General features: G+C 38.9%; 44 protein-coding genes and 3 pseudogenes (1 of these 47 running past the window's edge). 11 read left to right on the top strand and 36 right to left on the bottom strand.

What is annotated here, in order from left to right; genetic code table 11:
* The 14 genes and pseudogenes from AAV97_RS17090 to kdpA form a co-directional block, all read right to left on the bottom strand.
* A protein-coding gene (locus AAV97_RS17090; RefSeq protein WP_046761197.1) for a surface lipoprotein assembly modifier crosses the window boundary here: on the bottom strand, nt 1–1409 show its 5' portion. It extends 82 nt beyond the left edge of the window; only the first 1409 of its 1491 coding nucleotides appear in the window; its start codon is at nt 1407–1409; its stop codon lies beyond the left edge, outside the window.
* A gap of 64 nt (nt 1410–1473) precedes the next feature.
* Nucleotides 1474–2232, bottom strand: a complete 759-nt coding sequence (locus AAV97_RS17085) for a Slam-dependent surface lipoprotein (protein WP_046761196.1) — start codon at nt 2230–2232, stop codon at nt 1474–1476.
* A gap of 201 nt (nt 2233–2433) precedes the next feature.
* Nucleotides 2434–5565 (bottom strand): TonB-dependent receptor, encoded by a 3132-nt coding sequence (locus AAV97_RS17080; RefSeq protein ID WP_046761301.1) that lies wholly within the window; start codon nt 5563–5565, stop codon nt 2434–2436.
* A 424-nt stretch (nt 5566–5989) separates the two neighbouring features.
* The gene (locus tag AAV97_RS17075; RefSeq protein WP_046761195.1) at nt 5990–7003 is read right to left on the bottom strand and encodes a FecR family protein; all 1014 of its coding nucleotides are present in this window, start codon (nt 7001–7003) and stop codon (nt 5990–5992) included.
* Nucleotides 7004–7572: pseudogene (locus AAV97_RS17070) on the bottom strand (sigma-70 family RNA polymerase sigma factor). It lies immediately after the preceding gene.
* Nucleotides 7573–7807: 235 nt separating this feature from the next.
* Nucleotides 7808–8245: a Fur family transcriptional regulator gene (locus AAV97_RS17065; RefSeq protein WP_004828689.1), complete on the bottom strand. Its 438-nt coding sequence runs from the start codon at nt 8243–8245 to the stop codon at nt 7808–7810.
* 21 nt (nt 8246–8266) lie between these two features.
* Nucleotides 8267–8692 (bottom strand): YbaN family protein, encoded by a 426-nt coding sequence (locus AAV97_RS17060; protein WP_009586455.1) that lies wholly within the window; start codon nt 8690–8692, stop codon nt 8267–8269.
* 30 nt (nt 8693–8722) lie between these two features.
* On the bottom strand, nt 8723–9319 hold the full coding sequence (locus AAV97_RS17055; protein WP_009586442.1) for a biliverdin-producing heme oxygenase: 597 nt from the start codon (nt 9317–9319) through the stop codon (nt 8723–8725).
* 41 nt (nt 9320–9360) lie between these two features.
* On the bottom strand, nt 9361–10218 hold the full coding sequence (locus AAV97_RS17050; RefSeq protein WP_046761194.1) for a TonB family protein: 858 nt from the start codon (nt 10216–10218) through the stop codon (nt 9361–9363).
* A 366-nt stretch (nt 10219–10584) separates the two neighbouring features.
* Nucleotides 10585–11295 carry a response regulator gene (locus AAV97_RS17045; RefSeq protein ID WP_004828685.1) on the bottom strand — a complete coding sequence of 237 codons (711 nt, stop codon included), beginning with the start codon at nt 11293–11295 and terminating at the stop codon, nt 10585–10587.
* Between the two features lie 27 nt (nt 11296–11322).
* The gene (locus AAV97_RS17040) at nt 11323–13980 is read right to left on the bottom strand and encodes a sensor histidine kinase (RefSeq protein WP_046761193.1); all 2658 of its coding nucleotides are present in this window, start codon (nt 13978–13980) and stop codon (nt 11323–11325) included.
* Between the two features lie 562 nt (nt 13981–14542).
* Nucleotides 14543–15145, bottom strand: coding sequence for a potassium-transporting ATPase subunit KdpC (gene kdpC / locus AAV97_RS17035; RefSeq protein WP_004828681.1), 603 nt, complete (start codon nt 15143–15145; stop codon nt 14543–14545).
* A 20-nt stretch (nt 15146–15165) separates the two neighbouring features.
* On the bottom strand, nt 15166–17196 hold the full coding sequence (gene kdpB / locus AAV97_RS17030) for a potassium-transporting ATPase subunit KdpB (protein WP_046761192.1): 2031 nt from the start codon (nt 17194–17196) through the stop codon (nt 15166–15168).
* A gap of 10 nt (nt 17197–17206) precedes the next feature.
* Entirely contained in the window at nt 17207–18931 is a 1725-nt protein-coding gene (kdpA, locus tag AAV97_RS17025; protein WP_046761191.1) for a potassium-transporting ATPase subunit KdpA, read from the bottom strand.
* A gap of 315 nt (nt 18932–19246) precedes the next feature.
* Here kdpA and AAV97_RS17020 point away from each other — a divergent pair, with 315 nt between their 5' ends.
* The gene (locus AAV97_RS17020; RefSeq protein WP_046761190.1) at nt 19247–20047 is read left to right on the top strand and encodes an undecaprenyl-diphosphate phosphatase; all 801 of its coding nucleotides are present in this window, start codon (nt 19247–19249) and stop codon (nt 20045–20047) included.
* A gap of 269 nt (nt 20048–20316) precedes the next feature.
* Here the strand turns inward: AAV97_RS17020 and hfq are convergent.
* Nucleotides 20317–20580, bottom strand: a pseudogene (gene hfq / locus AAV97_RS17015) (RNA chaperone Hfq); the annotation flags it as partial.
* A 153-nt stretch (nt 20581–20733) separates the two neighbouring features.
* Nucleotides 20734–21000, bottom strand: coding sequence for a hypothetical protein (locus AAV97_RS17010; protein ID WP_010590876.1), 267 nt, complete (start codon nt 20998–21000; stop codon nt 20734–20736).
* 154 nt (nt 21001–21154) lie between these two features.
* Between AAV97_RS17010 and AAV97_RS17005 the strand changes: the two genes are divergently transcribed.
* Together AAV97_RS17005 and AAV97_RS17000 are read left to right on the top strand one after the other, a co-directional pair.
* Nucleotides 21155–21835 carry a heavy metal response regulator transcription factor gene (locus tag AAV97_RS17005; protein ID WP_004828666.1) on the top strand — a complete coding sequence of 227 codons (681 nt, stop codon included), beginning with the start codon at nt 21155–21157 and terminating at the stop codon, nt 21833–21835.
* Nucleotides 21828–23204 (top strand): heavy metal sensor histidine kinase, encoded by a 1377-nt coding sequence (locus tag AAV97_RS17000; RefSeq protein WP_046761189.1) that lies wholly within the window; start codon nt 21828–21830, stop codon nt 23202–23204. The genes AAV97_RS17005 and AAV97_RS17000 overlap by 8 nt, the downstream gene beginning before the upstream one ends.
* A 304-nt stretch (nt 23205–23508) precedes the next feature.
* On the opposite strand, the gene AAV97_RS16995 is transcribed toward AAV97_RS17000, so the two are convergent.
* Nucleotides 23509–25878: a heavy metal translocating P-type ATPase gene (locus AAV97_RS16995; protein WP_046761188.1), complete on the bottom strand. Its 2370-nt coding sequence runs from the start codon at nt 25876–25878 to the stop codon at nt 23509–23511.
* A gap of 268 nt (nt 25879–26146) precedes the next feature.
* Between AAV97_RS16995 and AAV97_RS16990 the strand changes: the two genes are divergently transcribed.
* The 5 genes and pseudogenes from AAV97_RS16990 to AAV97_RS16970 form a co-directional block, all read left to right on the top strand.
* Entirely contained in the window at nt 26147–26518 is a 372-nt protein-coding gene (locus AAV97_RS16990) for a copper resistance CopC family protein (RefSeq protein WP_046761187.1), read from the top strand.
* Nucleotides 26519–26580: 62 nt separating this feature from the next.
* The gene (locus AAV97_RS16985; protein ID WP_046761186.1) at nt 26581–27462 is read left to right on the top strand and encodes a copper resistance D family protein; all 882 of its coding nucleotides are present in this window, start codon (nt 26581–26583) and stop codon (nt 27460–27462) included.
* A gap of 648 nt (nt 27463–28110) precedes the next feature.
* Nucleotides 28111–30591, top strand: a complete 2481-nt coding sequence (locus tag AAV97_RS16980) for a heavy metal translocating P-type ATPase (protein WP_046761185.1) — start codon at nt 28111–28113, stop codon at nt 30589–30591.
* Between the two features lie 17 nt (nt 30592–30608).
* Nucleotides 30609–31070 carry a Cu(I)-responsive transcriptional regulator gene (gene cueR, locus AAV97_RS16975; protein ID WP_042085661.1) on the top strand — a complete coding sequence of 154 codons (462 nt, stop codon included), beginning with the start codon at nt 30609–30611 and terminating at the stop codon, nt 31068–31070.
* Between the two features lie 238 nt (nt 31071–31308).
* Nucleotides 31309–31811, top strand: a pseudogene (locus AAV97_RS16970) (IS982 family transposase); the annotation flags it as partial.
* A gap of 575 nt (nt 31812–32386) precedes the next feature.
* Here AAV97_RS16970 and AAV97_RS16965 read toward each other — a convergent pair.
* Nucleotides 32387–32575 carry a heavy-metal-associated domain-containing protein gene (locus tag AAV97_RS16965; RefSeq protein ID WP_004828649.1) on the bottom strand — a complete coding sequence of 63 codons (189 nt, stop codon included), beginning with the start codon at nt 32573–32575 and terminating at the stop codon, nt 32387–32389.
* Nucleotides 32576–33221: 646 nt separating this feature from the next.
* Between AAV97_RS16965 and AAV97_RS16960 the strand changes: the two genes are divergently transcribed.
* From AAV97_RS16960 to AAV97_RS16950, 3 genes are all read left to right on the top strand, one after another.
* Nucleotides 33222–34148 carry a LysR family transcriptional regulator gene (locus tag AAV97_RS16960; RefSeq protein ID WP_009586449.1) on the top strand — a complete coding sequence of 309 codons (927 nt, stop codon included), beginning with the start codon at nt 33222–33224 and terminating at the stop codon, nt 34146–34148.
* Between the two features lie 63 nt (nt 34149–34211).
* Nucleotides 34212–34535, top strand: coding sequence for a hypothetical protein (locus AAV97_RS16955; RefSeq protein WP_009586498.1), 324 nt, complete (start codon nt 34212–34214; stop codon nt 34533–34535).
* Nucleotides 34536–34687: 152 nt separating this feature from the next.
* On the top strand, nt 34688–35587 hold the full coding sequence (locus AAV97_RS16950; protein ID WP_009586481.1) for a LysR family transcriptional regulator: 900 nt from the start codon (nt 34688–34690) through the stop codon (nt 35585–35587).
* Nucleotides 35588–36173: 586 nt separating this feature from the next.
* Here the strand turns inward: AAV97_RS16950 and AAV97_RS21245 are convergent.
* From AAV97_RS21245 to AAV97_RS16860, 18 genes are all read right to left on the bottom strand, one after another.
* Complete coding sequence (locus AAV97_RS21245) at nt 36174–37346, bottom strand: fimbrial protein (protein ID WP_046761184.1); 1173 nt, start codon at nt 37344–37346, stop codon at nt 36174–36176.
* 81 nt (nt 37347–37427) lie between these two features.
* On the bottom strand, nt 37428–38552 hold the full coding sequence (locus AAV97_RS21470) for a fimbrial protein (RefSeq protein WP_227560884.1): 1125 nt from the start codon (nt 38550–38552) through the stop codon (nt 37428–37430).
* A 48-nt stretch (nt 38553–38600) separates the two neighbouring features.
* On the bottom strand, nt 38601–41156 hold the full coding sequence (locus AAV97_RS16935) for a fimbria/pilus outer membrane usher protein (protein WP_052945876.1): 2556 nt from the start codon (nt 41154–41156) through the stop codon (nt 38601–38603).
* A gap of 27 nt (nt 41157–41183) precedes the next feature.
* A complete protein-coding gene (locus tag AAV97_RS16930) occupies nt 41184–41894 on the bottom strand; it encodes a molecular chaperone (protein WP_009586491.1) in 711 nt (236 codons plus the stop codon).
* 33 nt (nt 41895–41927) lie between these two features.
* Nucleotides 41928–42533 (bottom strand): fimbrial protein, encoded by a 606-nt coding sequence (locus AAV97_RS16925; RefSeq protein ID WP_005030545.1) that lies wholly within the window; start codon nt 42531–42533, stop codon nt 41928–41930.
* An 846-nt stretch (nt 42534–43379) separates the two neighbouring features.
* A complete protein-coding gene (locus tag AAV97_RS16920) occupies nt 43380–45803 on the bottom strand; it encodes a glucose/quinate/shikimate family membrane-bound PQQ-dependent dehydrogenase (RefSeq protein WP_005030547.1) in 2424 nt (807 codons plus the stop codon).
* Nucleotides 45804–45819: 16 nt separating this feature from the next.
* Entirely contained in the window at nt 45820–47148 is a 1329-nt protein-coding gene (locus AAV97_RS16915; RefSeq protein ID WP_046761182.1) for a carbohydrate porin, read from the bottom strand.
* Nucleotides 47149–47164: 16 nt separating this feature from the next.
* Entirely contained in the window at nt 47165–48625 is a 1461-nt protein-coding gene (locus AAV97_RS16910) for a right-handed parallel beta-helix repeat-containing protein (protein WP_046761181.1), read from the bottom strand.
* 20 nt (nt 48626–48645) lie between these two features.
* The gene (gene aroD, locus AAV97_RS16905) at nt 48646–49425 is read right to left on the bottom strand and encodes a type I 3-dehydroquinate dehydratase (protein ID WP_392390150.1); all 780 of its coding nucleotides are present in this window, start codon (nt 49423–49425) and stop codon (nt 48646–48648) included.
* A 235-nt stretch (nt 49426–49660) separates the two neighbouring features.
* On the bottom strand, nt 49661–50290 hold the full coding sequence (pcaG, locus tag AAV97_RS16900) for a protocatechuate 3,4-dioxygenase subunit alpha (protein WP_004828630.1): 630 nt from the start codon (nt 50288–50290) through the stop codon (nt 49661–49663).
* Nucleotides 50291–50301: 11 nt separating this feature from the next.
* Nucleotides 50302–51027, bottom strand: a complete 726-nt coding sequence (pcaH, locus tag AAV97_RS16895; RefSeq protein ID WP_004828629.1) for a protocatechuate 3,4-dioxygenase subunit beta — start codon at nt 51025–51027, stop codon at nt 50302–50304.
* Nucleotides 51028–51037: 10 nt separating this feature from the next.
* Nucleotides 51038–51451, bottom strand: a complete 414-nt coding sequence (gene pcaC / locus AAV97_RS16890; protein WP_004828626.1) for a 4-carboxymuconolactone decarboxylase — start codon at nt 51449–51451, stop codon at nt 51038–51040.
* 31 nt (nt 51452–51482) lie between these two features.
* Nucleotides 51483–52835 (bottom strand): MFS transporter, encoded by a 1353-nt coding sequence (locus tag AAV97_RS16885; protein ID WP_009586504.1) that lies wholly within the window; start codon nt 52833–52835, stop codon nt 51483–51485.
* Between the two features lie 41 nt (nt 52836–52876).
* Nucleotides 52877–53656 (bottom strand): 3-oxoadipate enol-lactonase, encoded by a 780-nt coding sequence (gene pcaD / locus AAV97_RS16880; RefSeq protein ID WP_046761179.1) that lies wholly within the window; start codon nt 53654–53656, stop codon nt 52877–52879.
* Nucleotides 53653–55011, bottom strand: a complete 1359-nt coding sequence (locus AAV97_RS16875; protein WP_046761178.1) for a 3-carboxy-cis,cis-muconate cycloisomerase — start codon at nt 55009–55011, stop codon at nt 53653–53655. Before AAV97_RS16875 ends, pcaD begins: the two co-directional genes overlap by 4 nt.
* A gap of 8 nt (nt 55012–55019) precedes the next feature.
* Nucleotides 55020–56228 (bottom strand): 3-oxoadipyl-CoA thiolase, encoded by a 1209-nt coding sequence (gene pcaF, locus AAV97_RS16870; RefSeq protein ID WP_046761177.1) that lies wholly within the window; start codon nt 56226–56228, stop codon nt 55020–55022.
* A gap of 132 nt (nt 56229–56360) precedes the next feature.
* Entirely contained in the window at nt 56361–57017 is a 657-nt protein-coding gene (locus tag AAV97_RS16865) for a 3-oxoacid CoA-transferase subunit B (protein WP_046761176.1), read from the bottom strand.
* A partial coding sequence (locus AAV97_RS16860) for a 3-oxoacid CoA-transferase subunit A (RefSeq protein WP_155769261.1) occupies nt 57014–57671 on the bottom strand: 658 nt, incomplete at its 5' end. The genes AAV97_RS16865 and AAV97_RS16860, both read right to left, overlap by 4 nt.

Genomic DNA, 57671 nt, shown 5'->3' with positions numbered 1-57671 from the left:
TATTGATAAGTAAGATTCGGTGTTAAACCGTAAAAACCCCAACGCGGCGCACTTAAAATCAAGGTATAGTTTTGTTCAAAATCATGTCGCCTAGTCTCTAATACAGGCGTAAATTTATCAAATTGACGCCAACGAAAAGAACTAAATAAATTGGTGTTAAAGCCTGCGGTAAAATTTTTGGACAACCCTAAACGTATTCCTTGTTGTTGATATGCTGTGAAATATTGCTCTTGGGTATTATGGTCAACGAAATCGAGTCCACCAAATAAGGTCCAGTTTTTTGGTAAAATTTTCCAAAAAGTTGAATAGACAGAATATTCCGTGCCATCCTGCCCCTTATACTGAGAATAGTTCATATCTTTCATTTCAGCCTCTAACTTGACGGCTTTATCGTTGGAAATAAAGCGCATCCACTCGCCTCTTAACCCATAAGCACTGTAGAGTGGATCATGTGCATAGTATTTATGTTCAAATACAGGAGCAACCAAGACTTGATTACGTTCATTATAAAAACTATAACCCGCATTTAAATTAAAAGTTAATTCATTATAATCTGTCTGTTCTGGGTAAACTTGACCATAGAATAATCCACGTAAAGCAATACCATGCTGCCCAGAAAGTGACCAACGCTTGGTTAAAGTGGCTTCATAATCCAGACCTTGCGCACTGATCGCATCTGGTGTACCTCGCTTTAATTGTTCGACAGGCACGACTTCCTTGGTTTCTGGGTCAATACCGTAATAGGTCACGATGTCGTATTTATCCGAAGCGTTATTGATATTATTGGCATAACGTGAACCAAAAGCTAAAGAACCTTGCCATGCATCACGTTGTTTAAGTCCTTTAAGATACATCTCTACAGTTTGAAGAATACCTTGAGCAGCAGGATCGGTAGACATAGTTAATTGAGATTGAATCTGCTGAAATAACTGCAGTCCTTGCTGATTTTTCTGTTGTTCGGTGTAGACACGTGCCAGCTCAAGCTGTGTCATTAAATTATTGGATTGAATCTTTAGACTGTGTTGTAGTTTACTTTCAGCTAAGCTTAAATTTCCCTGTGTTCGTGCCATGACGCCTTCAGCGAATTCAGTCAAAGCCTGATCATAATTTGGAAATTTTTTATATTTTTCTAAATAACGTAAAGCGACTTGCCATTGTTTTTGCATCACCGCCAAATAAAGCGCATAAGCAACTTCTGCGGGTTCATCCTTCACCATATATTCCTGACCTTGTATGATCAGATTCGGTAATGCTTGGTCTTTTTTGGGATCATCTGATTTGAGTAGTTTCTTATCATTTTGATATTGCTGCTGACTAATTTCCTGATTTAGCCTGATACTGGTATCATCCGCTGCATAGACAGATTCTCCACACAGTACCGCAACGCCAAGCAATACTATTTTTTTCATTGATCACCCTATAAAATAAAAAAAAAGAAAGACTTACCGAAGCAAGCCTTTCTTATTCAAATCATTATTTCTTACCACCAAAAGCAACGTCAGATGCTCTATTACCAGCAAATGTTGCAATGCCTGCTAAGCTGGTTTGACTATTATAAAACTGACCTGAAACAGTACCGCCAGAAGGTCCACCTGTCCAAGATGCATTTGAACCACTAATCGTAGCGTCATTATTAATCGTTGCAGTACCTAAATTAAAGGTACGTGAACTGTCACTCAATGAACCCGTTAACTGTTTAGTTGCAAAGTTTGCAGTAAACGTACCTGACAACAAATTAGAGCCATTATAATTATTGACACCTTGAACGCTATAATTTGCAGTACCTGTAGACGGTACGCTGGTATCCGCATCTTTACCATTGTAATAAACAGTATGTGTTGCTGGATCAACTGTACCTAGACGGTTTCCACTGGCATCTTTGGCTTCGGCATTCCACTCACCAAACCAAACGTCTTGTGTAGGCACTTGTTTATAGTTGGCATAACCGATAGCAGCATGTGTTGGCGGAAGACCAGGTAAATACGGGTTTAAGCGCACCACACCATTGCCATCTGCATAGCCGTTAAAACCTGAGAATGCAACAACTGCACCGTTATAAAAGTCTTGGATTCCGAAACCTACACCCGAGTTTGGATGGTTTGGCCCCAGTGAACCTGTAGCTGCGACCTCGATTTTACTAACATCACTCGACTCACCGACTATAGCTGCCTGAGCAGTACCGACTAAACCAATAGATAGTAAAACAGCCAGTGAGATAGATTGAAGTTTCATTTTAAATTCCTCGTTATGAGTTTAAAGTTTTTCCATTAAGAATAAAAATAAAAAACTTAATGATTATCATTTAAAATAAAACATGTGCTGCACTGATTTTAATTTTTCAATTTAAGTGTAAAATCAAGGAGTACCTGTCTTATTTTCCACACATTTATTGCACACTACGTGCAATAAATTCAGTAATTATCCAAAGTTTCTTTAAAACTTATGGCTAACGCTTAACTTAAATGTTCGACCAGGTGCTGCAATTGCCGAACGGGTTAAAGGATCAATATAGAATTCGTCAGTAAGATTAGTTCCCACCAGTTCAAATAAAGTGTCCTGCTTCAGTCGATAATTGATATAAGCATCTAAAATGGTCATTGAGTTCCAAGCCAAAGGGGTATTGGCGTAATAACTCATCTCTATCCCGTTATAGTTTTTCGTTTCAGGATTTTCATATTTTTGGTAATAACTCGCTCGTGTACCCAATTCCAATTTCTGATCAAAGAAACGTCCTCCAAGCGTCAAATTTACTGAATATTTGGGAATTGCCATACTGACCAAATATCCCCCTACAAATCCATCATCGACACAGCGATTTACTGAGAACTGCTTATTTGCCCCCAAAATCATTGCTGAATTTTCATCACATACTTTATTCTTAAAACGGTAATTGGCACTCAAATCCGTAAAGAAACGTCCATTGTCAAAGCGACTTTGTAGTTCCAGTCCTTCTGTAGTGAGACTATCGACATTACTAAATGCCAAAGTTGGACTACGCTCAATCGCATTCTTGGTTTTGTTATAGTAATAAGCCAATTTAATATCGGCATAACTGCTGTTTTTGAAAAACTCAGATAGATTATGAACATAGGCGAGTTCATAGTTCGATGCATGTTCAGGTTCTAACTTATAACCACTTAAAGTTCCAGAAAAACCAAGCGTACTTTCAAACATACTTGGCATTCTATATGCTTCGCTATAGCGCAAATACATTCGACTATTCGAGTTAAAGTTAACCGTTGCTGAAGCCGTCGGTGTCCAACCACTATCTTTGCTTTTTTGCACACCTGTTTTGGTTAAGTCAATATCTTCATAAGCACTAGGAGTGCCGCTCGCATAATATCCATAATCCCGCCCCTCCACTAAAGTCCCATTTAAAAAGGGATTATTGGCAATGGTTAATTGTCCACGACTATCCTTTTGATAGTTAATCGTATTACGTTGAGTATATATATACCTTTTTAATTCTTTTTGCTTATATTCTTCCGTCCAGCCCTGAGCCAAAGCGGATGCATCTAATGTATTTCTTATTTGTTGTTCTCGTTCTGGGGTCATATTTGCTTTTTTGGTAAAATAAATCATGCTTAATGCAGTGGCTTTTTTAATCAGGTTAAACTGGGGATCACCTGCATTGACCCGTTCATTAAGAAAATCATCAAAGGCCCAATAGTTTTGATATCTTGCACCTGCATTTAGCGTCAGCCATGATACAGGCTGATAGTCAAAGTTAAAATTAAACTCTTTTTCTTCTCGACGCCCTGCTCTCGGTACCATTCGATAACCTGAATTTGTTCCGTTAATATTCGGGTCTTTATAAATATCATCTGAACTGAGCTTTTCTTTATGAAAACTTCCACCAACAGTCAAACCAAGACTAGACAGTAATTTAAACTTATTGCTCAAGGTTATTCCTTGGCGAGTATTGTCTGAGTTTGCGACGGCACTGTTCACAAAGATGCCCAAGTTCTCATTGGTATCATTGGGAAACCCACCAGAACTATAGGTATTGCTTTTGGTATCAGTTCGCCAAATATTGCTGTAAAAATCAACCAAATTATTGTTTTGAGGCTGATATTTGTATTCCATATTATAGGCTTTGGAGTCAATATGACTTAAAGGCCACTGTGGTACGCCTGTTTTGTTTTTTACCAATGCCTCCCAAGCAATTCTCGAGGGCAGTATTTCTCCGTTGGTGATTGAACTGTCCCGATAACCGAACTCTAAACGCTGTTCATCAGTCGGCTTCCATGTTGCTTTCAACAAATAAGATTCTGTTTCCAGAGATGTATTCGGAACTTCTGTACCTCCCGGATAAACTTTGGCAAGATAAGGAACATAGTTATAACGTTCCTGCGATGGTTTATTATAATATTCACTGCCATTTTTTCCGGCAAAATGATTGCCCTTATTCCGATAAGCATAAGCAGCCAATACTTCAAAGTTATCAGTACGCCCCGCCAAAGCGATACGAGTCGCAACATCATCACCTGAGTATATATTGTTCTCTTTATTCTGGCGTGCCATCTTAAATAAAGACGGATCATAATAAGGTTCGAATATTGGCTTACCTTGCCAGTTCGTTGCTACTGGCGGATAGTTGGGATTATCATAAATACTTTGACCTGTGAGTAATTGCGGTTCTCTAGGTTTCACTGCATTACTGCTGGTTTCTACTTTTATTTCTCCACCAAAATTTTTACCTTCTTTTAAAACATCATCTACAGCCAAAGTATGAATAACGACAGCACCGCCGACACCTGTGTTTACATTGCGGGTGATGGAAGGTCCTTTGATGACTTGTAGCCCACCGATTAAATTCGGATCGATATAACTACGGTTATTTGCACCGTTATAACCGCGCCATACTGTTAGTGCTTGCTCTGTCCCATCAATAAGCACTGGCACTCGTCCCGGTCCTTGAACGCCACGTATGCTTGGATCTAAAGCACCACTATTTCGAGCATCCCCACTGTATACTCCGACCATTCCCTTAAATAAGTCTGCTGGCTGAGCGCCTTTATATCGTTCTATTTGCTCTTTGCTGGCGTAGACGCTAGAAATATCTTGGTCATAAACATCATTCTGCCCTTTTGTATCTCGACTAACTGTGCCAAAAACAGTCATTGGGCTAAGTTGCACCGCATTTTCATATTCGGTGGCTGTTGATTGAGTGGTTGCTGCTGCGGTTTTGAGTTCAGCTTGAGTCACTTGCTTGAGCATATAGCCACTGCCCACTTTTGCTGCAACAAATTCAGTGGGTGCTAAAATACGCTGGAAACCACTTTCCACATCATATTGCCCAGTCAAACCAGAACTGGATTTTCCTTTTAATAAATTGGCATCTATGGCAATCGTGGTACCTGCTTGTTCAGCAAAAGTATTTAAAACACTGGCAAGTGAACCTGCTGGGATATGATAAGAACGTGATTCCAAAGTTTGCGCAGAGACGCTTTGCGCCAGCCCCATTGCACCAATCCCCACACAAGCAACATGAATAGCAAATGCCAATGATGAAACTCGAAAAGAAGATTTTGTTTGCTTTTTATCCCAAGCAGCTTTGCTCATTTTACGCCCCAGTAAATGTAAATAAGAATCATTCAACATACATAATTAAATGAATCCTAATCTTTGCTTCTACTTAATATGACGCACGAGAAATAAAAAAGTGGAACCTAGAATTAAAAATTTTTTTAAATGAAACTTGAACGGGTCTTAGACTTATGACGAAACGGAGCTTTGGGAAGCTTTCTAAATCTGATTGATCTTGATCAGGCAAGAAACTTTTGTCTTTAACCTGAGTTCGATAAAATTCTTGATAAAATATGAAACTTAAAAAAAGTCAGCCACAATTTCCTGAGACAGGACTTTATTGATAAAATGTAATCGTCTGTTCTCATTAATCAATGCGTTTCAGATCACTCATTGTTGAGTGGTGAGAGCAATGTGGTTAATTGAGATGTAAACCGACTCATAGATATAACTACTTATTTTATTGAGTCGTTACCACAGTCAGATACGGCGTGATTTGATAAATCTTGAGTTGTGGAAAAACACTATTCAACAACTTCAAAGCATTTTCAGTTTGATCTAAAGGCAACACTGCATTGACTTGGATTTTTTCCAGTTGATCCGTTTTAAATATAATTTTCGTTCGGCTATTTTGATCTAATTCCGTCAAAACTTTCGATAAAGGCATATTTTCAACAATCAACTGACCTTGCATCCATTTTTGTTGTTCGTTATGGATATTCAAATCATGAATGGGTTGTATAGCATATCCATTAAATGTGACTTCCTGCCCTGCGGATACAATCACGGAAGATGGCTTGGATGGTTCTTTAACGAAGTGAGAAGTTTGTACTTTCACTTTAGAATGCAACATCTTGAGTTCTGTAAGTTCTGGCTGATAACGAACACTAAATGCAGTGCCTAAAGCTTCGATTTGACCATGTTGTGTTTGAACAATAAATGGACGTGCTTGGTCTTTAGCGACATCTACAAATATTTCGCCTTGGACCAATTCAACGACACGTTGATTAGCAGAAAAATGTACATTGACTGCACTTTGACCACGAAATTTCAGCGTTGACCCATCGTTTAAGCTTTGAGTCTTCCATTCTCCTGCCGAAGACTTGAGGTCAGCCGTGAGGTAAGCGATTGGATGATAGGCAAGATAAGTGTAAATTCCGCCAAAACAACATAATGTAATGGCAAAGAGGCTACCATAACGTAAATTCTTTTGTTTGTTTGCACTTTGCAAACCTGCTTTCAGTACGGTTTGTGTCATTTGTTGCTGTTGCGGGGTCTGTACCAGTTTTTGAATGGAATACAGATAATGTTCAATATCTTGTGCAATTTTTTGTCGTTGTGGACTCATACTTTTCCAAGCATCAAAATCCATTTTTGCCGCTTTTTTTGTTGAATCATCATCAGCACTGAGCAATACAATCCACTCTGCGGCTTCTTCAATTAATTTTTGTTTGCTTTTCTGATCATCTATCATTTATACAAACAAATCCTTCTCTTGCTTTAACACATAACATTGCACCAAGCATGTTGCGAGATATTTTTGAATCATTTTCGTTGAAACACCAATCTGCTCGGCAATCTCTTTATGAGTCAAACCTTCAAAATAATGTAAAACAAACGCACGTTGGGCTTTTTCAGAAACAGATGCCAATGCCTGACAAATTTGATCAATCGCTTGAATAATCTGTAGTTGGTCTTCCGGTGAAGGAATCACATCTAAAAGATATTCCATTTGACCTAATTCATCCAAATACGCTTGCTCAATGCGTTTGCGGCGGACTTGATCAATCATTAAATTACGTGCGATCGTGACTAAATAAGCACGCGGCTCTTTTATCCCAAACAACTCATCACGCGTCTGTAAAATCTTGATAAAAGTATCTTGAACCAAATCAGCCGCATGTTCACTGCTACCCATCTTTTTTCTCAGCCATTGATGTAACCAAGACTGATGATCACGATACAATTGATCTACAAATGCAGGATTTTTGTTCACAATAGAATCAACTCGTTTAAGCTCACACAAATGATAATAATTATCATTTAAATGTCAAGCAGCTCTTCTCTAAAATCACTGAATTTTAAATTACATTTTTGTCGACCAATCGTATATTGTTGCGATATATGGATTAAAAATAACAATTATTTTTCTATAAAACCTTATTAAAAAAATCTATGACAGCGCATCATTTTTGTATCCAAATTTATATACCTGTCCTTATGAATATTTTCAAATAAATATAGATTTTATTGTCATCAATATAAGTGAGACATCATTTTAACCATCACAATAGAAACACTCCGACTTTTCCAAAGTGAGATGATAAGTGCTAGCACCATGTGCCAGCATCAACGCTTGAAGATGACCTTCCAAATCTTGATCATGAATCAACTGTAATTGACCACATTTTTTACAGCATATTCGGATATTGGTCTGGCAATTTTTAAATGAATAGAGTGCCTGTTCATTTCCAAGTTTAAATTTCACCAACACACCAGCTTCTTCCAACTGCCTCAAGGTCTGATATACGCCTGCAAAAGACAGCTTTTTAACCTGAGGTGATGGATTGTATAAAATTTCTGCGGCAGTGAGTTCACGCCGTGCATTTTTTAAAATATTCAGTACTGTTAATCTTGTTGTCGTCACTTTTAAATTTGCTTGTAGAAGTAAATGTTTTAATTCTTCAATATTTTTATAGGGGTTAAAGATTTCCATCCAAAGATAATCCTCATAAATTCATGCCTTAAGCCACATCCATAATTGTACGCAAATCATCATCATAATAATTGCACCGACTGCCCACGGATGAGGCACTGTCAAAATTAAAATTCCAGCTGCTACACTCATACTCAACAAAGAAAATAACTTCACTTTTGTAGGTAATGTGCGCTGGGTCTGCCACTGCTGTAAAATTGGTGCAATCAGTCGATTGTTTACAATCCAGTGATGCATTCGTTTTGAGCCTTTGGCTGCAAAAATTGCTGCAAGAAAATAAAAATCAAACGTAGGCAAACCTGGTACAACTAAACCAATGGTACCCAAAATCAAACATAAACCTGCGAGTGCAATACACACGCAACGTACCAACCATGACTTCGCCAGTTTCGGTTCTGGCAATGTCATACTGGTATTAATATCTGTTTCAGTTCCTGTTTGCTTCATGGTTTGATTCCCTTTTCAACGATTCATCATTTATTTCAGTGTTTTCAATTGTGCTAAAAGCTCACCAAAACGCTGAAAGCCTTGCATCGCTCCTTCAATAATTAGTTGTTGATCTTCTGAACTAAAATTTGCCTCATCCAGCGTTTGCTTGAAACGTTTCCATACTAAGCCTCGACCTTCTGGATATGCTGCCAAATTACGTGCACCAAACTCTGCATTAAAGCCAAATTTAGCTTGCGCTTCTTTGAGTAAAAATGCTGCACCTAATGTCGAACCTTCAGAGACATAAATCCAGCCTAATGATTGTGGAAAGCTCACGGTATGCGTCGCAATATCGCTTTGTTGTGGCTGCACACCTAAATCAGCCAAATCCTGCAATGCTGCATCAGAACGACCACGCACATCTAAATCAGGAATCAACTGTTGCACCTTTGAATCTTCATATAAATGCTCAACATCTTTCTGAAAGTAATACTGTGAAAGTGTGAATTGGGCATAATTTTCTTGGCTGGCAAAAGCACCCGATTGTTGCATCAAAACTTCCATGCGATCATGTTCTTCAGCAGTCGTTTGCTTTAAACGTTGCATTAAACTTTCTGTCATTGCTTTTTCTGTCGCTGCGTTCATAAAAATTCCTCAATAAACGTTGTATACACCTGTTAGTCCAATCAGCGGTTGCGACCAAGCTTAAGCTGAATGGGAAAATCCACCACGATAGCAACTGCTTCACCGTTTAAGATGTGTGGTTTAAATTTGGTTTTTTGTGCAGCCTGAACACCTCGTGCATCTAAACTGCTTAATCCTGTACTTTGTTTCACTTTGACATCAATCGCTTGTCCTTGAGGATTAATCTTGATAGTCAAAACCAGTAAACGCTGTTGATTCTGTAACTCACGGTCATCGTAATTCAGCTTGCCAAAGCTCAATACATCAACCTTACTGACCATAATCGGTTGTTGCGGTTTTGCTGCAGATTCAGCACTTTGCTCCTTTTTATTTTCTCGACCTTCTTCGCCACCAGATTTTTGAGTCTGCTCATTTGATTGCCCAGAAGATGACTGTTGTTTCGAAGTATTTAAATCAGTCTTGGTTTGCGTTTGCATGGATTGTTGTTGATTCGACGCTGTGCTGTTATTTGAAGATTGATCTGTTGTTTTTGTCAGTGTGGCTTTTTGAGTATTTTGTTTTGGTTGATCCATGATCGCTTTCTTGGATTCGCTACTCTGAATTACTTTGCTTTGTTTTTGCTTGGATATCGGTGTCTTAGCATTCTGTTGCTGTGTTACTGCTTGCATTTGTGATTGTGTCGAATCGGTTGCCGTATCTGTACGGCTCTCTTGAACCGTTTCTGTCTTATTCATACGGACAAAGCGAATTTTGATCGCATTTTCTGGTGAACGCGTTTCAACGAATTGATCAGTTTGTAAAAAAGTCATCGACCAAATCAATAAGACATGCCCCAGCATGACCCCACACAACGTCATATACGTTTGTCGATCATATCTACTGGTCAATACTACAGACATCAATTGAACTTAATGATGAAGTGATGAAATATTGGAAACAGCATCCTGAAATAAATTGCTCAGGATATCTTGGCTATTTGATCTGTAATGTTGAATTACCATACTCATTCCTCTTTAGCTAAATCAAAGCAGACCCATAAAAAATCTGCCTTATATCTATATAGACGAATGAGAATGGAAAAAAGCCTAATGAGAAATGTAATGAAATGTAAACTATTCTTATTTTAGTTCTGTTTTCTCTTAAATTTTATCCACCCTACTGAATCAACTTTCAATATCTATCAAGACCTTGCAAGTTTTATATAACCAAACAACCAACCGAACCAAGATATTGATTTTATTAAAATTATTTAAAAAGTATCGTGCTTATTGTCCTAAAAACCTCAGTCCTACACCTGGTTCGGTGACAATATATGTGGGTTGAACAGCGTTATCATTCAGTTTGCCTCGCAGTTTTGCCACTAAAATTCTTAAATAGTGTGTATCTTCTTGATGAGTAGGTCCCCACAAATCATTTAAAATTTGCGGTTGAGTAATCAATTGCCCTTTATGCTGGGCCAATAGGGTCAACAATTGATATTCCTTACGGGTCAATGAAATCAATTGTTGGTTTAAAAATACTTGTCGATGTGCAAAGTCAATTTTTAGCACCCCATCATCAAAACAAGCAGACTCCACAGCCACATTTTGATATTGGCGAAGCAGCACCCGTATTCGCGCCATCAGCTCCTGTACGCTAAAAGGTTTTGTCACATAATCATTGGCTCCAGCATCCAATAACTTCACTTTTTCTTCTTCACTTGAACGTACAGACAATACAATGACAGGCACATGTGACCAGACTCTTAACTCTGCCAATACTTCTGCACCGTCTAGGTCAGGTAAACCAAGATCAAGAATCACCAAATCTGCACCATGCAAAGCTAAAATTTCCAAGCCCTTTTGACCATTTTCAGCCAATAGTGTCTTATAACCTTGAGCACGAAGTGCAATATCTAAAAATTTACGAATCTGTGTTTCATCATCAATAATCAATACATTGGTCATCGAGCTTGTTGATACATTTTGCTCTGGCATGATATTTCCTTAAATCAAAAAGCAAGATTATCCAATTTGCTGGATTGGGAGTTGCATACGAATACATGTCCCTTGGTTATGTTTTGCAGAAGAAGCCATAATTTTACCCATATGTGCACCAATAATCGCTTTGACAATTGTTAATCCAAGCCCTGTACCATATTGTCCTCGATCACCACGCTCCATGGTGTAGAACATATCAAAAATTCGCTCACGCTCATCTTCAGGAATACCTTGTCCTTGGTCACTGATTGCAATTTCAATTTCATTTTCACTACATTGTACAACGTCGATACATACTGCTTTATGCTCTGGCGAAAACTTAGCAGCATTTTCAAGTACATTGAAAATAGCCTGTTCAATCAGTGCGGCATGAACATATAAACTTAAGCTCTGCTCAGGTAAATGTACTTCAACGATACTGTGTGGCATATAGCGTTTTAAACGACGCACTGCTGAACCAATTAACTCATCTACACCGATCCAATCCCGTTTAAGACTAAGCCCCTCATGTCCTAAACGCGTCATATCGAGTAAATTTTGGATATAACGGTCTAAACGTTCACCTTCTAAACGGATGGCTTCCAATAAACTGTCCTGATCTTGTTCATCCATAGAATGACGGTAATTGGTCAAAGTATCTGCTGCACCAATCATAGACGCTAATGGCGAGCGTAAATCATGTGACACCGATGAAAGCAAAGCTGAGCGCAGTTTTTCAGTTTCCGAATTAATATTGGCAATTTCCAATGCTTTGCTCAGTTGAGTTCGAGAAATTGCTTGAGCAATATATTCAATCATCGTTTCGGTTAATTGCTTTTGCTCAGTATTTAAAACGAATAAATGCTTGGGAAACTTGATTCCAACGACGCCTAAACATTGTTTAGATGCCAACAAGGGCAAAAACCACCAGTCATTTTCAGTGAGAGTTTGAGTAAATCGTCCTGAAGGTTGATGATTTTTAAAGGTCCAATCTGCTGAAATTTTCTCTTTATCACTGATGGTCAATAAAGGACTTACTTCAGCAGACAAACCTGGAAAATAAAACCAGATTTCAGCATTTAAATTTTTACTTAGGCTATTTTCTGCAATCTCTTGAACCTGCTTCAAATCTACGGCGACAGAAAGCTTTTGTCCCAAATCCTGCATAATACTGTTATAACTATTTGCCGCTTTTAACGCGACAACTTGTTCTTTTAAACGTGAAGCCAAACGGCTGGAAATTAAAGCAGCACCCAGAAAAGCGACCACAGTAATCACGCCTTGATGTGCTGAAATCTGAAAAGTAAACTTAGGTGTAATAAAGAAAAAATTATACGCCAAGAAAAATAGAATCGCTGAAAAAACCGCCGCCAACATGCGTGTTTTCGATGCAACAAAAACCACCGCGGTAATAAAAATCACTGACAGCTCTTCAATACCTAAATATTTTTCACCTAGACTCGCAATGAAAATACTCATCACCGTCGTCGATAAAACGTAAAATATTTCTCTTAGATTTAAAAACCGACTTTGTTCAAGAATCGTAGAATATGGTTTATTTTCTGCAACAATCGGCACCATACTGAGTTCAAAACTCGGTTGATATTTTAATAATTGATCTACAAAATTCTGCTTAAATTTTAAATGGAATTGAAAGCTCTTTGCCTTAGGTTGGGTGAGTACCAATGTCGAAATACCCCGATCAATCACATAATCAAACAGCGTTTTTGCATGTTGTTTACCATAGAGAATTTCTGTCATTCCGCCCAATTGACGGGTCAAATTTAAGGCGCTTTCGATCTCACGACGCTGAGAATTTTCAGATTTATGATGAATTTGAGAATCTTCTGAAAATGCCACCACAGTCCAATGTGCTTGACGATTTTCAGCTATACGACAACCTGCCCGAACTAAAGCCTCTGCATGTCCTCCACCATCTAACATAATCAGAATATGGTTTTTCAATGGAATGGGAACAAGTCCCTGTATCGAAAAATTTTCTCGAACATCGCTATCGACATGGCTGGCAACGGTTTGCATCGCCAATTCACGTAAAGCTGTCAGATTGGAATGATTGAAAAAGCGCTGTAATGCTTGTTGTGCTTGTTCAGGGACATAAACTTTACCTTGATTTAAACGCTCAAGTAACTCACTTACAGGTAAATCAATTAAACGAATATCTCGAATACGCTCAAATACACGATCTGGGACTGTTTCAGCCACCCGAATTCCTGTAATTTGAAATACCACATCATTTAAGCTTTCCAAATGCTGAATATTCATGGTGGTAAAAACATCAATGCCTGCATCCAACAATTCATTGATGTCTTGCCAACGCTTTTCATGGCGGCTATTTGGCATATTGCTATGGGCAAACTCATCCACTAAAGCAATACTGGGTTTGGTTGCAAGAACAGCATCCAAATCCATTTCTTCAAGCTGATGCCCTTGATATTCAATGACTTTGCGTGGAATAATTTTCAAGCCTGCAAGCAAGTTTTCTGTTTCGACTCGACCATGTGTTTCAACATAACCAATTACAATATTGTTGCCCTGTAAGGCTAATTCATGCGCACGCACCAACATGGCAAAGGTTTTGCCAACACCCGGAGCAGCCCCCAAAAAGATGGTGAGTCGTCCAGATTGATAGCGTTGGGTATGTTGTAACAAGACATCTGCTTTATTATTTCGATCATCTACCATAGCGCTAGTGTCTTCCAAAAATTGGCAGTGATGCCATCCTTTTTAAATGTGATTAAATCAGTTTGCTTTACTTATCATGCTATTGGTATCTATTTTATGCTGTCTTTTCAAGTTTAGAATACAAGAAAACATTGAAGCAGAATGCGATAAAAATCAAATGCTCAATTAAATTTTTATCACATCCTGTACAGCCTCTAAAAATAACCGATCCAATATGGTCTGTTGACATTTCATAAATGGTTTGCGTTGTAGGTTAAAATTGAGCAGGCATGAGGAGTATACTCCGCAAGGAAATAAAGAAAATAGCGAGACTATTTTCAACTTTCATAACATAGGCTGAGATAATTTTAGCCACAACCCTGAGCAAGAACAAAGCACTGCTTTGTTTGCAGCGCAAGGCGTAGTAGGGACTAGCGTGTTTTTTGTCGCTTCGTCGTTACGAACTACTCATTTAGAACGACTAAATTTCGTATTTCGCGCCTAGAATCGTCTAAAAAACACACTTAGTCGCAAACCTAGACGAATTGCCAACAGACCCTAATAAACTTGGCAATCTAGTGGATTATTTTCCAAGCTGATCCAGCGCTAAATTTAATTCTAGAACATTGACTCGTGGCTGCCCAAAAATTCCAAAAGTAGCTTGAGTGGTATATTCCTCAACAAATTGCACTACATTTTCTTCAGTTAAATGACGTGCTTTGGCAACTCGCTTAACCTGAATCATTGCAGACTGAACACTAATTTCAGGATCAATACCACTTCCCGAAGCAGTCACTAAATCCGCAGGAATTTTGGATTTTTCAACATGCTCTTGCTGAGCAATTTTATCCAAGCGTTCCGCAACAATATGATGTAATTCAGGATTGGTTCTTGCCATATTACTCCCTGCCATGTTCATGGGATCATAGTGTGCAGCCGATGGTCGAGCTTGGAAATATTGCGCTTGTTGAAAAGGCTGTGCGACTAGACGAGAGCCCAATACATGATTTTTTTCAATCAACAGACTTCCGTTGGCTTGTTCAGGGAAAATCAGTTGCCCAAGCCCAGTAGCCGCAGAACTATAGACAAAACCGCATAGCCCCAAAGCGACGAGTGTCAAACCAAATGAAGCACGAATTAAACTGGATAATGATAAGTCAACATTTTGATGCGTTTCAGTATTCATTTGCATATTCCTCTCTCAGTTTACAGTGCAAGCAATGGACTGATCATCAAATCAATCAATTTAATTGCAATAAAGGGCAGAAGCACACCACCCACACCATAAATCAGCATATTACGGCGTAACAATTGGGTAGAAGTTGCAGGTTTAAACTTTACCCCTCGTAGAGCAATTGGAATCAATAACGGTATAATGATGGCATTAAAAATGAGTGCTGAAAGTATGGCACTTTCAGAACTGCCCAAATGCATGACATTCAAACTATTCATTTGAGGAATGGCTGCCACAAATAATGCAGGTAAAATAGCAAAGTATTTGGACACATCATTCGCCAATGAAAATGTGGTCAAAGCACCTCGGGTAATCAGTTGCTGTTTACCGATCTCAACGACAGACAAAAGCTTGGTTGGGTCTGAATCCAAATCCACCATATTTCCGGCTTCTTTGGCAGCCTGTGTTCCCGAATTCATTGCCAGACCAATATCCGCTTGCGCCAATGCTGGCGCATCGTTGGTACCATCCCCGACCATAGCAACCAAATGCCCTTTATTTTGCTCAGCACGAATACAGCTTAACTTATCTTCAGGTTTGGCTTCTGCAATATAGTCATCTACCCCAGCTTCCGCTGCGATTGCAGCTGCAGTCAGTGGGTTATCTCCTGTGACCATCACAGTTTTGATTCCCATTTCACGCAAACGTGCAAACTTTTCCTTGATGCCTTGCTTAATCACATCAGAAAGTTCAATGACCCCAAGAATATTTTTGTCTTTTGCAACGACCAGCGGCGTTGCACCTTTGGATGCCACCTGCTCTACACGGGTTTTTAACTCACTATGATTTTCTAGACGCTGTGAGGCAAATTGAAGAATTGCATCCAATGCTCCCTTACGAATTTGATGTCCATCACTTAAATTTATGCCTGAGATGCGTGTTGATGCACTAAAGGCAATAAACGCAGCATGCTCAGGTTCGCTTACACGTTCCCCCAACTCTTTTGCCAAGGCAACCACTGACTTTCCTTCGGGCGTAGGATCTGCAAGCGATGTTAATATGGCAGCTTGACGAAGTTCTGATTCAGTTACACCGACTAAAGGATAAAAAGCTGTTGCTTGACGGTCGCCATAAGTAATCGTTCCTGTTTTATCCAACAGCAACACATCCACATCACCTGCAACTTCAACGGCTTTACCTGATTTCGCAATCACATTGGCTTTTAATGCTCGGTTCATCCCAGCAATCCCAATTGCTGGCAATAATCCGCCAATCGTGGTGGGAATTAAGCAAACCAGTAATGCTACTAATACAATCGGATTGATTTCGATTTTTAAGAAATGTCCAATAAACGGTAAGCTGAGCACCACCACGATAAAAGTTACAGTCATGACGGTCAGTAAAATACCCAATGCAATTTCATTCGGTGTTTTTTGTCGATTGGAACCTTCAACCAATGTAATCATACGATCAAGGAAACTATGCCCAGATTCGGCTGTAACTTGTACAATGATCTGATCAGTTAAAACTTTAGTTCCGCCGATCACGCCAGACTTGTCTGTTCCTGCTTCACGTAACACAGGTGCAGACTCCCCAGTTACCGCAGCTTCATTGATGGTGGCAAAGCCCTCAATAATTTCACCATCCGCTGGAATCAATTCACCTGCACGAACTTCAATCAAATCATTCATTTTTAATTGGGTTGCTGCAATCTGCTCACCCTCCGTATCTGTTTTAGATTTGAGTCGTCGTGCGGTCAAATTTTGGCGAGCTTGTCGTAACGAAGAGGCTTGACCTCTCCCCTTCGCTTCCGCAATCGCTTCGGCATAGTTGGCAAAAAGTACGGTGATAAATAAAATCAAGGTGACTGATAGACCAAATAATACATTTGCTTTGCCCATCACTGTACTGATCAAAGTAATGATCGTACCCAGCCATACGATTGCCATAACAGGATTTTTTATCGCATGTTGTGGGAGTAATTTAACCCATACATTCTTCCAAGCTTCAGCTTGAAAAAGCGTAGAAGATTTATTTGTATTCAATTGTTTTGAAGGATTCATTTGATTCACCCTAACCTTGTACCAATAACAGATGATCAGCAATCGGTCCTAAGACTAGGACTGGCATAAATTGTAATAAGGTCAACATCACCACAATGGCAATCAGCGTAAAAGCAAATGTTGGGGTCTCAACTTTTAAACTGCCTTTGCTTTCAGGCGCTTGACGTTTAGCAGCCAAACGTGCAGCAATAATGAGCGGTATGATTAAAGTCGGAAAGCGACCAAGTAATAAAGCAATAACACATGTGACATTCCACCACACCGTATTGTCTGCCAAGCCTTCAAAACCTGAACCATTATTGGCAAAAGCAGAAACATATTCGTACAGGACTTGGGAAACCGCGTGATATTGTGGATTACTGTTACCCGTCAATTCAGGGAAAAATAAAGCAATTGAAGTTAAAGTGAGAATCACAATGGGTTGAATCAAAATCACCACTGCCAATAATTTAATTTCGCCTGCTTCAATCTTACGTCCGAATAATTCAGGAGTACGTCCTGTCATTAAACCTGCGATAAAGACAGCCAAAAACAGATAAATAATGAATTGCTGTAAACCACAACCAATCCCACCCCAGATGGCATTTATCAGCATGTTGGCGAGCGCCACTAGACCTGTTAAAGGGGATGCCGAGTCATGCATCATATCCACTGATCCATTGTTGACTTGTGTGGTCACTGCTGCCCAAAGTGCGGAAGATGCTTCACCAAAACGTAGTTCCTTTCCTTCCATTGCATAGAGTTGTGATGCCGTAGAAGAAAGGCTTTCAGACCAAATCGCAATGGTCGCAGAAAGCACGGACATGAACAGCATTGAACCAAAGACAAAGCCTGCAAATTTTGCGCGTTTGGTGAAAAAACCCAACATGAAAATAACAGAGACTGGAATCAGTAAAATGGCAATCATTTCTAAAAAATTCGAAAGTGGTGTTGGATTCTCTAATGGCACACTACTGTTTGGTCCATACCATCCTCCCCCATTACTACCGAGTTGCTTAATGGCAACCATCGGTGCAACAGGACCTAAAGGAATTTTTTGTGTTTTTAATTCAGTGGATTGATCTACTACTTGAACGTCTGGACCACCTTGAAAAGTTGCTGGAACGCCTTGGCTATTCAATAACAATGACCACGCCATACACAACGGAATCAAAAAACGAAATGTAGGGCGAATCACATCTGCCCAATAGTTCCCGACATTTATTTTTTGAACTTTACTGTTAAATGGTATTGAATGATCTGCTGTGGAAAAATCATTTGTTGGTAAAGAGAATAAAGCACGGACTGTTGCAACAACCATCGCCAACCCCATCATTGGAGTGATGATTTGCAAACCAACGATCCCCACCATCTGAGACAAATATGACAATTGGCTTTGACCAGAGTAATGCTGTTGGTTGGTATTGGTTAGGAATGAAACCATCGTATGCAGTGCCAAATCCCATGACATATTAGGTGCATGATTTGGGTTTAGTGGCAGACTGGCTTGGAACATAAACAACAACCAAGTGATCAATCCAATCACCAAACAACTGATCACAAAACTCAGTGAATAGGTTTTAACATTCATCCCCTGTTTAGGGTCTGTCCCCAATAGCGCATAAATCGGCTTTTCAATCCAATTGAACAGTGGGTCAATTTTCATCTTGCGATTCTGCATAATCCATGCAAGATACTTTCCTAAGGGATAAGCCAGTGCAGTCACAATGACCAAGAGCAAAATAAACGCTAACATGACCTTGCTCCTTGGTTTGAAAGACTGAACTGAGACATGCCAATCTTATTAATTTGGGCATATTTTTTAAGTTTTTGTCGTAAGCATATTTTTGGATGCTGTACTTGTTGATGCGCTATATATTTAGCACTCATCTTTTCCATCCTAAACACTGGGATATTCCATTACCCAGTATCTGAAAATAGCCCGTAAACTCTCTATTCACGGTCAGATCAACCGCGTAAAAATTTCGTAAAATTTTGTCTTTTTTCATTTATAAGTAGCGTTAAATACATTAAAAAGGTTCAATTTTTTAAATTCTCGTTTATTTCATTTATGGAAAATTTTGAACTATTAAAAGCTTTATTTTTGGGGCTTATTGAGGGTCTGACCGAGTTTTTACCGATTTCCAGTACTGGTCACTTAATTCTATTTGGTCATTTGATCGACTTCCACTCAGATTCAGGTCGAGTATTTGAAGTGGTGATCCAACTCGGGGCAATCTTGGCTGTATGCTGGTTATATCGTCAAAAAATCATCGAATTAGTACGCGGCTTTTTCTCAGGTGATATACATGCCAGACGTTTTACAATCAATGTCTTGGTTGCCTTTATACCCGCTGTGGTGATTGGCGTACTTGCTGTTGACTTTATTAAACAGGTGCTGTTTAGCCCCCTAGTTGTTGCTTTTGCTTTAATTATTGGCGGTTTGATTATTTTTGCCGTTGAAGCCAGAAAGTTTGAGCCAAAAACCATAGAAGCCACCGACATCACCTTGAAACAAGCTATTTTGGTGGGTTTTGCACAATGCGTTGCCATGATCCCTGGAACTTCACGTTCTGGTGCAACGATTATTGGCGGAATGTTATCGGGCTTATCACGAAAAGCAGCCACTGAATTTTCATTTTTCTTGGCAATGCCAACCATGTTAGGTGCTGCAACCTATGATTTAATTCGTAATGCTGATGTTTTAACGTCTGATAATCTGATGAATATTTCAGTAGGCTTTGTTGCTGCATTTATTGCCGCTATTTTGGTGGTAAAAGCTTTGGTAAAATTTGTTGAAAAACATACATTAAGAGTCTTTGCATGGTATCGTGTTGTATTGGGTATTATTTTATTGATTGTATTTTTATAAAAAAGTTAAATCGTTTGAACTGGCTATGATCTGGTTGTTATGATTTTGCCCTACCTCTATCGACCCACATTCACTGTGGGTCTTTTTTTAAGTTTAAATTCCCTGAATAGTTTAGAAATATCTTGAACACTTTAAATCATTGAACATGGTCAACATGAAAATTCTATAAGGCATAAGACCATACGCGCTCATTATTCCTGACTATGAGCATTCATTTCATTTTGTGAAAACGCTTCATATTGAGTTTCATCCTCCAAATCATCTGGACGACCAAAACCATATCGAGCACCAAATTGAGACAAATAAACGCCAATATTAGGACGTGGATTACGTGTTGGAAATACAGTAGAAATCGAGTGTTTATATATAATCTGAATTTGCCCCATAGTATTTTTTAGCAAAACAACATAAGGATCAAAGGACTCAATATGCCCTTGTAGTTTAATTCCATTGACTAAGAAAATATAAACAGGGATATGCTCTTTTCGAAGTGCATTCAAAAAGGGATCTTGTAAACTTTGATTTTTTGACATTTTTTCAACTCCAAAATTAAAAATAGGGATCAGACTCGACTAAGTTGTTAAAACTATTCATCCATGAAGCCCACACATTATGTTGTTCAAAACTAGACCATAGCGTGTAAGCTCCTACTCATGTCTCAGTATTGCATCCCGATTTTCATTGGATTATTTAGAAGTTTTATTTGACATTTTTGAATGATCCATTTTCGACATATCAGTCGAGTTTCCATGCTGATGTTGTGAATGATCATTTTTTTGAGTTTTACTTTCCTTGGTTGGTTTACAAGGCTCTTTACACTTCTCTTGTTTTTTTACTGTAGTTTTACCGTCAGCTGTTTTATGTTCATCACCATGTGCCCAAGTTTGTGTAGTGCCGATTAATGCACCTATACACATGAATACCATTACACTTTTACTGAATATTTTTTGCATTTTGTCACCCAAGTTGGCTTTGATTCGCTCTACAATAAGACAGTGACTCAAACTTCAAGATGACATGAAAATGACATTTATGTCATTCATGGGCATATTTGCTTTTATAACGTTATGATGACACCGAATGAGATAGGCACTTGAGGAAATTACAATGAGAATTTTATTGGTCGAAGATGAACAAAAAACTGGTGATTATCTCAAACAAGGTTTATCTGAAGCTGGTTATATGACTGATTGGGTCACAGATGGACGCATGGGCAGACATCAAGCGCTTTACGAAGAATATGACCTTATTATCTTAGATGTCATGCTGCCAGAGCTAGATGGTTGGCATATCATTCATGATGTCCGTAAAAGCGGAAAAACCATGCCTATTTTGTTTTTAACCGCACGTGATCAAATTGAAGACCGAGTTAAAGGACTGGATCTAGGTGCAGATGATTATTTGGTTAAACCTTTTGCCTTTGCAGAATTATTAGCACGTATTAAAAGTCTGCTTCGTCGTGGACAACAAAGAGAAGACAGTAACTTAATTCGGATTGCAGATCTTGAGCTAGATTTAAGAAAACGTCGTGTTACCCGCGCAGGACAACGTATTGATCTCACTGCAAAAGAATTTGCACTGATGGAATTATTCATGCGCAGACGCGGAGAAATTCTTCCTCGAGCACTCATCGCATCGCAAGTTTGGGACATGAACTTTGACAGTGACACCAATGTGGTTGAAGTTGCAATTAAACGTTTGAGAAATAAAGTCGATCAAGATTTTATGCCGAAACTGATTCAAAATGTTCGCGGAATGGGCTATGTGCTTGAGGTAGAAGATGAGTAATCGGCTGTTTAACGCTTTAAGTTTTAGAATTGCCATTATTTTTTCTTTTTCTACCATTACTATTCTAATGACAATGGGATTAGTCATCCATAAAGGCGTCACACGGCACTTTGAGAAAGAAGACCAAAAGTTACTTGATGGAAAAATCCAACTCATTCATAGCCTATTAGCGCAAAACCCCACCGACTCGTTTGAGCTGTCCATCTCATTAAATGATGCACTCATTGGGCATGATAATCTGATTGTTCAAGTTGAACGACCAACAGGTAAGATTATTTTTAGTTCAACCAATGCCATTATTGCCACACAGAAAAACACCAAATCTCAGCACTATCCGTGGATTGAATGGAAAGTACAAGATAAAACCTATCGTGGATTTATTTATAAAAAAGATATTAAAAGCAATAACATTGTTCAATCTACCCAAATTCTAGTGGGTATCGACACCTCCGAGCATTTAATCTTTTTAAACGAGTTTAGACGCCAACTGTTTTATATCGGTTTAATTGGTACACTGTGTTTAATGTTTTTGGGCTGGTATGCCGCATGGCGAGGCTTACGTCCTGTGCAAAGAATGGCGAAAGTCGCAGAAAGTATTTCCGCGCAACATCTTTCTGTTCGTTTAGAACTTAAAAATACCCCTTTGGAATTAAAACCTTTGACCATTGCATTTAATGAAATGCTCGATCGTTTGGAATTTGCGCTGGAAAAGCTCTCAGACTTTTCATCAGATTTAGCCCATGAAATCCGCACTCCGATCAATAACTTAATGACACAAACACAAGTTTGTCTTTCTCGTAGCCGTGATATAGATGCCTATAAAGAAGTTTTATTTTCCAATTTAGAAGAGTTTGAACATCTGGCAAGAATCGTCTCGGATATGTTGTTTTTAGCAAAAGCAGAAAATGGTTTAACTTTAGCCAAAGTTGAACAGATTGATTTAGCTACAGAAATCGAAGCATTATTTGAGTTTTATGATGCGCTCGCTGCGGAAAAAAATATCCGTTTTGAACAATCAGGTTCAGGTAAAGTCAATGCTGATCCAACCATGTTACGCCGTGCTTTAAGCAATTTATTTTCCAATGCGATTAAATATGGAAAAGCAAATTCAGTCATTCGTGTTAAATTTCAACAACAAACAGAAAATACTTTATTTTCGATAGAAAATGAAGGTCCTGCCCTCTCTCCAGAACAATTATCACGTGTATTTGATCGCTTTTATCGGACTGATGCATCTCGTCAAAGAGTTGAAGATGGCACAGGGCTTGGCCTGGCAATCACCAAGTCAATATTGGATATGCACAACGCACTGATTTATGCAGAATCTAGAGATGGGCTGGTGATTTTTTCGATTATTTTTAAGAATTAATACTTTGACTAAGCATTTCAATCACAATTGCGAATCAATAGGCAAATATCCTCAATCCACCTGATTATTCATAATAAGTGATTCGATTTCAATTATTCATATTCAATAAACTTTATGCTTTTATAAAAATGATTAAACGCTTTTAGAGATTTATTTTTCAATCATAGATGGTCTTTCTAACCTAAGGCGACATGGATGTCGCCCTGTTGAGCAAGGGTATAAGTTCCCCTCGCTCAATAGGGTAAAAAACCAAGTACGGTTTTTTACAGCATACGTTTTAACAACCTCTCAGAATATGAACTTTTTATGCACTTAGCCGTAAACGTAATGCATTTGCGATCACGGAAGCAGAACTCAAACTCATTGCAAGCGCAGCGATCATTGGAGACAACAACCAACCTGTAAAGAAATAAAGCGCTCCTGCGGCAATAGGTATTCCCAAAGCATTATAAAGAAAAGCAAACATCAAATTTTGCTTCATATTTTGGACAGTTGCTTCAGAAAGTGCGCGCGCAGTCCCAATTCCTCTAAGATCACCCTTAATCAAAGTGACTTGAGCGCTATTCATTGCAACATCAGTACCTGTTCCCATCGCAATGCCAACATCAGCTTTTGCTAAGGCTGGTGCATCATTAATGCCATCTCCTGCCATTGCAACAATGCGCCCCTCACTTTGTAATTTACTGACCAAATCAAGTTTATCTGCGGGTTTAACTTCGCCATAAACTTGGTCTATTCCCAGTTTTACCCCCACTGCACGAGCAGTAGTCATACCATCGCCTGTTGCCATTACGATCGTCATACCATCTTTCTTTAAAATTTCGATCGCTTCTGGCGTGCTGCTTTTTATGGGATCAGAAACTGCCAGTAACCCCATTAGATACCCATCTGCTGCCAGGTACATGACACTGGCACCCTCAGATCTTAATTTCTCTGCTTGCGGTACTAAAGCATCCACAGAAACATCCAACTGTTGCATTAAAGCAGTATTACCAAGCGCTAAGCTCAAACCTTCTACTTTACCCATCACCCCGATACCAGAGTCAGAGTCAAAAGATTCAGGTGTCGTTAATTCAATATTTCGTTCACGAGCAGCGTGCACTATGGCTTCGGCTAAAGGATGTTCACTTCCTTGATCTAAACTTGCCGCCAAACGTAATACATCATCACTTGAAACACCTTCAGTGGCAATAACACGATCAAATCTCGGCTTCCCTTCAGTGAGCGTCCCTGTTTTATCAATAATTAAGGTATCGACTTTACGTAAATTTTCAATTGCAGCAGCATCGCGAAATAACACACCTTTTGTCGCCCCATTTCCAGTCGATACCATAATGGACATTGGCGTCGCCAAGCCCAGAGCACATGGACAAGCAATAATTAAAACAGCAACAGCATTGATTAAACCATATACCCAACTTGGATCAGGTCCGAAAATTCCCCATCCGATGAAAGTAGCAATCGATACGCCAATCACAACCATGACAAATTTTCCTGCAACTTGATCTGCCATACGTTGCATCGGTGCCTTTGATCGCTGAGCTTGCGAAACCAACTGCACAATTTGGGAAAGCATGGTCGCAGAACCCACTTTTTCTGAACGTATAATCAATGAGCCACTTGTATTTAAAGTCGCTCCAATCACTTGATCTCCAATTTTTTTATTGACAGGTAAAGGTTCACCAGTCAGCATAGATTCATCGATAGAACTTTGTCCCTCTACAATAACGCCATCAACGGGTACTTTTTCACCCGGTCTAATTCTTAATACATCTCCAACGTGTACAGAACTCAGTTCAACATCTTCTTCAGTTCCATCAGCATTGATTTTTCTTGCTGTTTTAGGGGCAAGACCAAGTAATGATTTAATCGCGGCTGAAGTTTGGGAACGGGCTTTTAATTCTAAAACCTGTCCTAATAAAGTCAGTGTAATGATTGCGGCAGTTGCCTCAAAATAGACCGATACACGCCCCATGGAAACGAAAGAGTCAGGAAAAACCTGAGGAGCTATTGTTGCAACTACACTATAGACAAATGCAGCACCTGTTCCTAAACCAATTAATGTCCACATATTTGGATTTCGGTTTACAACGGACTGCCAACAACGAATAAAAAATGGGCGACCTGCCCAAAACACGATAGGTAAGGTTAAAACCAACTCAATCCAACTTTGCGTCGACATCTTAAACCAGTTCACTTGATGACCAAACATAGCAAGAAAAACAACAATAATCGTGATTGGTAAGGTCCACCAAAAACGCTTTTGAAAATCCTCTAATTCAGAATGATCTTCATTTTCTAAAGTGGGCAATTCTGGTTCTAAGGTCATACCACATTTAGGACAATTTCCTGGATGATCTTGTCGAACCTCAGGATGCATCGGACATACATAAATTGTCGCGGAGTTTTGAAGAGATTGATCCTTCTCACTTGGCTGAGCAGAATGGTGTGAATGACTTGCCTTTTCATGTCCTACTGGATGTTGTATTTCCTTATTGCTGGAGATGTATAAATGTGGAGCTGCGCTAAATTTTGATTGGCATTTCTCACTGCAGAAATAATACGTTTTCCCTTCAAAATCATGCTGAAGCGCATTTTTTATATCTACATTCATATTACAAACAGGGTCTTTCATAGAGTTTTCTATAGTTTGCACTTTTTGTTCGTGTTCCATATTTCTCTCCGTGATTTTTTTCACATGCTCTTTAATTTAATACTTCGATTGTTGTGACAGATGTTCCTTTCTACACGCTGTTGGCTTCAATAGTGTTCAAGCCGACAATTTATCATCGCGCATTATTTAATTTTACTAAACAACAGAAATGTAATTTTAAAGTCATACTATTGTATGTTTGGATATTGAATAATTGAATAGTTAAGCAATCGTAGAGACTGAGGTGATACGGTTGCTTAACCATTATCTTATTAATAGGAAGTTTCATATGCGCTTTTTTCAAAAGAAAATCTCGACAGTATCCAGCATATTTCTTGGTATTACGCTGCTTTTCACAGCAACCAGCGCACTTGCTCATGTAAAATTACTCAGCGCAGTTCCAGCCATGAATGCAACTGTGACGGATCAACCTAAAAACCTCACTCTCAATTTTGGAGAAGAGGTCATGTTGATGAACATTAAGTTAATAGATGCTCAACAAAAAAATATTTCCCTGAACTATAAAGTGAATCATGACCTTAAAAAATCCTATAATGTTCCAGTTCCAAATCTTAAAAAAGGAAAATACACTGTGACATGGACAACCATGGGCAAAGATGGGCATAACATGAGTGGTGAGTATAGTTTCACGCTCCAATAAAATATTTGAATCGTCAATGAAACACCAGCAGATTTCTAGCACCGTATTGATTTGGGAAAATCATGATTTCTGAATATTGGATTGGATTAACTTGGCTGAGCAAAGTCACTTTGTATTTAAGCATGGCATTTATTACAGGTGGCGCATTTTGTTACTTGTTATTTAATCGTTTCATCTCACTGAAAAAAAGCATTCTTCAATATATGTGCTTTGGAGCAGGTTTAGGGCTGATCTCTAGCATTGCTGGTTTTTTCATTCTGGTCGGTAGTTTTGCAGATTCAGGGTTTGCTGGAATATTCAATACGACGTATATCCAGATCCTCTTGAATACAGTTACTGGTCAAATGTTGATTGGACGTATCCTTATTTTTCTCGTTCTTCTGCTTTTATTGTTCATCAAGTTCACTCAAAAAACCACACAGACGTCTATGTTTGAACGATTTTTATTTGGGCTATTCTTGCTACCGCTTGCCTATAGTTTTTCTCAAACTGGGCATGCAGCAAACTTACCTTTTTTTGCTCAAATTCTACTGACAGTTCATGTACTATTCATTTCCGTTTGGATGGGTGCTTTATATCCATTATTCAAAGCTACCCGTCAATTGGAAGGGCTTGCTTTGAAAGACCGTACACATTTATTTGGGCAGATTGCTGGATTTATTGTGGGCATCTTAATTGTTTGTGGTGCAAGTGTTGCGGTGCTTTTATTTAAAGATATTGATACCTCGACCAGCACCCCTTATGGCTATGGATTTATACTCAAAATCTTGTTTGTTGGTTGTATATTGCTTCTCGCTGCATTTAACAAATGGTTTTTTACCCCGCAACTGCACAAACCTCAATTTGGACGATATCTGGGTTATGCCATTTTGTTTGAAATGTCGATTGGGTTAATGATTCTGTTTACCACGGCCTATATTACAACAGTCGTCGGGATTGAATGAGTGACCTATACGGACTGACCCTGTCATACTTTTTGCTTAGCTTTTTTCAAAATGCAAGACTTACTGTTCTTAGACTGTATTGCCTCATCTTTAGTCTTGCTTCGTTCCAAAGCCCATCCAAATATTAAATAAAGTATCAGCTTGTTTGGCTTATATTTTTAAGGATACATCTTACACAATAGTCAAATCGTCTGATGATTCACATAAGTAATTTTATTTCGATCATGCATATTCAATAAACTTTCTGTTTTTATACAAGTTGTTAGATGCTTCAGTGATTCATTTATTTTTGCAAGCATGGATGGGCATTCTATCGTGATGCGAGATGGATATCGTCATGTTGAGTGGGAGTGTATGAGCAAAAACAAACTCTGATTTGTTTGCAGCATAAGAACGCGGTTAAACAAAAAAATGATTTAGGCAAAGTGAGACATCATCTATACAACGTTATTCAAACTTTAGATGTAAAGCATGGCAACGAAAGCTAAATATTTTTAAACAATAGATTCATGTCATTCATTTTATTGATCAAGAGAAATTCTATTTTACGATATGAGTTTTACTACAGATTGATTATATTTCGCTTGACCTTCCCATGATGGAAGAGTTTAGGATTAAATCATTCAAGAAAATAGTAAGGTATAAATGATGGCAAATTCTCCATATAGTACTGATTCTGATTTAAAAATGAACTTACAAATCGAGGGGATGACATGTGCCAGTTGTGTGGGTCGTGTAGAAACTGCGCTTAAAAAAGTGGATGGTGTAAAAGATGCTGTCGTAAACTTAGCAACAGAGCGCGCAGATATTTCACTCGATAAACCAATACAACGTCAACAGCTCATTCAAGCTGTTGAACAAGTTGGTTATGATGTTATCGATGAAAAAATTGAATTCTCCATCGATGGAATGACCTGCGCTTCCTGCGTAAGTCGTGTTGAAAAAGCATTAAAAGCAGTTGATGGCGTAAAAGAAGCGGTTGTGAATTTAGCGACTGAGCGCGCAACTGTCAGTGGTCATGCCAGCGTCGATGCACTCATTGCCGCCATAGATCGAGCCGGCTATGATGCCAAACAAATCCAAAATGCAGTTCCTAATCAAACACAGCATCTTGAGAAAAAAGACAAAGAACGAAGTGAATTAAAAAGAGATTTAACGTTAGCAACAGTTCTTGCTCTCCCAGTTTTTATACTAGAGATGGGTTCGCATATCTTCCCTAGTCTGCATCACTGGATTGCACAAACCATCGGTATACAAAATAGTTGGTACCTACAATTTATTCTGACCACGTTAGTACTGATTATCCCAGGTCGTAGATTTTATGCACATGGTTTTCCTGCTCTGTTTCGCTTTGCGCCAGACATGAATTCACTGGTGGCTGTAGGTACATTAGCGGCCTATCTTTTTTCTCTTGTTGCAACATTTGCACCGCAGATTTTACCCGCTGGCACCGTCAACGTTTATTATGAAGCGGCAGCTGTTATCGTTGCCTTGATTTTACTTGGTCGTTTTCTCGAAGCAAAAGCAAAAGGAAGAACTTCCGAAGCCATACAACGCTTAGTCAGTTTACAAGCAAAAATCGCACATGTATCGCGTAACAATCAAGTCGTCGATATTCCTATAGATGAAGTAGTTGTAGGTGACTTTATCATTGTGAAGCCAGGTGAACGAATTCCAGTCGATGGTAAGGTGGTGGATGGGCAAAGTTTCGTTGATGAATCCATGATTACTGGAGAACCTATTCCTGTTGAGAAAAAGATTGAAAGTGATGTTGTCGGGGGTACTATTAATCAAAATGGTACTTTGACCTTTACTGCTGTTGCTGTTGGCGGTGAAACCATGCTTGCTCAAATTATTCGCTTAGTTGAACAAGCACAAGGTTCTAAAATGCCGATTCAAGCTGTGGTTGATAAAGTCACATTATGGTTTGTTCCTGCCGTAATGTTGGCAGCGACACTCACTTTTTTAATCTGGCTTATTTTTGGTCCATCACCAGCCTTAACTTTTGCTTTGGTCAATGCTGTGGCTGTCTTGATTATCGCATGCCCTTGTGCCATGGGTTTAGCAACACCAACATCAATTATGGTGGGTACAGGACGCGGTGCTGAATTAGGCGTGTTGTTCCGCAAAGGTGAAGCATTACAACTGCTTAAAGACTCTAAAATTGTTGCTGTAGATAAAACTGGAACTTTAACAGAAGGTCGTCCCGTATTAACGGATTTTGAGGTCACTCAAAACTTCAAATATGAACATGTTTTAAGTTTGGTCGCAGCTGTAGAGTCGCGTTCCGAACATCCGATCGCGCAAGCAATCGTCGATGCAGCAAAACGGCAAAATCTTAAACTCTCTCGTGTGGATAGTTTTGACTCTGTCACTGGTATGGGCGTTTTAGCAACGATCGATGGGCATACGATTCATGTCGGTGCAGATCGTTACATGCTTCAGTTAAATGTGGATATTTCACCATTTGCAAATACCGCACAACGTTTAGGAGATGAGGGAAAATCTCCACTTTATGTTGCGATTGATCACGAGTTAGCCGGTATTATTGCCGTTGCTGATCCAATTAAATCCACCACACCAAGTGCAATTAAAGCCTTACACCAATTGGGTCTCGAAGTCGCGATGATCACAGGTGACAACGCGCGTACAGCGCAAGCCATCGCGAGAAAATTAGGTATTGATCAAGTGATCGCAGAAGTCCTACCCGAAGGAAAAGTAGACGCGATAAAACAGCTAAAAGCACAACATGGCAACATCGCTTTTGTTGGAGATGGTATCAATGATGCACCTGCTTTGGCGGAAGCAGATGTTGGTCTTGCAATTGGTACAGGAACAGATGTTGCGATCGAATCCGCAGATGTCGTATTGATGTCTGGAAACTTACAGGGTGTTGCCAATGCGATTGCATTGTCCAAAGCAACCATTGGTAATATTCATCAAAATCTATTCTGGGCATTTGCTTACAACGTTCTGTTAATCCCCGTTGCGGCAGGGCTGCTTTATCCTGTTTACGGTATTCTTTTATCACCCATATTTGCTGCTGGTGCAATGGCATTATCAAGTGTATTTGTTTTAGGAAATGCTTTACGTTTACGTCGGTTTAACCCGACGTTGACTGCACAATAACATCCAAGGAGACTCAGATGAACATTGGAAAACTGTCTAAAGCTGTCGGTATATCTGCCAAAATGATTCGCTACTATGAACAAATTGGTTTAATTCCCGCTGTCGGACGCAATAATTCAGGTTATCGCTCATACAGTGCCCAAGATGTAGAGCGCTTAAAATTTATTAGAAAATCAAGAACATTGGGTTTTTCAGTCAGTGAAATTACCGATCTTCTCGATTTATGGAATGATAAAAAAAGACAAAGTGCAGATGTGAAAAAATTAGCACAATCTCATATTGAAAAACTGGAATTGCGGATTTTTGAATTGCAGAAAATGACGGAGACTTTACAGAATTTAATCAATTGTTGTGCTGGCGACCATCGACCAGACTGCCCTATTCTTGATGGATTGCAGACAACAGATCTCGAAACAAGTGATGTACATCACCATAACGATACTTTATCCCTGTCACCACTTGGCACATCCAAAGCTTAAATCTTCCTCTCTTTTTAACGTGAATTCGAGATAAGAAAACTGTTAAAGAATAGGCATTTGAGTCACAATTCAATCACGACAAAAACTGAATATCCTCAAATGCCTATCGATATACAGCTTATATCACTTTTTTGCTTAATTGATGATTTTTGTTCAGATATTTCCGATGATATTAAGCAATATATTCACTCATGGCAAAACAAATTGAGCGTTCAAAAATATCATCCATTGGAATCGCTTCATTGACTCTACTAAACTTGCTGTATGCCATAACAAAAGAATAAATCAACATCGTGTATTAACTGATAGTGCCAGTCGAGGAAAAAGTTCAGTAGATTGGTTTATGGCTTTAAATTACATTTAATTTGTGACCATGTTGGATAATTCGTTTCTTATTGTATTACAACAGGTAACGTGGATGATCGTAAAGTTTTACCTGATTTAGTTCAGTCATCAAACCTAAAGGGGAAACTGTTTGGTGATCGTGGTTATATTGGCGAAAATTGGAAAGTTCGTCTTGCTGAGATGGGTGTTCAACTCATCACACGAATTAAAAGAAATATGAAGCCACAAGCTTTAGACCCACTTGATCGTGCGGTATTAAGAAAGCGAGTCATTATTGAATCACCATTTAATTTAATGAAAAGTCAATTTGATCTTGAACATACACGACATCGATCAAAAATAGAACTGCTAACCACGATATTTTCAGCTTTAACGTTAGACCTCTTGCGAAAGTAGGTTTTTGGGTCATTTAGCTATATGCAATACCTTATATAGTCAAACCGCCTGATTATTCATACAAGTGATTTGTATGATTCATTTATTTTGTACTTTTGAATCATAAACAGTCTTGCTATCACGAGGCGACATGGATGTCGCCATGTTGAGCGGGGGTATTAGGATGTACCCCTCGCTCAACGGAAGATTTTTGTTACTTTTCATCTCTGAAAAGTAAAGTATCGCCTACGCAAAACAATTTAAACTCTAGAGCTAAAGCGTGGCAGTGCAAGGCGTATATCATCAAACAATATATTGATCGCTTTAATTTTATTGATCAACAGAAATGATATTCTACTGTATGAATTTTTCAACAGATTAACTATATAACAAAGATCACAGCTGCTCAAATTTTGACTAACGCAAGAGCTCTGTTGTACGCTTTACTACTTGTAAAGGGCTATAACTCTGCGATTTAACAGATTTTAACTCCTATTGAATTAAAACCCTTTAAGCCGAATTCACGTTATTTTTAGTTTATGTGAATAAATATAAAAAAAGCTACTGACCAGAGTAGCTTTTTTATGCCTCAGATTTTATCGTGCCGGATAGCCAATTTCAACGAGCATCCCTCTTACATCTTCTTCAGTCACGATTGTACTGACTTTCAAATGACGGTTCGGTGTATCCGCGATAATTTCTGCGTCCTCGTCTAATGTTTGAATCGCTTTTGCTATACGGCGCACGCACGCACCACAGGTCATATTTTCAACATGGAATTCCATATTTGGCTCCTTGATTAATCGTAAACTCATGATAAGAGTTGCCATAATTGTAAGGTCAAGTGTTTGAAATCATTTCTTTAATGATCATTGTAATTTTTAAATAATCAGGATGAATGAATTTAATTAAATGCTAATATTTATCTTTATGGATTGTTCATATTTAAGCCACCTTTATCCTTTTAATGATGTATTGTATATAAATAAAAAATTACAAAAACTGTAAATAATTTTTTTAAATAAAATTCGGCTTTTAAATAAAAAAATCGCACAAAAATAAAACCAAACAACATTAGAAAATTATTTCAAAAATCACCAACAACACTCATAATTTACCCTATAGAATTTTCAAAACAATCAACACAAAACGGAAAACTAATTAATAAATCTAATGAAACAACTTAAGTAAAAAAACATCACATTACTTATATTCAATAAAAAACATGATTTTTTGTAATGAAAAATTAAGAGCAAAATAATAAAAATCAATTTTTATCGTTATAAAAAAATGTATTACATTTTCTCAACCATACACTTGATTAATCATCAAATTAATAAGATTGCTAAGAATAACTTCACTATATAAACTAATCCTGTTTATTCATATAAATATAACCTCAAAACCCACAAATATAGAGCAAGGTCTTAAATGGTTAAAAGGATTTCATTAAACTCATTTAAGTTTTTTTATTATGTAGCGATGTATGAAAGTGTGACAATTGCCTCAGAAAAGCTTTTTGTTACACAGGGTGCGGTTAGTCGACAAATAAAAAACTTAGAGGATGATCTAAATACGGTTCTTTTCATCAGAAAAGGTAAAACCTTAGAGTTAACCAATGAAGGTTTATTACTTCTGAATTGTTGTCAAGGCATTTTTCATGAAATTGATAAATGTCTTATTCGTCTTGACAATAAAAAGGAAAATATCAAAGAACTGGTAATTTCTTGTGAATCCACATTATGTATGAAATGGCTAATTCCCAGATTAAAAGATTTTAATGAATTAAACAGTGGTTTTGATTTAAAAATTACCACAAATGATAAAACTGTAAATTTTAGCAATGTTGATATCGCCATACGTAGGGATGATATTAATTGGAAAGAACATATTTACAGCATCAAACTCATGGATGAAACCATGTTCTTTGTTAAAAATTCAACCAAACATAATAATAACATTTTAATATCATCTTCGAGACAGAAGTTCTGGGGGACTTTATTAAAGATCAATCATATTAGAGATAAGATCACACAGCTGAATTATAAAGAGCTTGATCATTTTTATCTTTGTATCGAAGCATGCTTATCTGGTTTAGGCTCAACAATAGTATCTGGATACATGATCGAAAAAGACTTAAATAATGGCAACTTAGAGCCGATAACAGAGCCATTTCATGATGGCTCTTCCTACTATTTACTATCAGCATCTCCTTTAGAAGAGGACTATCGAAAAGTTGTTTTCAAAAACTGGTTAATTGAAGAGATAAATAAAACACAATTGAATTTAGAAAAATTTTCTTATCTTAAAAAAAAATTAGTTAAAGACCCTAATTATTCAATAAAATCATTAAAATAATAAAAATTTATTCAATTAAATAAAAATTTAAGATATGAGAAAATAATCAAAAGGAGAAAATTAATGCTTAAACCCAACATTTCATTCAAAACCAAAAAGTGGACCTGTAAACATTGTGGTCTACTCAAAGATATTTCAAAATGGCGAATTAAAATTGGTGACTCCGTTTTTTTTAATACGGGTCATCTTGATAAAAACTTTGAGTATATTAAAAGAACAACTCATGGCATTGTAATTGATCGGCAAAATAAATTTTTAACTGTATTAGACCAAAACAAGAATCAAACCTATTTTATTGATCAAAATGAGGTGCACTTAACGGATTCACCCGCACTTTTCTTATATCATATGTATGGAAAATGTGCCTGTAAACATGATAAAAATTAAATAAAATAGATGATTTTTACTAATCTTTACGACTAAATACATTGCGATACATTACAAAAAATTATAATATCCATTAAAATAAAGTACTAATACTTGATTACATCAATCAGTACATCAATTAATTCAATGTATGGATTACAAGAGCCTTTAACATGATAGAAAGATTATCGCTTAATTCATTAAAGTTTTTTTATTATGTGGCGATTGAGGGAAGTGTAACCATTGCGGCTGAACGCCTATATGTTACTCAAAGCGCAGTAAGTCGACAAATTAAAAATTTAGAGGATCTACTGAATGTTGCTTTATTTGAAAGAAAGAATAAATCTTTAATTTTGACTGCAGAAGGTAAAGTTCTTTTAGATTGTTGCCAACATGTGTTTAATCAACTTGATCATTGTGTCATTAGCATTAAACAGCAAAAATATAAAAGCAATAATTTAATTATTTCTTGTGAACCCACGATTTCGATGAAATGGCTTATTCCTCGTATGGTGAGCTTCAATGAGTTAAATCTTGGTTTTGGAATCACCCTTTTAACGGGTGGTGGACCTCTAGATTTTCAAAATCAAGATATCGATCTTGCCATTCGAAGAAATGATTTTGCTTGGGGTGATCATATTTTCAGTACCAAAATCATTGATGAATTTATGTTTATGGTGAATTCCAATCAACAAAATGCCTCAAATTTGTTACTCAGTTCATCACGTCCAAAGTTTAAAAATTACCTAGCGAAAGAATATCCTGAAATCTCAAAATTAAACACCATTGAGCTTGATCACTTTTATTTATGTATTGAGGCATGTTTATCTGGTTTAGGACAAACAATTGTTTCTGGCTTTATGATTGAACATGAACTTGATCACGATTTCTTTCAAGTTGAAAAGTATCTCCACTTTGATGATTCAGCCTATTATTTATTGGCTTCCTCTTCAATTGAAGAAGACAACAGAAAAGTGATCTTTAGAGATTGGTTGATCAAAGAAATGCAACAAACGCAACAAAACCTGCTGCATAAATTTGGCTTTGCCAATAGCGATCAAGAATTCGGTTGATCTCGCATAAATTTTTATAGCCGCTTTTATAGTTGTATTTCAACATCCCCTTTTCCAACTTTCTTCCCCGATGGAGAGGCAACTTAGAAAATCTACAGGATGTAGATACCATGAATTTAATCAAAGCCAAGAGATATTTTTCATAGTTTAAAAATAAGGATGTAGAATTTTCATATTTTTAAAGAGTGATAAAACATAGAGTCAAACCGTCTGATTATTTATACATGTGATTTACATCGATGGTCTTTCTATCGTGAGATGGCATGGATGCCGCCGTCGGTCAAGGGCGATATGAGCAAAAACAAAGCACTGCTTTGTTTGCAGCGCAAGATCCCTGTTAAAGAAAGATTTTTGCTCTCTTTTCATCTCTGAAAAGTAAGATATCGCCTACGCAAATCTATTTAAACTTTAGAACTAAAGCATGACAATATACGCTTTAAATCTTGCAACATTATTTTTATCGTATTGATTTAATTAATCAAAAGAAATAATATTTTATGCTATGCATTTTTTAACAAATCAAACATCGAAGTTAGTTTCTTATACCCAAAAAGCTAAAAATGAATATTTTTAGCTTTTGATTGATTTATTGATAGTCTATTGAAACAGTTGCCTGAGTCTGTACATAACCTGGAGTAGCTGTTGCTAAAGATCTATAATAACGTGCCTTTAATGTTTTCATAAATGTCGTTGCAGTTGAACCAACAGGAATCGAATAAAAAGGGCTTTGTGTCCCAATCGCCAATGGCACATCAGCATTGTCTCTTAACTGTACATCGACATTACTACGATTTGCTAAACTTGGTGAATTTTTTAATATGCCATTGGTATTTACATTACTTGGGGTATAGCTATCGGTAATTGTTGCCAATAAAACTTTATTGGGCATTGCTGCAGTACAATAAATATTGACATTAAAAGCTTGTTCATTGGCTGTTTGATTACTGTTCAACGTTGCTGTCGGTACGGGTGCTAAATTCACTATTTGGTTTGCCATGGTGCAAGTAGGAAGAGCAAAGTTCATTTGGATGTTCACATAAACTTCAGATGTTCCAACTTTAGGATTTCCACTTGGGGGTGGTGCATTTCCTAAAGCCCCTCCCCAATCATCATATTTATAGGCAAAAGTACCTAAATGAATACGAACTACTGAATTATTTAAAGCATCGATAACAGCGGCTGAAGGTTTAGTTGTAGAAAGTAAAGTCAGTTTAAATCTGCTATTTCTGATTGCGCTATTGGTTGTACCATTACCATTTAATCCCGCATAATAGCCTTCACCATTTATGATCTTAATCGGTCCTGCACTAGTGTCTGGTACTACACTATAATCCGTATCTAAAGCCAGGATATCGAATGATAAAGGATTAATATCATTATTCGATCTTAATCTATATTCAATCCGTAGATTATTCATCAACCAAATCTTTGCTGCTGCTAAGGTTGTTGGATTAGCGTTAGAACCTGAAATAGTAATACCATTACTAACTGAAAAAGGACTACTGCCAACTAAATCAGTATTACCAGAAGCCGCTTTAAAAACTGCCCTTACAGCAACAGTATACGGCGCTGGTGTACAATTATTTAGCAATAAGGTGTTATTTGTATCATTAAATGTTTGTGTATATGGAAAACTATTAATTGTGCCACTTGTGCGATTAAACTCAATCATTGGATAGGTTACACAAGTCGAATTTGCTGCAAATATCTGTGTTGACGTAAGGCATAATGGTGCAAATAACCAAAGTAACTTCTTCATGATTTATTTACACTCCACTACAATTATTTTAAACAAATATAGATTTATCAAATTGAATTCACTTTACTGATAATATTCTAATTATTGATAATCTAATGAAACAGTTGCCTGAGTTTGAACATAACCTGGTGTTGCTGTTGCTAAAGATCTGTAATATCGTGCTTTTAATGCTTTAATAAATGTCGTTGCAGTCGAACCAGCAGGAATTGGATAAAAAGGGTTTTGTGTCCCAATCGCCAATGGCACATCTGAACTATCTCTTAACTGTACATCGACATTACTTCGATTTGCTAAACTTGGTGAATTTTTTAAAATCCCATTGCTATTTATATTACTTGGGGTATAACTATCGGTAATTGTTGCCAATAAAACTTTATTGGGCAATGCTCCTGTACAATTAATATTGACATTAAAAGGTTGTTCATTTGCTGTTTGATTACTGTTCAATGTTGCCGTTGGTACGGGTGCCAGATTCACAATTTGGTTTGCCAGCGTACATGTAGGTAAAACAAAATTCATTTGGATATTTACATAGAGCTCAGTTGTACCCGTTTTTGGTACACCACTTGGAGCAGGATTTGTTCCACCATTTCCCCAATCATCATATTTATAAGATAAAGTCCCTAAATGAATTCGTACAGTCGAATTATTGAGTGCATCAATCACAGCGATGCTCGGCTTTGTGGTGGAAAGCAGGTTCAAGGTAAATCGATTATTTCTCATTGCTGAATCTGGTGTTCCATTATTACCAAGCCCTGTAAAATAGCTTTCACCATTAATAATCGCTGAAGATCCATTACTGGTTAAAGGCATAATATTATAATCAGTATTTAAGGTTAATATATCTTGCGATATAGGATTCACATTATTATTTGATCTTAAAGTAAATGCTATTCGCATATTATTAATTAACCAAATCTTAGCTGCTGCTAAAGTTGTCGGATTCGCAGTTGAACCCGTTATTGTAATATTATTATTTACGGCATAAGGACTTACACCGACTAAATCAGTATTGCCTGTCGTAGCTCTAAATGTCGCCAAGGCGGCAACATTTCCTCGCGGTTGACAATTATTAAACAACACCCCATTTGTTGTATCATTAAATGTTTGCGTATAAGGAAATATATTAATCGTACCGCTAGTGCGATTAAATTCTATTGTCGGGTAAGTCGTACATGTCGCTGTCGCTGCAAATATTGATTGCATTGATAAAAAGCATAGTGGCGTAAATATTAAAAGTAACTTCTTCATGATCTATTTACACTCCACATTGATAATATTGAAGTTTTCTGTATTTTTTTGTGTTAACAATGACTTAGATATCGGTCCAATCTTACACTGTTGATTGGCTTCAGCTCCCCAAACTACAGATGTATCATGCAATAATGCCTCTTGTTTATCTACGATCACTTGGCTAGATGCACCCACAATACCCAATACATTGCCCTGTTCATCCTTTAATTGACTGCCCATCGCAATTTGTGAATCTAAAGCGTAACGAATACGCAGTAAAATATTACTTGATTTATTGGCTTTAAATTCAGTAAGTTGTGAACTATATCTACGTGGAATCACTTCAGTTTGGTTAGATTCCAAAGTCACATTTGCAGGCAAATCAGCAGGGTCAAGCGTGATTAAATTTTTACTGTATGGTGTGTTGTATGGATAAATCGCATTTCCAAAGCGATCAACTTTTACCCCCCAAGCATTTGAAACAACAGCACCCATCCCTTCTTCCGCATGCACAATAGTGTAAGTGTCAGGCAACGTATTGACTGGGGTAATCCCAAAACGATGGGCAACAACAGCACCTTGTGCGGATAAAGAATACTGGGTGTTGTTTTGATTGGTTGAAAGGGTTGCGTCTAGATTCACGGCAGGCAATAAATAATTAATGTTGCCATTAAATAAGGTATCGTGCTGATTATTAATCACCCCTGCACCAAAGTTCAATTCATTATGCGCACCCAAAACGCCTGATAGACTGACATTTGAAGTGGTATTTGAATCTTGGTCATGCTGAACACTGGCATTGAGTGACATATTTTTCTTGCGCCAATCGAGTGGAACCGTCATGGAAAAATAAATAGCATCGCCTCGTTTACGCGCATGATCTGAATAATCGGTACGTGATAAGCCAAGGTTATAACTTATTCTGTTCCATGTATTGCCATAACTCAGGTTATATTGATAATAATCTTGGCTGTCCTCCCAATAGTTATTTTTACGAACTGCTAAATTAAAATTACCGAGACGTGTATTTGGGAATGACTTGGAAACACTGATGCCCATATTTTGTTTTAGATTATAATTATACAAAAAGTCATCATACTCACGATCAGTTAAATCAGCCAAATTACGCTGATACAAATGTGAGGAAATACTCATATATTCACGGTCATAAGCCGAATAATCTGCATAAAAATTTAGATTTTGAGCTAGCCAATCATAACGATAATTCAGACTGTATTTTTGCCCACGATAATCCTTACGATATAGTTCAGATTCAGTATGCTCTATAGAAGCAGTTACGCCACCAAGTAGTGTATTAGTAGATATTGCCAGCAAGCCACTGGCATAGTCATCACTAAAATTTGCACCTGCACCAATGGTCAAGGCATTATTGATACCGTAATTAAAACTGCCTTGAAACAATTTATCATGGGTTGTTTCATGACGCGTGCGATAACGACCACCCGCAACACTGTAGTTATAACGACCTTGACGCACTAAATCATAATTGCTTTGCATCGGAACATTAAAGCTTCTTCTTTCACCGCCTGTTTCAGTAATTTCAACGGTTAAATCTCCTGAAGTTGCCGTATTTAAATCAGTAATACGAAATGCACCAGCAGGTACGGTACGCTCATAGATTTTTTGACCACTTTGATAAATTCTGACCAATGCATTGGTATTGGCAAAATTTTCAATTACAGGAGCATACTGCCGAGCTGACCACGGTAACATTTCCTGATCAGACGCCAATTGTGCACCTACAATGGGTAAATTATCCAAACGATAAGTTGTGGTATTAAATTGACCTAAACTTAAACGTGATTTTAATCGGGTCATATCGCGATATAACACGTTTTGATCAGAATAATAGTGCCCCAAACCTGAGTTTTCAGACTCAAATGCACCTGCATGTCGGTAGTACCAACCCGCAATATTTAATCCCCCATTTAATCCCAAGTATTTACTTTCTCGATCTTCATCACGGTTATAGTTAAATGCATAACCAATAAAACTTGAATTTACCCCTTGATTAAATAATGCTGGATCAATATATCCTTCTGGACGTTCGACTCGTATTGCTTGAGGAATGGAAACATTCAGTTTTAATTGAGATAAATCAAAGTCATAATAGGCATCAGCATTGACTTGTTTAATGGTTCGACATGGCATTTCAGTTAAACTTTTACGAAACGCTGGTATTAAATCAAATTGATTTAATAAATTCGTATCTACACAAAGCACAGCCGAACGTTGCCCATCCAAATGATCAAAGCGGACTTCCTGATTACCGATCACTTGCTTATTGACCGACAACTCGACTAGATATTTACCAGGCGCAACGAAGTTTTTAACTTCAAAATTACTCAAGGAAACATTACGGTCATTACCAAATAACGACGCCGAATTGAAAGTCACTAAAGCATTATTTTGCGCAACCAATTGTGTATTGTCTTGAGCAATCAAATGTTGATTGTCTTGTGCGAGCAAATTTTGTTGATTTTCTTCAGCTGACACCTGCAAAGCAATCGCAGACAACAGCATTAAGCAGAGCTCGCTTTTTTTAAAATTTAGCATGCTAAACGATCCATTATTACTGTTTTATTACTGCATTACCGCTTCGAATGTTTGTACTGCGCCTAGATCATTGACAATTTCATAGGATATTTTTTTTGTTGTGAGATCGGGGATAAAATTTTTTAAACTACGGCTACTAAAAGGCTCTAACATGATGGCATCTTCGCCTGAGTTAAAAGCATGATTTTTTCCACTTTCCACTTGTAAGACCGTAATGTAATACGGTGTTGGATTACTGATGGTCAAACTATTTATAGAACGATCTAGTTTAAATTGAAGGCTTTTTTGTGCATGATCTGCTTTCATTGCCAACTGTGTTGGACGATAAAATAATTTAACGCGTGTCCGTACCGTAAAGGACAAATGATTTTTATCAGCTAAATTCGGGTCACTCGGTGGAATATCTAAAATATTAAACCAATAAATTGACTCTCGATCTTTTGCCAATTTTGATGTGTCTAAGGGGATAATTCGAATAATTTGCCCTTTATTTGGTTCAATGCGAACTAAAGGTGGATTAAGTACAAATGGGACTTCTTCTGCCTGAGGGGTTTTCTTTGGATCGCCATTATCAATCCAAGCTTGTACCAATGCAGGTGTGTCATATATGTTTCTGAGTTGGACATTTACACTTTTAGACTGAGCAGGGAAAATTATACGTGTACCATCTATAGACACCCCAGCATAAGCAAGTGGCATGGTTAAGAATACACATATAGCAGCTTGTAGATAACGCATAATATTCCCCTTCACAATTTAAGCAAACACAGATTAGTTATATTGCAATGTATAATTTACAGTTGCTGTCACATTCTGCGCATCTACAGAACCAGTTTTAGTGAAGTAGCGTGCTTTATAAGTCATGGTTGCAGTGCCAGTACCATCTGCTGCAAGCCCTGTGATCGCACTTTTTGCTTGTGTACCCCAAGCTTGTGAGTAATCTACAGGTGTATCTGCATCAGTTAAAATTTGAATAAATACTGGCTTAGCAGATGAAGCATCTGTTGACTTGTTTACTAAAGCTGTTTTTTCTGTTGCATCATAATCCGCAGCCGCCGCTGTTTCTAAAAACAAACCTTTAAGTGCTTTATTTGTTGCCGCATCACAGCCACCTGTACCTGCACCATTTTTAAGTTGTAGGTCAAAGCTTTTCGTTGCAGCAGATTGGTTTGCTGTTGTAAAAGTAGAAGTTGGAACTGTATCTAGAGTCACGATAATATTTTTAGAGCCAGCAGTGCCTGGACCTGACCCAGTTAATGTACATGTGCTATCCGTCACTACACCATTGACAGTGATTGTGCCGTCTACAGCAAAAGTATGTGTACATGCCAAACCTAAAACTAATGCACTTACTGTCGATAAAGATAAACTTTTCATGCAATAAACCTCATTGGATTTTAATAAAAAATAGTACTGAATTATTATTTTGTTCACCTATATTTATTAACAGTAAGGTTCACTTAATTAATAATTCCAAATTTGTGAATCTAGTTACTATTTATTTAAAACTACCTTGTTATAAAAAAAATAACAATAGTTCAAAAATAAATCAGGAACTTCACTCTGATTCAAATGATACATCTGTCACATTTTTTTTGATTGATTTATTGTCATACTAATACATTACTTTTTGTCATTTATATTTTTTATCAATGTAATACAATAAGATAAACACAAATCATTGTTGTTAAATTTATAAAAATATTATTTGCTCTTTATTTCTCCAATTAATAATTATTTTTATCATGAACAAATAATGAAGAAATTATAATATTTTAGTTAAACTAATTAATTTATTTTCAGTTTAACTTAAACTAAATTTTTAATAAAAATTAAAAAATACAATTATATTTTAAAAACAACTAAATATTATAATTTTATTAACATAACCATTATTTACTTTTACCTTAATTAATTACCAATTAAAAAAATAAATTATTGATCTATTTAATTTAATGACATTTCTGTAATCATTCAAATAGTAAGTTTAACTAAAATCTAAGGAAAAAATTAAAACCTAAATCACATTCTAGATTAAAATAGATCTAGCATCCTGATTCAAAAAATAATTATAAATTCATGATTTTATTAAATTTTTAAATATAATGAAAAAGATTAAAGTCTTATTCATTATTTGTTAATGATCCAAGCTATTTAGAAAAACTCATAAAAAAACTGCAATCACTTAGGATTGCAGTTTTTGCTAGTGTTTAAAATAAAGACTTATTTCAAACTATATGCAATCACATAGTCACCATGATCAGGTGATTGACGCGCTCCACCTGCTGTGATCATGACATATTGTTTGCCTGTTTTCGGAGATACATAGCTGATCGGTGTGCCTTGGCTACCCACAGGTAAGCGTGCTTTCCAAAGCTCTTTACCAGAAGATGAGTCCAAAGCGCGTAGGTAGTAATCTTGCGTTGCAGCAAAGAATACCAAACCACCTTGCGTTGCCATTGGACCACCAATGGTTGGCATTCCAATCGGTGCTTTCAGCCCCATCTTAATCCCCATCGGTCCAGTATCTTCTACTGTTCCCATTGGTACTTGCCATGCAATTTGACGAGTTTTCATATCAATCGCAGTCATGGTGCCATAAGGCGGTTTTTGGCATGGAATATTCAACTTCGACCAGAAACGATCTTTATTGACTTTATACGGCGTACCTTTCATCGGTACTGCACCCATCCCAGTATTGACCTTCTCACCACCATTTGCCTGTTTAGCCAAATCTTCAGGTGTTTGTTCAATCAACTGAATCCATAAACCTAAGCGCATGTCATTGACAAACATATATTGATGACTTGGATCGAAAGCAATACTGCCCCAGTTCATACCACCGAGAGAGCCTGGGAAACTTAACGATTTATCTTTACCCGGTGCAGTATATAAGCCTTCATAACGCATTGATTTAAAGTTGATACGACACATCAATTGATCAAATGGTGTAGCGCCCCACATATCCGATTCAGTAATGGTTTGATTACCAATCTGCGGCATTTCAACAGAGCGAGGTTGTGTCGGACTATATTGTTCACCTTGAATATCTGCTGGCTTGACAGCTTGCTCAATCACCTTGGTTAAAGGTTGCCCCGTCAAACGATCCAAGACAAAAAACTGACCGGATTTCGTTCCAATCACCACAGCAGGTTTATTCGAACCATCTTTCATTGGGAAATCGACCAAACTCGGTTGCATCGGTAAATCAAAATCCCATAAGTCATTATGAACAGTTTGATAAACCCACTTTTCCTTGCCCGTAGTCGCATCCAAAGCCAAGACAGATGAATTGTATTTATGGTCCAACGGTTGGCGATTGCCACCCCAAACATCCACAGAAGAACTGCCCATCGGCAAGAATACCGTATTCATTTGCGGGTCATAAGACATCGCAGCCCATGAGTTTGCTGAACTGCGTTTATACGTTTCACCTTCTTTTAACACATGGTTTGGATCTGGATTACGTGGATCAAAAGCCCAACGCAATTGCCCTGTAATCACATCATAAGCGCGGATCACACCACCGGGCATATCTGCTGCAAAGTTATCCGCAATTCGACTTCCCACAACAATCACTGTACCTGCGATGGTTGGTGCTGAGGTTACTTCAAATCGTGGTGCAGTGGTTCCCTCACCCAAACCTTTGAGTAAGTCTACAGTACCATCCACCCCGAAATCTTTACAGCGTTCACCTGTATCCGCATTGACTGCGATTAAGCGACCATCAGGCGTGTTGGTATAAACACGACGCAAACATGAGGTATTGTTTGCCACAGCTTGAACAGGCGTAGCACCTGCCAAAGTTGGCTGAACCAATGCTTGGGTTGAATCAAAATAAGCCACACCACGGCAACGTTCCCACGCATCAGACTTAGAATTCACTTCAGCTTTCCAAAGTTGTTTTCCTGAATCTGCTTCTAAGGCAAAAATGTTATTGTGCGGTGTACATAAGTAGATCTTATTGCCGACTTGCAATGGGGTCATTTGATCTTCAGCACCATTGCCTGTACCTGTAGTAAAATCACCTGTACGGAAACGCCATGCTTCTTTTAACTGATGTACATTATCTCGAGTGATTTGATCTAATGCAGCGAAACGGCTTCCCCCTGCATCCTGCCCATAATGTTGCCAGTTGGTTTGTTTCATGTCTGTTTTAACAGGAACCAATGGCAATGCCTGCCCCGTTGCAGCAACCGTTGGATGTGGTTGGAACATCTGATAAAGTCCAATCAGCATCCCAACAACAGTCACAACACCCAAGCCATAAGCAGGTAGACTCATGCTCGGTTGAGCTTGATAACGGCGAATGGCTGGTAAACTAAACATCAATGCTGCAAATAAGCCTGCTGGAAACATCAGTCTTGAGAATAAAGGCCAAAACTCCCAACCTGCGTCAATCAAAGCCCAAATCAATGTACCGATAAAAACCAGACTGAATAAGCCAACACCGATCACTTTTTTCTTAAAAATGAAAATCGCAGAAGCTAAGGTGAGTACGCCAGAGATCACGAAATACCATGATCCCCCCAAGGTCACCAGTTTTATCCCACCCACTGTAAAAAACAGTCCTGTGAGTAATAAAGCCAATGCTAAAATAAAACACCATATTTTCAGTATAGTATGTGAGTTCGAAGATTCAGACATACGTCATACTCCTAGATTAGAAATTTACACGCATGCTTAAACCTGCAACCCATGCATCATCCACTTCTTTAACACCTGCAGGTTGATGAATATATTGTAGATTTGGTCTGAGCATGACCGCTGGTGACCATTGGTAGGTATAGTTCAGTTCAATATTTAACTCATCACGTTGAACAGGAACATAGTCTGCTGCAAATGCATCGTATTCGTCATAACCACGACCATTATTCAGCGCAATTTGACGGTCTTTATAACGATCATTCACCACATAATTGGCAATACCAAAACCAATAGAATCATTTGGACGACCATCAAATGGTCCTTTGTACCAAAGCGCCAATTGTTGTGTGCTTTGGACTGCTGTGGTGGCTTTATCATTCACCACGACATTCACACTGGCATATAGACCACGTTTAGGATCATTGCCTTTTTGGCTCAATTGTTGTTGTGCATTCAACCAAAAACTGTGTTTACCGTCATGTACTTTACCCGTGGTTGCAATATCATTGGCTTCAGCTGTCGAATACAATGCACCGACTTTATATTCACCTGGCAAACCATCGAATGTCGCGAGTTTCGGTCGCCAAGCCAGTTCAACAGGAATTGTTGCACCTTTGACATTATTCATATCCAAATTAAAACCATCGCTATTTTTGGCGGTTTTAATATTGTCTGGATTGACTTCATAGACACCCACACCCAGTGTCCAATCTGGCGCAAATTGATATTTAACATTGGTTCCCCATAGCCCCACAGGTAAGTTGTACCAAATGGAGCCAATAGATTTTCCAAGCTGTCCGCCACATAGTAATAAATTCTGGAATTCACACTGTGAACCATTGAAGTCGTCAGACATGCCCATACGCCCAATCTTGAATTGAACTGTATTGTCAGCAAATCCTTTTTTGACCCATGCTTGAGTCAGACGCCAAATTTTACCTCGACCATAAATTTCTTGTGAATTTCCCAATGCACTCGAACGAGGATCTTTAATACGATCCAAAGTCAAAGCATTGCCATCACGCTTGGTGATTAAAATATTGGCGGTGGTATTGTCCCAACCTGCTATTTTCTCTAGATCAAAATTTGCACCTAACGCCAGTTGCGCTGCATTTTTAAAAGTATTGCTATCGTTATAACCGCCATCTAAATTGGTGGCTGCTTGACTCATAATAGAAGCAGTAAATTTATAACCTTGTTTTTCCAGTTGTTGACGCTCACCATTCCAATCACCCAATAACCACTGACGATCCTGTGACCACGGTTGATTCGCAAAGCTGTGTTGAACAGTACAAAGCGCAACAGTCAAGCAACTCAGTTTGATCAAAAATCTTTTTGAATTCATCTCAAGCTCCTGATTGTTATTTTAATTTCACAGCTGAACTGAGTTCAGAAGTTGCACCCAAACGATCTGTAATATTTGCGGTAACAGATGCGACTTTATTGGTCGGTTTCCATAAAAGCTTGGCTAGACCTTGTCCATTGGTCGCAGCAACAGCTGAACCTAAATAAAATTCTGCTTCATTTGAGCTCGCTGAAGTGTTTCCAAAGAACTCAATCTGATAACGTTGATTTGGTTGCCCCTTGACTTCAACCGTAACTTGACCTTTGGCATAGCTTAATTTAGGTGCTTGAATGCCTTGATTTGGTTGAGCATTACAACCTTGCTCATTCGGCTGTTGACAAGTTTTCTGTAAATTTGCAGGATCAATCTTGACACCATGACCACGTGAACCCACAAAGTGCGCATGTTCCAATCCCGGAATATCAAAGATAATCGCACCTACACGTTGATTAGGTACACAACTCCCCCCCGCTTCACAGCGCTTAATGTCTTGACCGTTATTCCAAATTTGGTTCTTGGTAAGCGTGATGTGTGCATTGGCATCTTTTTCAGAACGAATCGCAATACCAACACGGTTTCCATGGACTTTATTGCTGTCAAAAATATTGCCATCACCTGTTAAGTTAAAACCATTCGAGTTATTGGTCAGTTCATTGTAGGCAATATAATTTCGCTTGCCCCAGTTGATCTGCAAGCCATCTGAATAGTTTTCAAACTTATTGCCCACCACGGCATTGTCATTGCCCCATAAAATCTCAATACCTTGCGATGGTTCTGGATTTGCAGATGTTGAAATAAAGTGATTATTTGCAACCAAGTTAAATGCTGCACCACGGGTTAATTCAAGCCCATCACCATTGTCTTGGAAATAATTATTCAGCACTTTATTGTTATTGGTGGTGGTTGCGGTTGGATTGCCCTTGCCATCATCCCCTGTCAACATCACGCCTGCACCACCATAGTTATGCATAATACGGTTATTTTGAATCAGGTTATTACTGGCACGATTCATTAAAATACCAATACAGAAACGGCGAATTTCTACACCTTGAATGGTGACCCCGTTGATATCACGCAAAACCAAGCCTGGTAAAGTTGTGGTACGCACATTGGTACCAAACTGCCCTTCAACCGCTCCCGGACAAGCTTCAACGCCTGTCCCTTTAATATAATTTGAACCATCAATGGCGATAAATTCACCTGTTTTCGCCCATTGGGTTCCCGTAATTTTTACGGGTGCTTTGATCTCAGGTAAAGGACTATTCACCTTGATGGTATAAGGTGCTGTCCCAACCGCTTGAATCAAAATCTCACTGGCCTCAGTCGGTTTGGCATTTGCCTGTTCAATTGCCCAGCGCAATGAACCTTTTTCACTGTCATCCTGATAACGGTCTACCACATAGCTTTCCGCCATCGTTAAACCAGAAACTGCAAGCCCTATCGCCAATGCGCTTAAACGTAAAGAAATCAATTGCATGTCTTAAAAGTCCTTTTAAATTATGGTGTAGGTTGAACAGTTTTCAATAACTGCTTCAATTGGGTTACATCAATTTGACCAGGTGCAGAAGCTTCACCGATCATGCCGAAGCTAAAGCTGCCGCCCATATTTGCCGTAGCAATTCGAGAAATAGTGCCCAACTTGCCCATCGACATGGTCAATAATGGCTTTTTGGATTGTTGACTCACTTTTAAAGTGGCATTCATTAAGGTGAATACATCTTGTTTGCTTTGTGGCATCACTGCGATTTTTAAAATATCTGCACCAAGCTCATCCTGTTTAAGTAAACGTTGAATGATCTCATCTTCATTGGGTGTCTTTTTAAAATCGTGATTCGACATCACAATCAATACTTTTTTAGCATGTGCCAGTTTTATGATATTGTTTACAGCTTGTGGATCTCGGAACATCTCCACATCTAACATATCCATAAATGGCTGCTTTAAATAAGCTTGATAAGTTTTTGCATAATCCGCATCAGTGATGGTCAACTGCCCACCTTCATTGTGTGTGCGAATGGTAGCAATCATCGGCTTGCTGCCTAAAATCTGTTTAAGTTGATGCCCCAAAGCAATCACTTGTTGTGTGTTACTGGCAAAGTCGAGCAAGTCGATACGGAATTCCGCTAAATCTGCATCGGGATTACTTGCAATCACTTTGGCTTGCGCCAAGGCTTGTTCTTGAGTTTTGGCAGTAATCGGTACAATCGTTTTCACTGGAAGTTTTGCCAGTTCAGATAATTCAACACGCTGTACTGGAAGTGTTTGTGCTTGTGTCATTTGCAATGTAAAAATTGGGCTCAATGCCAGCATCACTGCTGCAATTTTTTTTAATTTCATTTTCCATCTTCCTTAATAGATGATCTGTAATAAATAATTCGAATATAGATACTGTTTTAATGTCCTATGCTTTAAACCAATGTACTTAAATCGCATTCATCCTCCCTTTTTACGGGGAGGAAAATCATAAATTGATCAAACTCCATGATGATCAAAGTAAGATTTGACAAAATACTTAGATATCAAAAAATACTGTTTCGTCTTCGCCTTGAATACGAATATCAAAGCGATAGACGATTTCGCCATCAACTTCCGTACGTTTGGCAATAAGAGTCTGACGACGAGTCGCCCATTCAATACTGTTTAAAACTGGATCATTGGCATTGGCATCTACTTCATCCTCAAAATAAATACGGGTATGTAGTCCAATGTTGATGCCACGTGCAAACAGCACCACGGCAATATGAGGTGCTTGAATCGAACCTTTACGTCCAGCTACAGCACCGGGTTTTACAGTTTCAAAATGCCAAAAACCTGTTTCAAAATTCGCCCCTGTACGCCCCCAGCCTTGAAAATGTGGATCTACAGTTTTGCCTTGGGTATCTGCCTGACTTGGATAAACACCATTGCTATCTGCTTGCCAGATTTCCAGTAACACATCTCTTAATGGCAAACCCAGTCCGTCAAAAACTTGACCTTCCAGGCGAATACGTTGCCCTTGAGTTTTGTCATTGGTCAATTGGTGATTAAAGTTGTGTTCAAACACTTCAATATTGGCTTGTTGAGGCAATAAGCCAATGTGAACATAAGGACCACCTGTTTGAGATGGGGTCTCTTTCAGTTCTTGAAAATTCCATGCGTTCATCGTATTCACCCTTAAGTCAAATCATTTTCAAAATAAGTCGCACGACGACCACGAAGATGAATATCAAAGCGGTAACAACGGCTATCCGCTTCAATAAAGTTGTTTTTATCTTCGAGTGCGATCAGGGCACGACGCTGATCTTCAGAAGGAATCGTTTTTAAAATTGGGCAGCTATCAATCAGCGTATCGCCTTCAAAATAGAACTGCGAAATTAAGCGCTGTGCCCAACCATCTGCAATCAATGAAAAATGGATGTGCGCTGGACGCCATTCATTGATACGGTTACGCCACGGATAAGGACCCGGTTTAATGGTACGAAAAATGAAGAATCCATTTTCATCAGTTAAAGTACGACCACAGCCACCAAAGTTTGGATCCATCGCGCCGATAAACTTATCATTTGGATGACGATAACGCCCTGAAGCATTGGCTTGCCAAACTTCTAACAAGGCATTTTTGACTGGACGACCAAACTGATCACGAACATAGCCATGGACAATAATACGTTCACCGACTGGTAAACCGTCTTTGGCATAGTTCAAAATCAAATCATTATCTTTCGCACCAAAAAGATTGGGGGAAAAATGCGGTGAGGTCACTTCTGTCAAGGTTTCATTAATCGAAATCAATGCATTTTTTGGCGAGCGTAATACACTGGTTTTATAGCCCGGTGTATATGCTGGCGGATGATCATCGGTGTTACGTTGTGGATATGCACCCAATGTATGACTTAACATGCTGGTCTCCTTAATCTTGTAGTGGTGTCGCAATAGGCTGCACTTCGATACCCAGCTCTTTAAAAACGTCTTCAGCCATATGCATTGCTGCATTTGCTGCTGGCAAACCTGCATATAATGAACTATGTAAAATCAATTCTTTAAGTTCATCCTTGGTCACACCATTGTTGAAACAAGCACGTAAATGCATTCTGAGTTCATCCTCTCGTCCCAATGCCAATAAAATGGCAATGGTCACTAAACTACGTGTATGACGAGGTAGACCTTCACGAGACCATACTTCACCCCATGCAAATCGACTGATAAAATTCTGGAAGTCTTGATTAAAATCATTTAGGTTCGCTAAAGAGCGGCCGACATGTTGTTCACCAAGTACTTCGGTACGGACTTTAAGCCCTTGTTGATAGCGTTGATCATCATTCATTGACGTTATTCCTCATCTAGAAAAATGAGCATTAGGTTGCATCGGTATGAGCAACCAAAGATTTAACAAAAATAGCGATGGCTGCTGCGGTTGCTGGAATCATGAGCAAACTGAGAATGGCAGTAAAAGACCAATCATTGCCCAATAAAACAGCCCCGATCCATGCACCAAACACAGCACCAAATCGTCCAATACCCGTCATCCAAGCAACTCCTGTTGCACGGCATTGCGTTGGGTAAAAACGAGCACTTAAAGCAGGCATAGAAGATTGCGCACCATTGATGGCTATCCCGGCACATAACACCAATAGTGCCAGTAAAGTTGGATTGCTTAGGCTTTGCCCCACAGCGACTGCAAACAAACCTGCGATAAAATAGAAAGCAGAAATAATGCGATTTGGATTAAAGCGATCCATCGCCCAACCAATAAATAAGGCACTCATCACACCACCGAATTGGAATAAACCACCGATAAATGCAGCTCGTTCCATGGTCGCGCCCGTTTCACGCATCAAGGTCGGTAACCAGCTGGTCAGCAAATAAATCACCACCAAGCCCATAAAATAGGTCGACCAAAGTAAGAGCGTGCCTTTGGCATATTGTTTTGAAAACAACATACCGAATACATTTTTCTTTTCTGCAACAGCAGACTGCTCTTCTGGAATATGAAATGTTTGCGCAGTTTTTACCTGCTCTGGTGCAATGTGGTTTAAAATTTTGCGAACCTTCTCTGTTGATCGTCCTTTGACAATCAAGAAGCGATAAGATTCTGGCAACACGAAAATGACCAATACCATGAGTATCAGTGGTGCGATTCCACCCAGTAAAAATAGACTGTGCCAACCAAAGGTCGGGATTAACCAACTACTGATAAATCCACCAATCGCCATCCCCAAGTTATAACCACAGAACATGCAGGTCACGAGCAATGAGCGAATGCGCTGTGGACAATATTCTGAGAACAAGGTGGTGGCATTTGGCATCGCCGCACCTAAACCAATACCTGTTAAAAAGCGTAATATCACAAGGCTGTTTAAGTCTTGTGCATAAGCAGATGCCAGTGTAAAACCACCAAAAATCAGCATTGAAATAGTCAAAACAATCTTGCGACCAAAGCGATCTGCTGTAGGACCTGAAACCAATGCACCGATGATCATTCCACCCAGTGCTGCACTCATGACAGGTCCAAGTTGGGAACGATCAATGCCCCAATCTTGCGCCAAAGCAGGTGCAATAAAGCCCATTGCAGCAGTATCAATGCCATCGACAAATACGATGAGAAAACAAATAATTGCAATCATCCACTGATATTTACTGACAGGTGCATCATTGATCAACGCCTGCGCATCCATACTCTTGTTTGGGGCAGCAAATTCCTGTGCCATAGTTGCCTCCTTGTAGGCGAATTCCTTTCTAACCCTTGCGGTTATATGCTTTGAATAAACTTAGACAGCGCCTGATTGAACACTTGAGGCTGTTCAATATTGGATAAATGGGAAGCTGCCAAGATTTCAAGCTGACTGTTTTGAACAAGTTGATGCATAAATTCTGCATCTTGAACTGTGGTGACAGGGTCATACTGCCCCGCAATAATCAATGTGGGTATTTGGATTTGATTTAGCTGATCGCGAACATCTGCATCTGCCAAAGCTCTACATGCATTCGCATAGCCTTGTGATGGTGTCATTGCTAAACTTTGAATGGTTTTTTGTGCCAATACATCATGAGCATAATCAAAATGCTCACTAAACCAACGGGTATGTGTCGTTTTTACGATTTCAGCTAAACCATGTTGCTCCACACTCTCCGCTCGACTGTTCCACGCTTCGGCAGTGCCAATTTTTGCGGCTGAATTTGCTACGGTAATACTATGAAAACGTTCAGCATGGTTGATCGCCAAAGCAAGCGCAGTAATTCCACCCATCGAAATACCACAGAAATGTGCTTTTCTTATGTTTAAAGCATCTAGGATATCGACTGCATCTTCGGCTAGATTTTGCAAGGTCGTGTGGGCAACCACCTCACTCTCACCATGACCACGTGTGTCATAAGTAATAATTTGATAATGCTCTGCGAATACAGCAACCTGTGCTTGCCACATCCCATGATCAGTTCCCAAAGAGTTGGAAAACATAATCACTGGAGCATCTTTCAAACCCTGTACTTGCACAGCAAGTTGGTGTCCTTGACGGTTATTGATCATCATGATCTTTGATCCTCTTGTGCGGCTTGCAGTACTGCATCAATTTGAGCCTGAATATTGCCCAAGTAAGATGTCGGGTTAAACAATGCTTGCAACGCCTGCTCATTGAAGTAGGTATTGACTTGATCCATCTCGGCTAATACCGTTTTTAAATGTTTCTGTTCAGCTACTGCTTGTTGACATGCTTGTTCAACCAAATGATGCGCATTTAAACGCCCAATTTTTACTGCAAGTGCCATCATGACTGCTTCTGCCATGATTAAACCTTGAGTACACTCAAGATTACGCTGCATGGCGACTGCATTTACTTGCATATGTGCCAATACATCATGTGTCCGTTCTAAAGCACCTGCACATAACTGAAAAATTTCAGGAATTGCCAACCATTCAGCATGCCAAGCCCCTAAAGCACGTTCATGCTCTTGCACCATACTTTGGTAAACGCTTGCCATCAAAGCAGGAACACGATTGGCTGCTGCAAGGATTGAAGCTGCTGCAACAGGATTACGTTTATGAGGCATCGTGGATGAACCACCGCGACCTTTTGCAGTGGGTTCAAAGACTTCGGCGATTTCAGTCTGCATCAGCAATGACCAATCTTTTGCCATTTTGCCGACATTGCCGACAATCAAAGCTAAAGCGCTGGCGATCTCAACCATGCGATCTCGCTCACCATGCCATGTACATGTCGGTGCAGTTAAATTGAGTAAGTATGCATAAGCTGCAACCACAGCTGAACCTTGATCTTGCAAAGAAGCCAACGAACCTACAGCACCTCCCAGTTGGGCGGTTAAAACTCGTTGTTGCATACGATTAAGACGTTCAAGATCACGTTGCAAAGCAGCCGCCCAACGTGCAAACTTATGTCCAAGTGTGATCGGTAAAGCCTGTTGTAACCATGTACGCCCAATCATGACTTGATCACGATATTGTTGTGCTTGCTTTAAGCAGACCTGATACGTCTGTTGCAATTGTTGCTCAATCAAGATCAATGCATCTCGACACTGCAAAATGGTTGCTGTATCAATAATATCTTGACTGGTTGCCCCCCAATGTACATAACGGGCGGCATCTTCATCTTGCTGTTTAACTAAGGCTGTAAATTGCTTCACAAAAGGAATCGCAACATTTCCAGCCAAACCAGCTGCAACAGCCAATGCATCGATATCTATGTGCATTAAAGCTTCTTGCCCAACGCTTTCAATGACGGTTGCTGCAGATTTTGGAATCACATTGACCTGTGCCTGCGCTTTTGCCAAAGCGACTTCGGCTTGAATCATATAACCCAATAAAGCTTGATCACTAAAGATCGCAGTGACATCAGGTTGATAAAATAAGCTGGCGTATAACTGGCTCATCACAGACCTCACTCGACACGTTGAATAATCATGGCGATGCCTTGACCCACACCGATGCACATTGAACACAAAGCATATTGCCCTTGAATCTGTTCAAGTTGGTTGAGGGCGGTTGTCACCAAGCGCGCACCTGATGCACCCAATGGATGCCCCAAAGCAATCGCACCACCATTCGGATTGACCCGTGCATCATCATCTGCCAAGCCTAAATCACGAGTCACCGCTAAAGCTTGGGCGGCAAAGGCTTCATTCAGCTCAATCACATCCATCTGCGCCAAACTCAGATGTGCCTGTTGAAGTAATTTCTTGATCGCTGGTGCAGGTGCAAATCCCATGATTCGAGGTTCTATACCGACAGTTGTTGCTGCAATGATTTTGGCACGTGGTTTTAATTGATACTGTGTAACGGCTTGATCTGATGCGATCAGTAAAGCGGCTGCACCATCGTTAATTCCTGAAGCATTGCCCGCAGTTACCGTACCTTCTGCTTTCACCACACCTTTTAATTTTTGTAAGGCTTGCAATGTGGTTGAAGCCCGTGGATGCTCATCTTGATCCACCAACAAAGCATCACCTTTACGCTGAGGAATGGTCACAGCAACAATTTCTTGTTTAAAAAAGCCCTGTGCCTGTGCTGCTGCTGTACGTTGCTGGCTGTTCAATGCAAACTGATCTTGATCAGCACGGTTGATGTTGAATTGCTCAGCCACATTTTCAGCGGTTTGTGGCATGGTTTCTACACCATACATGTCTTTTAGCTTGGGATTGATAAAGCGCCAACCCATGGTGGTGTCTTCAATCTTTTGGCTACGCCCAAAAGCACTCTCGGATTTACCCATCACATAGGGTGCTCGACTCATGCTTTCCACACCACCAGCAATGATCAGATCGGCTTCATTGGCTTTAATCGCCCGTGCTGCCATCGCAATCGCATCCAGTGACGAACCACATAAACGATTGACGGTGGTTGCAGGCACTTCGACAGGTAGCCCTGCCAATAATGCAGACATACGACCCACATTTCGGTTGTCTTCACCTGCCTGATTGGCACAGCCATAAATCACATCGTCGACTTTTTGCCAATCCACGCTAGGGTTGCGTTGCATCAAGGCTTGAATTGGCACTGCACCTAAATCATCCGCTCTTACAGTTGCAAGTCCACCCGCATAACGACCAAATGGAGTTCGAATGGCATCAATGATATAAGCATTTTTCATGTGTTTTTCCTTAAATAATCTCTCTTAAGAAGCAGTGCTTCTCATCCTTTAAAAAGGAGAGAGACTTCAGCCCATTATTTATTTGGGTGAAGTCCCCCTTTAACAAAGGGGGATTTAGGGGGATTTCATCCATTAATTCTGCTGTGTTGCATCAAGCAATTCAGCACCCGTCATCGACTGCAATTCTTCAAAGCTGAGACCCGCTACTTTTTCAATCACTTTTAAACCGTCTGGAGTAACATCAATCACACATAGATCGGTATAGATACGGTCGACACATTTTTTGCCAGTCACAGGATAGGTCAGCTCAGCCACGATTTTGGGTTCGCCTTGTTTGGTGACATGGTCAGTGGTGATAAAGACTTTCTTGGCACCGACTGCCAAATCCATCGCACCACCCACCGCAGGAATCGCATCAGGTGCGCCTGTATGCCAGTTGGCAAGATCACCATTTTCAGCAATTTGGAAGGCACCCAATACTGCAATATCCAAGTGCCCACCACGCATCATGGCAAAAGAATCGCCGTGATGGAAAAAGCTTCCGCCTGTGAGCATGGTGACAAATTCTTTGCCTGCATTAATCAGTTCAGGATCTTCTTCGCCTTTGGCAGGGGGTGGACCAAAAGCCAGTAAACCATTTTCAGAATGTAGGAATACATCTTTGTCTGAAGGTAAGTATTTCGAGATTTTGGTCGGTAAACCAATACCTAAATTCACATAAGCGCCATCGGGAATGTCTTGCGCAACACGTTCTGCAATTTGGTCACGGCTTAGTTTTTGGTAACTCATGCTGCTTCTCCCTGTGTCGCATTGACAGCAACCACATGCTGTATAAAAATCCCGGGTGTAATGATATGTTCAGGATCAAGTTGACCGAGTTCTGCGATTTCAGAAACCTGTGCAATGGTGATATCCGCCGCCATCGCCATAATCGGTCCAAAGTTTCGTGCAGATTTACGATAGACCAGATTACCCCAACGATCGCCTTGATGGGCTTTGATCAAGGCAAAATCAGCTTTGATTGGATACTCAAGCACATAGTCTTTTCCGTCGATATGACGGGTTTCTTTTCCTTCGGCAAGCAATGTACCAAAACCTGTTGGTGTGAATACTGCCCCTAAACCCATTCCCGCTGCTTGAATGCGGCATGCCAAGTTTCCTTGAGGAACAAGTTCTAATTCAATCTTGCCTGCATGATAGAGTTCATCAAATACCCATGAATCAGACTGGCGTTGGAATGAACAGATGATCTTACGTACAGCCCCTGATTTGAGGAGTTTTGCCAAACCATAATCGCCATTGCCTGCATTGTTGTTGACAATGACCAAGTCTTTGACGCCAAGCTCAATCAATCCATCAATTAGCTCTGCGGGTTGTCCTGCGGTTCCAAAGCCGCCAATCATAATGGTTGAACCATCCTTGATTTGTGACAAAACCTCTGTC

Origin of the sequence: Acinetobacter sp. Ag2, from assembly GCF_001005515.1 — a bacterium.
In the GTDB taxonomy this organism is placed as follows: domain Bacteria; phylum Pseudomonadota; class Gammaproteobacteria; order Pseudomonadales; family Moraxellaceae; genus Acinetobacter; species Acinetobacter bereziniae.
This window is presented reverse-complemented; position numbering and strand designations above follow the sequence as displayed.

What these genes read in the sequence shown, in the direction of transcription:
- AAV97_RS17085 (WP_046761196.1), bottom strand. Translation starts at nt 2,232, where the DNA reads ATGAAACTTCAATCTATCTCACTGGCTGTTTTACTATCTATTGGTTTA.
- AAV97_RS17080 (WP_046761301.1), bottom strand. Translation starts at nt 5,565, where the DNA reads ATGAGCAAAGCTGCTTGGGATAAAAAGCAAACAAAATCTTCTTTTCGA.
- AAV97_RS17075 (WP_046761195.1), bottom strand. Translation starts at nt 7,003, where the DNA reads ATGATAGATGATCAGAAAAGCAAACAAAAATTAATTGAAGAAGCCGCA.
- AAV97_RS17065 (WP_004828689.1), bottom strand. Translation starts at nt 8,245, where the DNA reads ATGGAAATCTTTAACCCCTATAAAAATATTGAAGAATTAAAACATTTA.
- AAV97_RS17060 (WP_009586455.1), bottom strand. Translation starts at nt 8,692, where the DNA reads ATGAAGCAAACAGGAACTGAAACAGATATTAATACCAGTATGACATTG.
- AAV97_RS17055 (WP_009586442.1), bottom strand. Translation starts at nt 9,319, where the DNA reads ATGAACGCAGCGACAGAAAAAGCAATGACAGAAAGTTTAATGCAACGT.
- AAV97_RS17050 (WP_046761194.1), bottom strand. Translation starts at nt 10,218, where the DNA reads ATGTCTGTAGTATTGACCAGTAGATATGATCGACAAACGTATATGACG.
- AAV97_RS17045 (WP_004828685.1), bottom strand. Translation starts at nt 11,295, where the DNA reads ATGCCAGAGCAAAATGTATCAACAAGCTCGATGACCAATGTATTGATT.
- AAV97_RS17040 (WP_046761193.1), bottom strand. Translation starts at nt 13,980, where the DNA reads ATGGTAGATGATCGAAATAATAAAGCAGATGTCTTGTTACAACATACC.
- kdpC (WP_004828681.1), bottom strand. Translation starts at nt 15,145, where the DNA reads ATGAATACTGAAACGCATCAAAATGTTGACTTATCATTATCCAGTTTA.
- kdpB (WP_046761192.1), bottom strand. Translation starts at nt 17,196, where the DNA reads ATGAATCCTTCAAAACAATTGAATACAAATAAATCTTCTACGCTTTTT.
- kdpA (WP_046761191.1), bottom strand. Translation starts at nt 18,931, where the DNA reads ATGTTAGCGTTTATTTTGCTCTTGGTCATTGTGACTGCACTGGCTTAT.
- AAV97_RS17020 (WP_046761190.1), top strand. Translation starts at nt 19,247, where the DNA reads ATGGAAAATTTTGAACTATTAAAAGCTTTATTTTTGGGGCTTATTGAG.
- AAV97_RS17010 (WP_010590876.1), bottom strand. Translation starts at nt 21,000, where the DNA reads ATGCAAAAAATATTCAGTAAAAGTGTAATGGTATTCATGTGTATAGGT.
- AAV97_RS17005 (WP_004828666.1), top strand. Translation starts at nt 21,155, where the DNA reads ATGAGAATTTTATTGGTCGAAGATGAACAAAAAACTGGTGATTATCTC.
- AAV97_RS17000 (WP_046761189.1), top strand. Translation starts at nt 21,828, where the DNA reads ATGAGTAATCGGCTGTTTAACGCTTTAAGTTTTAGAATTGCCATTATT.
- AAV97_RS16995 (WP_046761188.1), bottom strand. Translation starts at nt 25,878, where the DNA reads ATGGAACACGAACAAAAAGTGCAAACTATAGAAAACTCTATGAAAGAC.
- AAV97_RS16990 (WP_046761187.1), top strand. Translation starts at nt 26,147, where the DNA reads ATGCGCTTTTTTCAAAAGAAAATCTCGACAGTATCCAGCATATTTCTT.
- AAV97_RS16985 (WP_046761186.1), top strand. Translation starts at nt 26,581, where the DNA reads ATGATTTCTGAATATTGGATTGGATTAACTTGGCTGAGCAAAGTCACT.
- AAV97_RS16980 (WP_046761185.1), top strand. Translation starts at nt 28,111, where the DNA reads ATGGCAAATTCTCCATATAGTACTGATTCTGATTTAAAAATGAACTTA.
- cueR (WP_042085661.1), top strand. Translation starts at nt 30,609, where the DNA reads ATGAACATTGGAAAACTGTCTAAAGCTGTCGGTATATCTGCCAAAATG.
- AAV97_RS16965 (WP_004828649.1), bottom strand. Translation starts at nt 32,575, where the DNA reads ATGGAATTCCATGTTGAAAATATGACCTGTGGTGCGTGCGTGCGCCGT.
- AAV97_RS16960 (WP_009586449.1), top strand. Translation starts at nt 33,222, where the DNA reads ATGGTTAAAAGGATTTCATTAAACTCATTTAAGTTTTTTTATTATGTA.
- AAV97_RS16955 (WP_009586498.1), top strand. Translation starts at nt 34,212, where the DNA reads ATGCTTAAACCCAACATTTCATTCAAAACCAAAAAGTGGACCTGTAAA.
- AAV97_RS16950 (WP_009586481.1), top strand. Translation starts at nt 34,688, where the DNA reads ATGATAGAAAGATTATCGCTTAATTCATTAAAGTTTTTTTATTATGTG.
- AAV97_RS21245 (WP_046761184.1), bottom strand. Translation starts at nt 37,346, where the DNA reads ATGAAGAAGTTACTTTGGTTATTTGCACCATTATGCCTTACGTCAACA.
- AAV97_RS21470 (WP_227560884.1), bottom strand. Translation starts at nt 38,552, where the DNA reads ATGCAATCAATATTTGCAGCGACAGCGACATGTACGACTTACCCGACA.
- AAV97_RS16935 (WP_052945876.1), bottom strand. Translation starts at nt 41,156, where the DNA reads ATGCTAAATTTTAAAAAAAGCGAGCTCTGCTTAATGCTGTTGTCTGCG.
- AAV97_RS16930 (WP_009586491.1), bottom strand. Translation starts at nt 41,894, where the DNA reads ATGCGTTATCTACAAGCTGCTATATGTGTATTCTTAACCATGCCACTT.
- AAV97_RS16925 (WP_005030545.1), bottom strand. Translation starts at nt 42,533, where the DNA reads ATGAAAAGTTTATCTTTATCGACAGTAAGTGCATTAGTTTTAGGTTTG.
- AAV97_RS16920 (WP_005030547.1), bottom strand. Translation starts at nt 45,803, where the DNA reads ATGTCTGAATCTTCGAACTCACATACTATACTGAAAATATGGTGTTTT.
- AAV97_RS16915 (WP_046761182.1), bottom strand. Translation starts at nt 47,148, where the DNA reads ATGAATTCAAAAAGATTTTTGATCAAACTGAGTTGCTTGACTGTTGCG.
- AAV97_RS16910 (WP_046761181.1), bottom strand. Translation starts at nt 48,625, where the DNA reads ATGCAATTGATTTCTTTACGTTTAAGCGCATTGGCGATAGGGCTTGCA.
- aroD (WP_392390150.1), bottom strand. Translation starts at nt 49,425, where the DNA reads ATGACACAAGCACAAACACTTCCAGTACAGCGTGTTGAATTATCTGAA.
- pcaG (WP_004828630.1), bottom strand. Translation starts at nt 50,290, where the DNA reads ATGAACGCATGGAATTTTCAAGAACTGAAAGAGACCCCATCTCAAACA.
- pcaH (WP_004828629.1), bottom strand. Translation starts at nt 51,027, where the DNA reads ATGTTAAGTCATACATTGGGTGCATATCCACAACGTAACACCGATGAT.
- pcaC (WP_004828626.1), bottom strand. Translation starts at nt 51,451, where the DNA reads ATGAATGATGATCAACGCTATCAACAAGGGCTTAAAGTCCGTACCGAA.
- AAV97_RS16885 (WP_009586504.1), bottom strand. Translation starts at nt 52,835, where the DNA reads ATGGCACAGGAATTTGCTGCCCCAAACAAGAGTATGGATGCGCAGGCG.
- pcaD (WP_046761179.1), bottom strand. Translation starts at nt 53,656, where the DNA reads ATGATGATCAATAACCGTCAAGGACACCAACTTGCTGTGCAAGTACAG.
- AAV97_RS16875 (WP_046761178.1), bottom strand. Translation starts at nt 55,011, where the DNA reads ATGAGCCAGTTATACGCCAGCTTATTTTATCAACCTGATGTCACTGCG.
- pcaF (WP_046761177.1), bottom strand. Translation starts at nt 56,228, where the DNA reads ATGAAAAATGCTTATATCATTGATGCCATTCGAACTCCATTTGGTCGT.
- AAV97_RS16865 (WP_046761176.1), bottom strand. Translation starts at nt 57,017, where the DNA reads ATGAGTTACCAAAAACTAAGCCGTGACCAAATTGCAGAACGTGTTGCG.